The organism is Vibrio amylolyticus, from assembly GCF_023145695.1.
In the GTDB taxonomy this organism is placed as follows: Bacteria; Pseudomonadota; Gammaproteobacteria; order Enterobacterales; family Vibrionaceae; genus Vibrio; species Vibrio amylolyticus.
On record NZ_JAJHVV010000013.1, the window covers coordinates 57,672 to 115,342 of the forward strand.

Consider the following 57,671-nt stretch of genomic DNA (forward strand, 5'->3'; position numbering starts at 1 on the left):
CATCAATCACATATTAAGACATCATTGTGGCAAAGAAGAAAAAATTAACTAAAGGTCAAGTTCGACGAGTTCGAAGTAACCAGAAAAAACGCCTAACAAAAGAAGACTCCGTTCAATGGGACGAAGAGATGCTAGGTGCCACAAAAATGGGGCTAGTTATTACACGCTTTGGCCAACATGCCGATATTGAAGATAGCGAAACCCAAGAGATCCATCGTTGTAACTTACGCCGTGGTATCGAAAGCATCGTCTCAGGTGACAAAGTTATCTGGCGCGCAGGGCTTGAATCCATGGCCGGTATCTCGGGTGTAGTTGAAGCCGTAGAGCCAAGAACATCGGTGCTTACACGCCCTGATTACTACGACGGTTTAAAACCGGTTGCTGCGAACGTCGATCAAATGATCATCGTCTCCTCTGTCTTACCAGAACTGTCGCTTAATATTATTGACCGTTATCTTATCGCTTCAGAAACCGTTCAGATTGCACCGCTTATAGTGCTCAATAAAATCGATTTGCTTGATGAAAAACAGCGTGAAGAGTATCGAGAGCAGCTTCAAGAGTATGTACGTATTGGTTATGACGTTCTGTTTGTGAGTAAAGAGTCTGGCGAAGGTATTAAAGAGCTTGAAGAGAAGCTAAGCGGACGCATTAACATCTTCGTCGGTCAATCGGGGGTTGGAAAATCAAGCCTAGTGAACGCCCTAATGCCTGAACTTCATATTGAGGAAGGTGCGGTTTCAGAGAACTCAGGTCTTGGGCAACATACGACAACAGCCGCTCGTCTTTACCATATCCCAAGCGGTGGTAACTTGATTGACTCTCCGGGAGTTCGTGAATTTGGCCTTTGGCACCTAGAACCCGAAGAAGTGACCGAAGCCTTTATTGAATTTCGGCCACTGCTCGGCGGGTGCAAATTTCGCGACTGCAAACACAATGATGACCCTGGTTGTATCATTCGTGAAGCGGTCGAGAAAGGCGATGTTAGCCAAGCTCGCTTTAAAAACTATCACCGTATCATCGAGAGCATGGTAGAGAATAAAGCCAATAGACAATACTCTCGCAACAAAAAAGCAGATCTTTAAGCCATTTTTGTATGCAAACATTGTCTGCTTACTGACATTGAAATGATATTTAAGTAATATCTCGCGCCCAGAACATAAGTCGAACATTTAAACAGTATTGGAATTATCAGAATGGATAAGATTAAAGTTGAGCTGCAACACTGGCTTCCAAAGCATGCTTTGACCCGTTTGGTTGGTAAATTAGCATCAGCTCGATTAGGCAGTTTAACCACCGCAATTATTCGTGGATTTATTAAACAATACAAAGTGAATATGGATGAAGCCTTACATTCAGACCCTAAGCACTTCGGCACATTTAACGAATTTTTTGTACGTGAGCTTAAAGATGGTCTTCGCCCAATTGCCGATGGTGAAGCCGTAATCACACACCCTGCTGACGCTTGCGTAAGTCAATTCGGCCCTATTGTTGATGGTAAACTCATTCAAGCAAAAGGCCATGATTACACGTCGGTTGAGCTTCTAGGTGGTGATTCTGCACTGGCTGACGAGTTTACCGATGGTGAGTTCGCCACTTTGTACCTTTCTCCAAGTGATTATCACCGCGTGCATATGCCATGCGATGGTGTATTACGCCAAATGATTTACGTTCCCGGTGATCTTTACTCTGTGAACCCATTGACAGCGGAAAATATTCCAAACCTGTTTGCACGCAATGAACGTGTTGTGTGTATTTTTGATACTGAGTTTGGACCGATGGCGCAAGTACTAGTGGGTGCAACCATTGTTGGCAGTATTGAATTAACATGGGCGGGCACAGTAACACCACCGCGTGGTAATACGGTTTATCGTTGGGACTACCCAGCAACAGGTAATAAATCTGTGACATTCAAAAAAGGCGAAGAGATGGGTCGTTTTAAACTGGGCTCAACCGTTATCAACTTGTTTGCGAAAGATAAGATACGTTTTGATGACTCAATGGCACTGTCTGCGACGACTCGCATGGGCGCGCCTTTTGCTCACATCAAAACTGAAGAGAATCAAGCTTCAGAATAAAAAGTCGAACAATGCCCTGCTTTATCCGCATAGAATAGCGCAGGGCTTTTGACTAAAAACAAATCTACCTCAATAAACCCAAACACTTCCTAAAATTTTAACGCCCGTCCAAGTCCTTGAATATCAAATAGCTTATTCTACTTTGAGTTAATTTATTGTAGGGACAGCTCCATGCCAGCACTGAATAAAGGAACACTGATAAGGCTACTTATCTGTTTTAGTATTCCTATCGCCGTACTATTCATTCCAATTGATCTCATTCCCATTGATGACCTCACGTTAATTCAGCATCGACTGCTCGCTATCTTCTTGCTTGCCGCGCTTCTATGGGTTCTTGAACCCGTCCCCGTATTTGCCACATCGATTTTGATCATCGCTCTTGAACTGATCATGATTTCCGATAAGGGACTTCACTTTTTTCGTCAGCCACCAACAGGTCATGAACTCGGTGAACTGATGAATTACACCGATATTTTTAGCGCTTTCTCCTCTCCAATCATCATCCTATTCATGGGTGGTTTTGCCTTGGCCATTGCGGCTTCAAAATATGAACTCGACAATAACTTGGCTCGGGTGCTGCTTAAGCCATTTGGTACTCAACCTAAATTCATCATGCTCGGCTTAATGCTCATTACTGCTGTATTTTCCATGTTTATGTCGAACACTGCGACAACCGTCATGATGCTTGCTCTGCTAGGTCCAATTGTCGCCTCAGCACCGAAAGGGGATATAGGGATCAAAGCATTAGTTTTATGTATTCCAATCGCCGCTAATACCGGTGGTATTGCCACACCAATAGGAACACCCCCTAACGCTATTGCTCTCCAATACTTGACTGAAGAAAACAGCATCGACTTTCTCTCTTGGATGATGATGGGCTTACCTTTTGTCGTCATACAGCTCACTATTGCGTGGTTTTTGCTTCAGAAATTATTCCCATCGCAGCAAGAAAAAATGATTCTCAAGCTCAACGGCACATTTAAAACCAGCTGGCGAGCAATCACTGTTTACGTAACATTTGGTATGACAATCTTATTGTGGATGACAACCAAAATTCACGGAATGAACACCTATGTTGTGTCCATCATTCCATTGGCGGTGTTTACCCTAACCGGCATTATGGGCAAGGAAGAGTTAAAACAGATTAACTGGGATGTGCTTTGGCTTGTTGCAGGTGGTATCGCCATTGGTATCGGGCTTGATAAAACAGGGTTAGCGGTTGCCCTCGCCCACGCCATCGATTATGAATCACTCTCGCCTATTGCCGTTGTTCTCACTCTATCGGTAGTGTGCTGGTTAATGGCGAACTTCATGTCTAATACCGCAACAGCGAACTTGTTGATGCCTATTGCCGCTGCCATTGGCGCTTCAATGGAGAGCTTAGCCGCCATTGGTGGCCTGCAAGGGTTGTTAGTTGTTGTCGCTTTCTCTGCCTCACTGGGCATGATTCTACCTGTTTCAACACCGCCTAATTCGCTGGCCTACTCTACAGGGTTAATTGAGAGCAAAGACATGGCGAAAACTGGACTCATCATCGGCGTGATAGGCCTACTCATTGTTTATGCTGCTATGTTGATCTTCACCTAAAGAGAAGATCTAGATTAGTCGACTTCCAATCTACCTTTGATGTCATCTAGCACTAGGCATCAAGGGTAGATTAAGGCATATTGAGAACCAACTAACCGCCACTTACTCAAGGAAGATGTAGCGTGGGATTCGAATGGCTCGCTTTAGCAGCCGCACTTCTTTGGGCTATCGCCAGCTTACTTTCCATTACTCCTGCACAGCACCTCGGTTCTTTTGCTTATAGTCGATGGCGTATGGGCTGTACCTCTGTCATGCTCTCCACTATGGCACTGTTCACTGGGGGCTGGGAAACCATAGAGCTAAGTTATGTCACTCCTATGATGCTCTCAGGTTTGATTGGTATTTTCATTGGTGATACCGCCTTGTTTGCCTGCCTTAACCGTATGGGGCCTCGACAAGCTGGCCTGCTTTTTTCTTGTCACGCGGTATTCTCCGCGGTCTTAGGCTACTTTATTTTTAGCGACACTATGAGCAACATAGAGTTTATTGGTTCTGCGTTAGTGTTTTCTGGCGTTATTACCGCTATCTTTTTTGGTCGTAAAGGGTCAACTCAAAGTGCACTGGATCATATCAAGGGAAAGGTATCGATTGGCCTTGCTCTGGGCCTGCTAGCGGCTCTTTGCCAAGCTTTAGGTGGGATTATCGCTAAACCAATCATGACGACCTCTGTTGATCCCGTCGCCGCTTCGGCCATTCGTATGATCACCGCTTTTATCGCACATAGCTTGTTCTTATTATCTGGTGCGAAGCTCGCCAAAGCCGTTAAGCCAATGACAATCGGTATATTTTGGATCACCGCAGTGAATGGTTTTCTTGCGATGGCTGTTGGTATGACATTGATTTTGTTTGCTCTTCAGACTGGCAATGTCGGAATGGTCGCGCTGCTCTCTTCGACGACTCCAATTATGTTGCTACCGATTCTTTGGATTTATACCAAACAGCGACCTAATCTTTATGCTTGGCTCGGCGCGATTGTCGCTGTCATTGGCACCGCTATTTTAGTTCAGTAAGTCATACTTTCAGTTGTGATAGCAATTTGATCAATAGACAACTCTTTATTGTATCGATAGGAAGAATCATTGATCTTTAGCTACTGCAAAGGCTATAAAATGTAGTAAAGTTACGCTAATTTGTTTTTAAAGTTACTTTAATTTTTAACGAGGTTATATCTATGTCAGCTAAGAAGCCAATGGCTCTAGTGATTCTTGACGGGTGGGGACACCGTGAAGACAACGCAAGCAATGCAATCAACAATGCAAAAACACCCGTAATGGATGAACTAATTGCAAGCAACCCTAGCACTCTTATTTCAGCTTCTGGTTTAGACGTGGGTTTGCCTGACGGTCAAATGGGTAACTCTGAAGTAGGTCACACCAATATTGGTGCTGGTCGCGTTGTATATCAGGACCTAACACGCATCACTAAGTCTATCTCTGATGGTGAATTCGTTGAAACTCCAGCTCTTGTAGAAGCGATTGATAAAGCAGTTTCTGCAGGTAAAGCCGTTCACCTAATGGGCCTAATGTCTCCAGGTGGTGTTCACTCTCACGAAGATCACATCTATGCAGCCGTTGAAATGGCAGCAGCACGTGGCGCAGAGAAAATCTACCTACACTGTTTCCTAGACGGACGAGACACTCCACCTCGTAGTGCTGAGAACTCTCTAAAGCGTTTCGATGCACTGTTCGCTAAATTGGGTAAAGGCCGTATCGCTTCTTTAGTTGGTCGCTACTACGCAATGGATCGTGATAACAACTGGGAACGTGTACAGGTTGCTTACGACTTACTGACTCAAGCAAAAGCTGAGTTCACATTTGATTCTGCCGTTGCTGGTCTTGAAGCGGCTTACGCTCGTGAAGAAAACGATGAGTTCGTTAAAGCAACAGAGCTAAAAACTGACGCTCAAGAAAGTGCCAAAATTGAAGATGGCGACGCAGTTATCTTCATGAACTACCGTGCTGACCGCGCGCGTCAAATCACACGTACGTTCGTTCCTGCATTTGACGGCTTTGAGCGTGCTGTATTCCCAGCGATCAACTTTGTTATGCTGACTCAATACGCTGCAGACATTCCTCTGGCGACAGCATTCCCATCTGCTTCTCTAGAAAATACCTACGGTGAATGGCTATCGAAGAAAGGCCAAACACAACTACGTATTTCTGAAACTGAAAAGTACGCGCACGTAACCTTCTTCTTCAATGGTGGTGTTGAAAATGAATTTGACGGTGAAGAGCGTCAACTTGTTGCTTCACCAAAAGTAGCGACTTACGACCTTCAACCAGAAATGAGTTCTGAAGAGCTAACAGACAAACTAGTTGCGGCTATCAAGTCTGGTAAGTACGACACAATTATCTGTAACTTCCCTAACGCAGATATGGTTGGCCACACTGGTGTTTACGAAGCTGCTGAGCAAGCTATTGAAGCACTTGATAGCTGTGTTGCAAAAGTGGTTGCTGCAATTAAAGAGGTTGATGGGCAACTTCTTATCACTGCCGACCATGGTAATGCAGAAATGATGGTAGACCCAGAGACAGGTGGCACTCACACTGCGCACACTAATCTGCCTGTTCCGCTAATCTACGTTGGTAACAAAGAATTTAAGTTCAAAGAAGGCGGTAAGCTTTCAGATCTTGCTCCAACAATGCTTGACCTTGCTGGTCTTGAAATTCCAGCAGAAATGAGCGGCGACATTCTGACTAAATAGTCACTTGTCTGCTGATTAAATGAATGCCTCAATATTTATTGGGGCATTTTTGTCTCATCACTATCAATTCTTCGTATTGATTTAATACCAACTGCCCTGCAACTTTTAACATAGTCCTTTCTTCTCTTAAAACTCTTTGAGTATACTAAGCTCTTATTTTTAGTAGATGGACCTCATGCTATATGGCGACGTTTTTGACATTAAACCCTTTTAAAAGCCGCCTTGATGCTTTGACTCTACTTTTAATATTCTCAATGGGTGTTGTTTCGACGAGCTTTGCCGCTTCTCCAAATGAACTCAAAGGAGTGAAGAATGAAATATCACGCCAACAAAGCTCCGTTTCTAGCCAACAAAAAAAACTCAATACACTGCAAAGCACGCTAAAAAAACAAGAGCTGAGCATCAGTGAGTTAGAGTCACAAATTAAACAGACGAAGCAATCTCTTGCAGCCTCTAACAATAACATCAGTAAAATTGACGCATCCATCGCTCAACTGAATAAGCAAAAAAAATCTCAAAGCGACACACTTGCTGAATTAATCAAAACTTACTATGTGACTCGACGTGCAAGCTCAACCACCAGTATCTTAAACAATGGTGTCGAAGAAGATCGTATTAGCCAATACTTCCAGCACCTTGCAAGGCAGCGTGCAGAAACAATCAGTGCCTTAGAAAAAACACATAAAGAGCTAGATCAGAACCAGCGACAGCTGCAGCTTGAAAAACAACAAATCGCTAAGTTGCTCGATCAACAAACCAAGAAACACACCAGCCTTAAGCAAGGCCAGACGAAAAGAAATCAAACTGTTAGCCAGATTAGAAAAAGTATATCGAGTGACAAGGTGTACCTCTCTGAGCTACAACGCAATGAAACTCGACTGAAGGCAGAAATAGCGAAAGCGGCGAAGCGTAATGCCGTTCCAATGGATGGTTTGAGCAAACAAAAAGGAAAACTTCCTTGGCCGCTCAAAGGGCAACTTCTTCATAGTTATGGCTCGAAACAAGCGGGACAAAGTAATTGGAGTGGCATTGTAATTGATGCGAAATACGGCCAAGCAATCAAATCCGTCTATCCGGGTACGGTCGTTTTTGCCGAGTACTTAAGAGGTTATGGTCTTGTAGTGTTACTAGACCACGGTAAAGGCGATATGACGCTCTATGGCTTCAACCAAACGCTATTAAAAAAAGAAGGCGATAAAGTATCAGCAGGTGAAACTATCGCCTTAGCTGGTGATACAGGGGGACAAACTCGCCCTTCCCTATATTTTGAATTACGCCGCAACAGTAAAACACAGAACCCAAAGTCTTGGCTGACTCGCTAATACAATCGCTTTAGGTTCTGAATACCCTTGAGGTAACAAATAGCAAAGATTCCGCTAAGGGTAGAATTCTTCGACGGTTCGGATAAACGTATCCACATCCTCTTTCGCTAGGCGATTAATACCTGCCGCTGCCGCCCTGCCACCACCCGTTTCAAACTGAATGCAAATATCACCCGCGCCTTGCTTATTGCTGAGTGGCGCTCTCAACGAGACCGTATAGCTGCCATCTGCATTTTCAGTCAACACTGCATGAGCAGAATCAGGAGATTGGTTCGCGAGTAAGTTGCCATAGACGCCACTGATTCGACGAGATGCGGCATTGTTAGGTAGCTCAAACAGCCCTAGCTTGTCACTACGGTATTTAGCCTCAATCGATAGCGCCTGATCCATGTCCGTTTGATACGCGTCTTTCAGGGTATAATAAGGAGATTGAGTATCAGCTATCACATCAAATGGAGAGGCATATTTCGTTAACGCTTGATATAGGTCCGCCGGATGGTAATGAAGATCATCCACCTTCGCACCGTAACCATTATAGTTAATTAGCGTACCAAGCTCTTTTAGTTGCTCTTTTTGCTCTAACGTTAAGCCCTGAGCATCAGCCAAGTCGTCAGCAACAGCGATCAAATTATCACCATACGCTGCTGTTATTGCCCATAGGTGATACTGACCAGCTAACAATTTATCAATAATCAATGCAGTACAAGTGTTCGCATCTAAATCAATATGGGCCTCTAATGTTGGGTTTGTAGGGATATCACCCGATTGGTGATGATCCGCATAGAAGACGTCGATTCCTTTTTCTAACGCGGCCAATAAACCATCCATGTTTTTTGCCATCGAGACATCAAGGACAGTTAACGAGTCTTGAGTTGTTAAATCAAGTTTATCAATGAGTTTAATATCGCGTTTCACACCCGTAATCAATTGTGTTTGCTTTGGGCTAGCAAGTCTCAGCTGAAGCAACGCAATGATGCCATCAGCATCGCCGTTAAAAACATCGTAATGCATAAATTCCCTTTCATCGTGAACATGTTTAAAAAGAAAAAAGTGCCGTTAAGCACTTCTTTATATTGGGTTGTATGTAAACCGAGTTAACTATGCGTGGATTGCTTTCACGCCGTCTTCTAATAGCAGCAATTGCTCCATCCCAAGCTCTGTCGCTCTCGGTTTTACGACATTTATCATCTGAAGCATACCTTGAGACACGACTTGCTCCGTGATTTTTGAATCTGGAGACATGGCTGATTGATAAGCAAGCCAGCTACAAGCAATTAAGTGCAACGTTGTTACTAGTGACTTCATTTCTTCATCTTCAACGGTGAGAAGCTCAAGTTCAACAAAAGCTCTCATTATATTGATCAGGTTAATCTGAAGCTTCTCTTGGACAAGTATATAGTCATCATGCAACTTGTTATCACGCTGAAGAATTTCAGGCAAATTGGCGTAGAAGAAACGGTATTTCCACATCAGTGTAAAAATAGAGTCTAAGTAATGCTTAAGCATAACCAAGCTCTCTTGCTGCCCTTGAATAGGCGTAAACCGTTCAATCAGCTCTTCTGAATAGAGTGTAAAAATATCACGAACAATCTCTTGTTTGTTGCGAAAGTGGTAATAGAGATTGCCAGGACTAATTTCAATGTGTGCGGCAATATGATTAGTCGTAATGTTGCGCTCACCATGCTCATTAAATAGCTCTAATGCTGCATGTACTATTTTATCGCGAGTCTTCATTTATTGCTCGTATCCCTTCGGTCAATCGAATCAGTATAGCGACAAGTGTACCTCATAACAAAAAAGCGCCTGGTCGTATCAGGCGCTTTCAATCTATTACTCGGCTATTTGTGGTATGGCTTAGATAACTCGTGGACAGCCTCAACAAATACGCCTGCGTTTTCAGGCGGAACATCCAAATGAATACCGTGACCCAAGTTAAATACGTGACCGGTGCCAGTATCACCGAATCCTTCTAGAATAGTTCCAACTTCTTCGCGAATTCGCTCTGGTTGAGCATAAAGTACAGAAGGATCCATATTGCCTTGTAAAGCAACTTTATCACCAATGCGTGCTTTCGCATCAGCAATGTTGATTGTCCAATCTAGACCTACTGCATCACAGCCCGTTGCCGCAATTTTCTCTAGCCACATGCCACCGTTTTTCGTAAACAGAGTCACAGGAACACGGCGACCGTCATTTTCACGGATCAGACCATCGACAATTTTGTGCATGTACTGTAGCGAGAATAGGTTGTAATCACGCGGTGTCAGAACGCCACCCCATGTATCAAATACCATCACAGACTGAGCACCTGCTTTAATTTGAGCATTCAAATACTCAATGACGCTATCTGCTAACTTATCTAGAAGCATGTGCAGTGTTTGAGGCTCAGCATACATCATCTTCTTAATTTTAGTAAACGCCTTCGACGTTCCACCTTCAACCATGTAAGTTGCTAGCGTCCACGGGCTACCAGAGAAACCAATCAGTGGTACGTCACCGTTCAGATCTTTACGGATCTGACGAACCGCGTTCATAACGTATTGCAACTCACCTTCTGGATCCGGCAAGCCAATTTTTTCTACGTCAGCTTTACATGTAATTGGCTTGTCAAAAACAGGTCCTTCACCGGTAGAAAAACGAAGCTCTAGGCCCATCGCATCAGGAATCGTTAAGATGTCAGAGAATAGGATCGCAGCATCTAGAGGAAAACGGCGAAGTGGTTGAAGCGTCACTTCAGATGCTAGCTCTGCATTCTTACATAAAGACATGAAGTCACCGGCTTCAGCACGAGTCGCTTTATACTCAGGTAGGTAACGACCCGCTTGCCGCATCATCCATACAGGTGTGTAATCTACAGGTTCTTTGAGCAATGCACGAAGGTAACGGTCATTTTTTAGTTCTGTCATTCCATTCTTCCGATATTTTAGACTTTTTTAAAGGTGGCTATTCTAACACTGATCAGCTCTCAAAAGCGGGGTCGTTTGCAACATAGATCAAGTTATTAACTTTTAAATCAACGCTTAATTTGCACCCGATAACTAACAGTGATAAAAATTCGTCTGCTAGCGAAAACTACTATAATAAACTGAGTACTTAGTGCTCAGCATCTCATAACGACATCTTACTTACCCCCTCCTTCTCGGAGGGTTTTTTTTATCTGTAACTCGCTGTATTTTTGTAACTTTTCAAAATAAAGTTTAATTCAGCTCTATCAACTCTGTTCTTTCTCCAAAACAATTGAATCAATGAGTTGCCTCGCGATGGTTCCCTTTGGTGCTATAGGAGGTAGCTGATCAATATCAAACCATCTCGCATCGCTAAGCTCTCTATAATCAGGCTTTACAACCCCTGAGCGATAGCTAGCAATAAAGCCCATCATCATACTCGATGGAAACGCCCATGGCTGACTACCAAAGTACTCTATATCGCAGACTTCTATGCCTGTCTCCTCTCGAACCTCACGCGCTACGCACTGTTCTAAGGTTTCCCCCACCTCAAGGAAGCCTGCGATGACGGTATACATTCCGGCTTTATGCCTTGGGTGTTGGGCCAAAAGTATCTGGTTTTGTTTACGAACAGCTACAATGATGCAGGGAAAAATTCTTGGGTAGTGTAAAGTTCGACAATCACTACACTGCATTGCAAGTTGATTTAAATTAAGATGATTTCGTCCACCACATTGTGGACAGAAACGCTGTGTTTGACTCATATGTCCGAACTGTACCGCTTTGCTCATCAACAAAAATAGCGCTTCAGGAAACTGTAGGCACTCCCTAAGTGAAGTCAGTTCAAGATCATTATCTATATCTGCATCATTAAGCCATAAAACAGGGAACCCTTCAAAGCTGCCTATCTGAATGGCTTTTTCTCTAGGTAGAACAAGCTCATGCTCACCACCAAAAGGAAGCGTGTCATTGACTAACCAAATATCACTGCCGGATACGACACACCAATAGGCTTCACCCGCCGTTTTATCGTTACTATTTTTTAACATTAGCGTATCTCTTAGCTTGCAGTTCGTTCATTTTACTGGCAATCTAATTTATACCAGAGATTTTTCTTTGTTAGTATATTTCAACACTCTGGACATATTTTCAATGGACACTTTGCACTGCAAAGCTAATTTGTACACACCTTGTGTACCGATCATGAGGGCATGGTCATGCTAAGTAAATTCAAACAAACACAGCAACAATGGGGTGGCTCAAGTGAAGTCATCGATCACTGGTTAGAAACCCGTCAGCTACTCATTATTGAGTATTGTAATCTAGCTGCTCTTCAGCCGTCTGCGCAAAAAACCTCAGAATTACCGACACCTAAAGCACTTCAGTCATTTTGCCAACATCTTGTAGATTATATCTCTGAAGGTCACTTTAAAATCTATGACATGGTGATGGATAAGTGGCGAGCAACAGGCTTTGAAGCAACGGATGATATTAACCAAGCCTACGGAAAAATTGTTCTTACGACAGAACCTTTGCTGAATTTTACCGACAATTATGCGGCAGTTAGCAGTGAAGATCCGCTTGAAAGTTTTGTTACGGACCTCTCTTTAATCGGTGAGATTATTGAAGTGAGATTTGAAGTTGAAGATGAACTCATTCAGTTGATTGCCAACAGTCTCGCAGTGCCTCCTGGCGCTTAATTAAACGAGCCCTTGTTCATGATTAAGTATCACTTCGGTGATACTTAATACCATGCTGCGTATCCCTCTTTCTCATATAAATACACCTTCTCTAGTCCTCCTAAGATTTTCTGCAGCTGACCTGCGTCTTTGCTATTTCTAATGCTCTGGTGTTACTCACACCTAGATTTTATTGTTCAATCGAGCATGACTCAGTTATTAATATGCAAAAAAACAAAAAAGGCACCCTAAGGTGCCTTTTATCATCACTAGCTGTGAAGCTAATTCATCCGAGGATTACTCGTCAGAAGAGAAGCCTGCATTTAGAAGTGCTGCTAGGTTATCTGTCGCTTGTTCAGCTGACGGACCTTCCTGTTGCTCTTCACGCTGCTTTTGACGCTCTTGGTGGTATGCGAAACCAGTACCAGCTGGGATCAGACGACCAACAATAACGTTCTCTTTCAGACCACGTAGATCATCACGCTTACCAGAAACCGCAGCTTCTGTTAGTACACGTGTTGTCTCTTGGAATGATGCTGCTGAGATAAATGACTCAGTCGCAAGAGAAGCTTTAGTGATACCTAGTAGATCACGTTCGAAGCGAACCAGTTCTTTACCTTCAGCTTCTAGAGCGCGGTTAGCGATCTTAACGTTGTGGTATTCAACTTGCTCACCAGGCAAGAACTCAGAGTCACCAGCGTGCGTAATCGTACACTTACGTAGCATTTGACGAACGATAGTCTCAATGTGCTTATCGTTAATCTTAACGCCTTGTAGACGGTAAACTTCTTGAACTTCGTTAGCGATGTACTGAGTCACAGCGTGAATACCACGTAGACGTAGAATGTCATGTGGAGTCTCTGGACCATCAGCGATTACATCACCACGTTCGATCTTCTCACCTTCGAATACGTTAAGCTGACGATGCTTAGGAATCATCTCTTCGTAAGCGTCACCGCCTTCACGAGTAATAACTAAACGACGCTTACCTTTCGTCTCTTTACCGAATGACACAGTACCTGTGTGCTCAGCAAGAATCGCAGGCTCTTTCGGCTTACGTGCTTCAAATAAGTCAGCAACTCGAGGTAGACCACCGGTGATATCTTTGTTTCCGCCAGATTTCTGAGGGATACGAGATAACGTGTCACCGATGCCAACTTCTGCACCATCTTCGATGTTAACAATCGCTTTACCAGGTAGGAAGTAGTGAGCTGGCATATCAGTACCAGGAATCATTACGTCGTTACCTTGCTCATCAACAAGTTTGATAGCTGGACGCATATCTTTACCTGCTGCTGGGCGAGCGGCTGCATCAGTCACTTCACTTGAAGAAAGACCAGTTAGATCATCTGTTTGACGAGAAACCGTCACACCATCAATCATATCTACGAATTGGATACGACCTGCCACTTCAGTGATGATTGGCATAGTATGCGCTTCCCAGTTCGCAACAACTTCGCCAGCAGTAACAGCGTCGCTGTCTGCTTTGCTAAGAATCGAACCGTATGGAAGTTTGTGTTTCTCTTTAGTACGGCCAAACTCATCAATGATCGTCATCTCAGAAGCACGAGATGTGATAACCAGTTTCTTATCTTTGTTGATAACAAACTTAGCATTGTGAAGTTTAACAGTACCTGTAGTCTTAGCTTGGATGCTGTTTTCTGCTGCGGCTGTAGATGCTGCACCACCGATGTGGAACGTACGCATCGTTAGCTGTGTACCCGGCTCACCGATAGATTGAGCAGCAATAACACCTACTGCCTCACCTTGGTTTACTAGGTGGCCACGTGCTAGGTCACGACCGTAACACTGTGCACAACAACCAAAGTCTGCATCACAGGTAACAACTGAACGTACTTTCATACGGTCAACAGAGTTGTCTTCCATGATCTGACACCACTTCTCATCAATTAGAGTATTACGTGGAATCAGGACATCTTCAGTACCAGGCTTAAGAACATCTTCAGCAACAACACGACCAAGAGCAAGTTCAGAAAGTGCAACTTTAACGTCACCACCTTCGATATGAGGCATCATGTCGACACCTTCATGCGTACCACAGTCATGTTCATGTACTACAACGTCTTGAGCAACGTCTACTAGACGACGAGTTAGGTAACCCGAGTTTGCTGTTTTCAGTGCTGTATCCGCAAGACCCTTACGAGCACCGTGCGTTGAAATAAAGTACTGAAGGACGTTTAGACCTTCTTTAAAGTTCGCAGTGATCGGCGTTTCGATGATTGAACCATCTGGACGGGCCATCAGACCACGCATACCCGCTAGCTGACGAATCTGTGCAGCAGAACCACGAGCGCCCGAGTCAGCCATCATGTAGATGCTGTTAAACGACTCTTGTTGCTCTTCTTCACCGTCGCGGTTTACAACTGTCTCAGAAGACAGGTTATCCATCATTGCTTTCGCAACACGGTCATTCGTAGATGCCCAGATATCGATAACTTTGTTGTAACGCTCACCCGCAGTAACAAGACCAGATTGGAATTGCTCTTGGATTTCACGAACTTCAGCTTCTGCTTCTTCGATTTCAGTGTACTTAGCTGCCGGAACAACCATGTCATCGATACCTACAGAAACACCAGAAAGTGCAGCGTATGCAAAACCTGTGTACATGATTTGGTCAGCGAAGATAACCGTGTCTTTCAGACCAAGCTTACGGTATGCCTCGTTAAGTAGAGTAGAAATTTGCTTCTTACCCAACTTTTGGTTAACTAGGCTAAACGGTAGACCTTTAGGTACGATAGACCACAACATTGCACGACCAACAGTGGTATCAACCATGTCAGTGCTTGTTGTGCTGTTACCATCTTCATCCACAACAGATTCAGTGATACGTACTTTAACGCGAGCGTGTAGCTCTGCGCTCTTAGTACGGTATGCCTTCTCAGCCTCTTCAGGGCCAGCAAGGTACATACCTTCACCTTTCGCGTTGATCATGTCACGCGTCATGTAGTAAAGACCTAATACAACGTCCTGAGAAGGAACGATGATTGGGTCACCTGATGCTGGAGACAGAATGTTATTCGTCGACATCATCAGAGTACGAGCTTCTAGCTGAGCTTCCAAGGTTAACGGTACGTGTACCGCCATTTGGTCACCATCGAAGTCGGCGTTATATGCCGCACACACTAGTGGGTGAAGCTGAATCGCTTTACCTTCGATTAGTACTGGTTCGAACGCTTGAATACCAAGACGGTGAAGTGTTGGTGCACGGTTCAATAGTACTGGGTGTTCGCGGATAACTTCGTCTAGGATATCCCAAACAATAGCTTCTTCGCGCTCTACCATTTTCTTAGCTGCTTTGATTGTCGTAGCCATGCCACGAGTCTCTAACTTGCTGTAGATGAATGGTTTGAATAGCTCAAGTGCCATCTTCTTAGGAAGACCACACTGGTGCAGACGTAGGTATGGACCAACTGTGATAACAGAACGGCCAGAGTAGTCTACACGTTTACCTAGAAGGTTCTGACGGAAACGACCTTGTTTACCCTTGATCATATCAGCAAGAGATTTCAGAGGACGTTTGTTAGAACCAGTAATCGCACGACCGCGACGACCGTTATCTAGAAGGGCATCAACAGACTCTTGCAACATACGCTTTTCGTTACGCACGATGATGTCTGGAGCCGCTAGCTCTAGAAGACGCTTCAAACGGTTATTACGGTTGATTACACGACGGTATAAATCGTTCAGATCAGACGTAGCAAAACGACCGCCATCTAGTGGTACTAGAGGACGTAGATCTGGCGGAAGTACAGGAAGTACGGTTAGGATCATCCACTCAGGGTTGTTACCTGATTGAATAAACGCTTCAACTAGCTTAAGACGCTTAGTCAGCTTCTTACGCTTAGTTTCAGAGTTTGTTGTCTCTAACTCTTCACGCATCTGCTCAGCTTCAGCGTGCATATCCATGGTTGAAAGCAGATCTTTGATCGCTTCAGCACCCATCTTAGCGGTGAATTCATCACCCCACTCTTCTAGACGATCAAGATACTCTTCTTCAGTAAGCATCTGTGATTTTTCTAGATCCGTCATACCCGGCTCAGTTACAACGTACATTTCGAAGTAAAGAACACGCTCGATATCACGTAGAGGGATATCCATCAACAAACCGATACGAGACGGCAGTGATTTTAGGAACCAGATGTGAGCAACTGGAGATGCAAGCTCGATGTGGCCCATACGGTCACGACGAACTTTAGTTTGTGTAACTTCAACGCCACACTTCTCACAGATAACACCACGGTGCTTCAAGCGTTTGTATTTGCCACAAAGACATTCGTAGTCTTTAACTGGACCAAAAATACGTGCACAGAAAAGACCATCACGTTCTGGTTTGAACGTACGATAGTTGATCGTTTCTGGTTTTTTAACTTCACCAAAAGACCATGAACGAATCTGGTCAGGTGAAGATAGACCGATTTTGATCGCGTCAAATTCTTCGGTCTTATGCTGTGCTTTTAGAAAGTTTAATAAGTCTTTCACATTCAGCTCCTGTAAGGAGTTAAAAGCAGCCCGGTAACTCCAGGCTGCTTTCTACCAAATAACCCATTTTCTATAACAGAAAAAAGATTACTCTTTGTCTTCTAGCTCGATGTTGATACCTAGCGAGCGAATCTCTTTCAACAATACGTTGAACGATTCTGGCATGCCAGGTTCCATGCTGTGGTCACCGTCTACGATGTTCTTATACATCTTAGTACGGCCGTTAACGTCATCAGACTTAACCGTTAGCATTTCTTGAAGCGTGTAAGCAGCACCGTATGCTTCTAGTGCCCATACTTCCATCTCACCGAAACGCTGACCACCGAACTGAGCTTTACCACCAAGTGGTTGCTGAGTTACTAGGCTGTACGAACCAGTAGAACGAGCGTGCATCTTGTCATCAACAAGGTGGTTCAGTTTCAGCATGTACATGTAACCAACAGTTACAGGACGCTCAAACGCATCACCAGTACGACCATCAAACAACGTAAGCTGACCAGATTCTGGTAGATCACCCAGTTTTAATAGCTCTTTGATTAACGTCTCAGAAGCACCATCGAACACAGGTGTAGCAATCGGTAGACCGCCACGTAGGTTCTTAATCAACGTGCGAACTTGATCATCTGACAGTTCAGCAATGTCAACTTTCTGGCGAGTATCACCAAGATCGTAAACTTCCTGTAGGAAATTACGGAACTTGTGCAGTTCCTGTTGTTCCTTCAGCATTTTATTGATCTTGTCACCGATGCCTTTCGCAGCTAGACCTAAGTGTACTTCTAAGATCTGACCGATGTTCATACGCGATGGTACACCCAGCGGGTTCAGTACGATATCAACAGGGCGACCCGTTTCATCGTATGGCATGTCTTCAACAGGGTTAATCTTAGAGATTACACCTTTGTTACCGTGACGACCGGCCATCTTATCACCCGGTTGGATACGACGCTTAACAGCTAGGTATACTTTAACAATCTTAAGTACGCCTGGTGCTAGGTCATCACCTTGAGTGATCTTACGACGCTTAGTTTCAAACTTCTTATCGAAATCAGCTTTTAACTCATCCCATTGCTCAGCAAGTTGCTCAAGCTGCGATTGAAGCGCATCGTCTTCAAGCGTTTGCTCTAGCCATTGCTTACGACCAATAGAGTCAAGCTTAGCTTCAGAGTAACCACCATTGATAAGAACAGCACGAACACGAGCAAGTAGACCACCTTCAAGAATTTGGAACTCTTCAGTAAGGTCTTTCTTCGCTTCTTTCAGCTGCATCTGTTCAATTTCAAGCGCACGCTTGTCTTTCTCTACGCCATCGCGAGTGAAGACTTGAACGTCGATGATAGTACCTGAAACAGAGTTTGGTACACGCAGTGATGTATCTTTAACATCTGATGCTTTTTCACCGAAGATTGCACGTAGTAGCTTCTCTTCAGGAGTCAGTTGAGTTTCACCTTTAGGGGTTACTTTACCAACGAGGATGTCACCACCCTTAACTTCAGCACCAATGTAAACGATACCTGACTCGTCTAGTTTAGACAGAGCAGATTCACCTACGTTTGGAATATCAGCAGTGATCTCTTCAGAACCCAGCTTAGTATCACGAGCCACACAAGATAGTTCTTGAATGTGAATCGTCGTGAAACGGTCTTCTTGAACTACGCGCTCAGATACTAAGATCGAGTCTTCGAAGTTGTAACCATTCCAAGGCATGAATGCGATACGCATGTTTTGACCAAGCGCTAGCTCACCAAGGTCTGTTGAAGGACCATCAGCAAGAACGTCACCGCGAGCAACAGGTTCACCTGGCATAACGGTTGGGCGTTGGTTAATACATGTGTTTTGGTTCGAACGCGTGTATTTCGTTAGGTTGTAGATGTCGATACCAGCTTCGCCAGGAATCAGCTCATCTTCATTAACCTTAACTACGATACGAGACGCATCTACTGATTGAACAGTGCCGCCACGTTTCGCTACCGCTGTAACACCAGAGTCAACTGCGATGTTACGTTCGATACCTGTACCAACTAGAGGCTTATCAGCTTTTAGTGTAGGTACGGCTTGACGTTGCATGTTCGCACCCATCAATGCACGGTTCGCATCATCGTGTTCTAGGAACGGGATAAGCGAAGCAGCGATAGATACTACTTGGTTTGTCGCAACGTCCATGTAGTTAACATGTTCGCGAGGGTGAAGACCAGATTCACCTTTCTGACGAGCAGTGATTAGCTCTTCAGCAAACGTTGAATCGTCAGTCAGTATTGTGTTCGCCTGAGCGATAACAAACTGGCCTTCCTGAATAGCAGAAAGGTAATCAACCTCTTCGGTCACAACACCATCAACAACACGACGGTACGGAGTCTCTAGGAAACCGTAATCATTACAACGTGCGAATGCTGAAAGTGAGTTAATCAGACCGATGTTTGGACCTTCAGGTGTTTCGATAGGACATAGACGACCGTAGTGAGTTACGTGTACATCTCGAACTTCAAAACCAGCACGCTCACGTGTAAGACCACCAGGACCTAAAGCAGAAATACGACGCTTATGCGTCACTTCTGACAATGGGTTGTTTTGATCCATAAACTGAGACAGCTGTGAAGAGCCAAAGAATTCTTTAACTGCAGCAGAAATAGGCTTAGCGTTGATCAGATCTTGAGGCATGATTGCATCAAGGTCACCAAGGCTTAGGCGCTCTTTAACAGCACGTTCTACACGCACTAGACCAACACGGAATTGGTTCTCTGCCATTTCACCAACACTACGGATACGACGGTTACCAAGGTGGTCGATATCGTCCACTTCGCCTTTACCGTTACGGATCTCGATCAGACGCTTCATTACTGAAATGATGTCTGTTTCGTCTAGTGTGCCTTGTTCGCCAGCATCTTCACGCTCAATTGAGCTGTTGAATTTCATACGGCCTACAGTTGATAGGTCGTAACGATCTTCATTGAAGAATAAGCTTTCAAACAGTGTTTCTGCAGCATCTTTTGTTGGCGGCTCACCAGGGCGCATCATGCGGTAGATTTCTACCAAAGCTGAAAGGCGATCAACAGTACTGTCAATGCGCAATGTTTCAGACATGAATGGACCGTGGTCTAGATCGTTCGTAAATAGAACTTCTAGAGCTTTGTGACCCGCTTGAGATAAGTTTGCAAGAGCTTCTAGGCTGATCTCGTGGTTTGCACCAACAATGATCTCGCCAGTTGCTTCGTTGATGTAATCTTTCGATGCAACTTTACCAACGATGTACTCTACAGGTACTTCGATGTGCTCTACGCCATCTTTTTCAAGTTGACGGATGTGACGTGCCGTAACACGACGACCTGTCTCAACGTAAGTCTTACCATTTGCTTCAATATCAAATGACGCAGTTTCACCACGTAGACGATCAGGAACTAACTCCATTAATAGAGTTTTGTCTTTAACTTCGAAGTTCACTTTCTCAAAGAATAGATCCAGGATCTCTTCTGTGGTTTTACCAAGTGCACGAAGAATGATCGAAGCTGGTAGCTTACGACGGCGGTCTATACGTACGTATAAGTTATCCTTAGGATCGAACTCAAAGTCTAACCATGAGCCACGGTAAGGAATTACACGTGCGTTATATAGAACTTTACCTGACGAGTGGGTCTTACCCTTATCGCTGTCGAAGAACACGCCTGGGCTTCGGTGCAGCTGGGATACGATAACCCTCTCAGTACCATTAATTACGAAGGTACCATTGTCTGTCATAAGCGGAATTTCGCCCATGTAGACTTCTTGTTCTTTAATATCTTTTACGGTACCTGCTGGCGCGTCTCTATCAAAGATCACTAGGCGAAGTTTTACGCGTAGAGGTTTTGAATAAGTTACGCCGCGGATTTGACATTCTTTAACATCAAATACAGGCTCACCAAGACGGTAGCTAACGTATTGCAGCTCTGAATTGCCGTTATAGCTCTGAATTGGAAAAACAGAACGGAAAGCAGCTTCAAGACCGTATTGCCCTTCAGGATCCTGTTCGATAAATTTGTCGAACGAATCGAGCTGGATCGATAACAGGTATGGAATGTCCAAAACTTGTGGACGAGTACCAAAATCCTTACGGATGCGTTTTTTCTCGGTATAAGAGTAAACCATGGGGTTCCTCAGCTCGCTGATAAGTGACCCAAACTGCCCAAGACACTAGAAAGTGGGGCAGTGACTAACAACTGTTTACTGTAGTGACACTATTATGTTTACAACAATAGTGCTTTTTTGCATGGATAACGGTGCTTAAACAGCGGGAAAATTCACCGGTACCCTACAGCGCAAAAAGGCCGGTGGTTAATAAACCACCAGCCATTAGCCTTACGGCTATGAAATTAAGTAATAATTACTTAATTTCAACAGTTGCACCAGCTTCTTCTAGCTGAGCTTTAAGAGCTTCAGCTTCAGCTTTGTCAACGCCTTCTTTAAGTGCAGCAGGAGCTGAGTCTACTAGACCCTTAGCTTCTTTAAGGCCTAGACCTGTAGCGCCACGTACTGCTTTGATAACTTGTACTTTGTTACCGCCAACAGCAGAAAGGATCACGTCAAATTCAGTTTGCTCAGCAGCAGCTTCGCCACCAGCAGCGCCACCAGCTACAACAGCAGCAGCAGCAGATACGCCGAATTTCTCTTCCATAGCTTCGATAAGCTCAACAACTTGCATTACAGACATTTCTGCAACTGCGTCTAGGATTTGCTCGTTAGTAATAGACATAACAATTCTCTTTTAAGTCAACAATTAGTTTATTTTACAATCAGTAGAAAGCAAGGCTTATGCCGCAGCTTCTTCTTTTTGATCACGTAAAGCAGCGATAGTACGTACCAGCTTGCCAGCAGAAGCTTCTTTCATGCACATCATTAGGCGTGCAATAGCTTCGTCGTAAGTTGGTAGTGTCGCTAGTACTTCAGCGTCAGTTAGTGCGCCTTCAAATGCAGCGGCTTTGATCTCGAAATCTTTGTTCTCTTTCGCGAAGTCTTTAAAAAGACGCGCGCCAGCACCTGGGTGCTCGTTAGAGAATGCAATCAGAGTAGGACCAGTGAAAGTGTCTTGTAGACACTCGTAGTCTGTACCCTGAACTGCACGGCGTGCTAAAGTGTTACGCACAACTCTCACATAAACACCCGCTTCACGCGCTTGCTTACGTAGAGAAGTCATTGCGCCAACTTCAACGCCACGAGAATCAGCTACAACTGCAGAAAGTGCACCACTGGCAGCTTCGTTGACTTCAGCAACAATTGCTTTTTTGTCTTGAAGGTTTAAAGCCATTTGGATTTACTCCTGGTTGTCGTTACACCACTCACTATTATCACAACAGTGAGAGTTAATAAGGTGCAGTCCCAGAAGAAAGAAACTCGATACAATGAAACATTATACAAAAAATCTTTCTGTCAGTTCGGGCACCATCTACGTAGGATGATTAAGTCAACTGCGAACAATTAACACCTACGGTCTTGGACGGAGACTGTTTCTAACTCAATTTACTGATAAATCAATAAAAGAAATTAACGTCAGCCCCAACCACAAATTAGGCGCAGAATTATACACTAATTCTGCGTCTAAGCAAATAATTATGCTTGAGTGTCAAGACTAGCTTGATCAACAACAACACCAGCACCCATAGTGGTAGAGATGCTTACTTTCTTCAGGAAAGTACCTTTCGCTGAAGAAGGCTTTGCTTTCTTAAGTGCAACTAGAAGAGCTTCTAAGTTCTCTTGAATTTGCGCTGCTTCGAAAGTAGCTTTACCAATAGTAGTGTGGATGATGCCGTTCTTGTCGTTACGGTAACGAACCTGACCAGCTTTAGCGTTTTTAACTGCTTCAGCAACGTTAGGAGTTACAGTACCAACTTTAGGGTTTGGCATTAGACCGCGTGGACCTAGGATAGTACCTAGTTGACCTACAACGCGCATTGCATCTGGAGAAGCAACAACAACGTCAAAGTCCATTACGCCTTTTTTAACTTGCTCAGCAAGATCTTCCATACCAACGATGTCTGCGCCAGCTTCTTTAGCTGCTTCAGCGTTTGCACCTTGAGTGAACACTGCTACGCGGATTTCGCGGCCAGTACCGTGCGGAAGTACAGTTGCACCACGAACGTTCTGATCAGATTTACGAGCATCGATGCCAAGGTTTACAGCAACGTCTACAGACTCAACGAATTTAGCCGTTGCTAGTTCTTTAAGAAGAGCTACAGCTTCGTTGATTTCGTATTCTTTCGTTACTTCAACTTTTTCACGAATAGTGCGCATGCGCTTAGTTAGTTTTGCCATGATCTTAACCCTCTACCACTAGGCCCATTGAACGAGCAGTGCCCGCAATAGAACGCTTCATCGCTTCAACGTCAGCACCAGTCATATCAGCAGCTTTAGTTTCTGCGATTTCTTGTACTTGAGCGTCAGTAACCGTACCCACTTTTTCAGTGTTAGGACGACCAGAACCAGACTTAACGCCAGCAGCTTTCTTAAGAAGAACAGCAGCAGGTGGAGTCTTTGTGATGAACGTGAAAGAACGATCGTTGTAAACAGTGATTACAACTGGAGTCGGTAGACCTTTCTCAACAGATTCTGTTTTTGCGTTAAACGCTTTACAGAATTCCATGATGTTCACGCCGTGTTGACCTAGAGCAGGACCAACCGGTGGACTTGGGTTTGCCATACCAGCTGCTACTTGCAGTTTGATATAAGCTTCAACTTTCTTAGCCATGATATTTCCTAATTTTGGGTTCAAACGCCAACTTTTCAGTAAGCTCCCCGTTTTTCATAAAAAACTTCTTACAGTAAGACCTGTAAAAAGGCGCGAAATTATAAGCATAATTCGCGCCTTTAACAAGCCTTAAAAAGGTGTTTTTTTAATCAAGTTTTTCAACTTGACCAAATTCGAGCTCAACAGGTGTTGCACGACCGAAGATCGATACAGACACTTTAATGCGGCTCTTCTCGTAATCTACTTCTTCAACAGTACCGTTGAAGTCAGCAAATGGACCATCATTAACACGAACCACTTCACCTGCTTCAAACATCGTCTTAGGACGCGGAGCTTCGCTCGCTTTCTCAAGACGGTTCAAAATAGCATCAGCTTCTTTGTCAGTGATCGGTGCCGGACGGTCAGAGGTACCACCAATGAAGCCCATTACACGAGGGATACTACGTACTAAGTGCCATGATTCATCGTTCATTAGCATCTGAACTAGTACGTAGCCAGGGAAGAATTTACGTTCGCTTTTACGACGTTGGCCCGCACGCATCTCAACTACTTCTTCAGTAGGGACCAGTACTTCACCAAACAACTCTTCCATGTTGTGCATTTTAATATGTTCGCGTAGAGATTGCGCTACACGACCTTCATAACCTGAAAAGGCTTGAACGACATACCAACGTTTTTTTGGAGCTTCACTCATGAATTAAAACCCTCACACCCCAGTTGCTAATGCAACAAGACGAACCATTATGCCGTCAATGCCCCATAGCACTAGAGCCATTACAATACATACAGCTAATACGATCAATGTGGTTTGCATAGTCTCTTGGCGTGTAGGCCAGACTACTTTACGAACTTCCATACGGGATTCGCGTGCAAACACAATCGCTGCTTTACCTTTAGTCGTTGTCGCTGATACGCCAAGTGCAGCGGCGATTAATACAACGACGCCTGCAGCACGGATAACTACAGACATTTCACCATACAGGTAATTACCCACAACAGCTGCGGCTAGCAAACCAAAAGTGACAATCCACTTAAAGATGTCTGAGCCATTTGAGCTATCAGGAGTTTCAGCATTATTTGCTTTCATAAAACCAACCTGTCATAAGTCTTAATATAGACGACAATAACCCCGCTGTTGCAGGGCGAAATCCATAACATCAATTAAAAATAAAATTGATGTCTACTCTCGCGGATGAAGAACATTTCTTCAAACCAAATCCTTTGCTTTACGCCGCATTGTTCGTTATGAGCAACGAGCATAATATCTAGCGAAGAAAAAGGGCATCAAATGATGCCCTTTTTACTAGTAGTTAGTCAAATCTTAATCAAAGATTTTAGCAACAACACCAGCACCTACTGTACGGCCACCTTCGCGGATTGCGAAACGTAGACCTTCGTCCATTGCGATTGGAGCAATTAGCTCAACCGTCATTTGAACGTTGTCACCTGGCATTACCATCTCTACGCCTTCAGGTAGAGTGATGTCGCCTGTTACGTCAGTTGTACGGAAGTAGAACTGTGGACGGTAACCCTTGAAGAAAGGAGTGTGACGGCCGCCTTCGTCTTTAGAAAGTACGTATACTTCAGACTCAAAACGTGTGTGTGGGTTGATTGAACCTGGAGCAGCTAGTACTTGACCACGTTCAACGTCTTCACGCTTAGTACCACGTAGAAGTGCACCAACGTTCTCACCAGCACGACCTTCGTCTAGAAGCTTACGGAACATTTCAACACCAGTACAAGTAGTCGTTGTTGTATCTTTGATACCAACGATTTCTACTTCGTTACCTACGTTTAGGATACCGCGCTCGATACGACCAGTTACAACTGTACCACGACCTTGGATTGAGAATACGTCTTCAATCGGTAGTAGGAACGGTTGGTCTACTGCACGCTCTGGCTCAGGAATGTAAGAATCTAGTGCTTCTGCAAGCTCTACGATCTTGTCTTCCCACTGCTTTTCGCCGTTTAGTGCACCAAGAGCTGAACCTTGGATTACTGGAAGATCATCACCTGGGAATTCGTACTCAGAAAGAAGTTCACGAACTTCCATCTCAACTAGCTCTAGAAGCTCTTCATCATCTACCATGTCACATTTGTTCATGAATACGATGATGTAAGGGATACCAACTTGACGACCAAGTAGGATGTGCTCACGAGTTTGAGGCATTGGGCCGTCAGTCGCAGCAACAACTAGGATACCGCCGTCCATTTGTGCAGCACCAGTGATCATGTTTTTAACATAATCCGCGTGTCCTGGACAATCTACGTGTGCGTAGTGACGTGCTGGAGTGTCGTACTCAACGTGTGAAGTTGCGATTGTGATACCGCGCTCACGCTCTTCTGGAGCGTTATCGATAGAAGCGAAATCTTTAGCAACACCGCCGTATACTTTTGCAAGAGTAGTACAGATAGCAGCAGTTAGAGTTGTTTTACCGTGGTCAACGTGGCCGATAGTACCAACGTTTACGTGCGGTTTCGTACGTTCAAATTTTTCTTTAGACATTGTGTGTCCCTCTAGGTACAGATTTAAGTGGCTTGATGACCACGTAACCAAAACAAATTGGTAATAAACTTATTCTTAGAACTAAACGTAGTTTAGTTAAAAGGAAGTATCAAAAGGAAATAACGCTTAAGAGCTGGTGCTGATACCCAGATTTGAACTGGGGACCTCACCCTTACCAAGGGTGCGCTCTACCGACTGAGCTATATCAGCAACAAAAAGAGCTGGAGCGTGCAGCGGGAATCGAACCCGCATCATCAGCTTGGAAGGCTGAGGTAATAGCCATTATACGATGCACGCAACATAATAACTCAGGTGCTATTTTCTTTAGAATATGGTGGGGGGGGACGGATTCGAACCATCGAAGGCAGTGCCGGCAGATTTACAGTCTGCTCCCTTTGGCCACTCGGGAACCCCCCCAAATTTTCAATCCATTCAAACTATAAATGCTTCAATTGACATGAAACTGGAAAGAATGGTGCCGACTACCGGAATCGAACTGGTGACCTACTGATTACAAGTCAGTTGCTCTACCTACTGAGCTAAGTCGGCATAAGTGGTGCGCATTCTATTGAATGATATTCGACCTTGCAATAGTAAATTTAAAAAAAAACCGTTTTTTTACCTGATTGAAATTAATTGTCGTTTTTTCATTCAAGTTTGCGTTTTTTGGGGTCTTAAACATCTTTACACTTTGCAATATTTTACGCTTGTTGTATGTTCGCATTTCCATATCGTTATTAAATTGTTAGTGAGCCAATATGAGTCCTTATATAACTTTTGATCGTGCAAAATGGGCAGAGCTTCGTAACTCTGTGCCTATGACACTGTCAGAGTCTGATATTCAAGAGCTTAGAGGGGTTAACGAGCATTTATCTATGGAAGAAGCGGTCGATATTTACCTCCCTCTTAGTCGACTACTTAACTTGTACATCGAAGCTCGCCAGAGTCGCAATTCAGTATTACATCAATTTCTCAGTAACGATGAGACACCACCACCTTTCATTATCGGTATAGCTGGTAGTGTCGCGGTTGGGAAAAGCACCACCGCTCGTATTATCCGTACCCTACTCTCGCGTTGGGAAAACCACCCGAAGGTTGAACTGGTCACAACAGATGGTTTTTTGTTTTCTAAAACTGAACTTGATAAACGCGGCATCATGCACCGTAAAGGGTTCCCTGAATCCTACGATACAAAACGACTGGTTCAATTCCTTACTGATGTAAAAGCAGGCGTAGCTAACGTTCAAGTGCCCGTTTATTCACACATCACCTACGACATCACTGACGAAGTAAAGCTTATTGATAAGCCTGATGTAGTGATCATTGAAGGGCTCAATGTCCTACAAAGTGGTCAAGACTACCCGAATAAACCCGTTAGTACCTTTATCTCTGACTTTCTTGATTTCTCTATTTATGTGGATGCAGAGAGTAAGGTGATTGAGAAATGGTATGTCGAACGATTTTTGGAGTTTCGCCAAGGAGCATTTAAAAAGCCGGGATCTTACTTTAGTCACTACACTCTGCTGAGTGAGTCTCAAGCAAAAGAGAAAGCGAAAGGCATTTGGCAGTCGATTAATGGACAAAACCTAAAAGAGAATATATTGCCGACTAAACATCGAGCTCAACTGATTTTAAAGAAAGGTCAAGATCATGCTGTTGAAGAGGTGCTATTACGCAAATAGTCGTTTGAAGAGAGTAACGAATTAGGTGTTATAGGCAATTTTCATGTGGCTCGAACGGAAGCCCGAGCCTTATAACGATTACTTTATCTCATCGCCATACTGATTCGATGTCACTTCCCCTTTCATAAAGCCGCACTCCACTAAAATCCAGGTTCCACAAATAAGCGCTGCGACAGAGATTAACATCTCTATGGTTGATGTCTGAGCGAGGCCCGTAGGGTCGCCAGCCGGTACCGCCATTCGACCAAAAACAAGGGGAACATTGAGTAGTAACCACCAGCTTGATTTTCCTCGGTCATGCCAGCGCTTTGCCGTTATAGCTAAATCTGGAACCAAAACGATCAATAAAAATACCGGTAAGATAATATGTGCCATCGCTGGAAAAAGCACGTTAGCCCCAGCAGCAAACCCAACAATTACTGCGTAGTAAAGTGCATTCCAAATCCAATACGTTTTTCTGCCTACACGTCCTTCAAATGAGAACAACAGCTGTTTTATCGACATCTTTTTACCCTAAAAGTCACTGACTAAAAATAATACTAAAATTTCACCGAACTTATCGGTTTTGCACCTTCTGGAAACAAGCCTTGTCCATATCTCGAATATTCACGGTTAGGCTTCTCACATCGCTGGCTTGCTCTTGCAGAACCGTCATTAATTGGCGCGATAGCTCTCTTTTTTGCTCTTCCGTTCGCCCATCCAACAACTCAAAACTAATGTGAATAAAGTCGACGGTGTCACCTTGTTCACCAACAAGCCAGTGATGGTACCTTAATGCACGAGATTTTACCGAATCAGTGTCAAATAGGCAGCTCTTTAGTGCTACATCATGCAGATCTTCCAGCAGCCCCTGTACGTTTATGCGTTGGTCGACCGAGTTTGAGTATTCCATAACAAGATTTGGCACTGCTTCTCCTTTTGATCTATCAATAAGATCGTTATTTGCACGCTAAATTCTCAACACTAATACCAATTAACTCAGCAAATTCCGAGTAAGACGCTATCATTCTGTCTATTAGATCACTTAACAAGAACTCGCATCATTAAATAAACTCATGACCCGAGTCATGATTTGCTGATATTAATCTGTTATATTCTTACGCAATCACGTTTATTTTTTACAGCAATTTGCTTTTTACATTCAAAAATGGAGATATTCCTATGCGTCATCCTGTAGTTATGGGTAACTGGAAACTGAACGGCAGCAAAGAAATGGTTGTAGACCTACTAAACGGTCTTAACGCTGAACTTGAAGGCGTAACTGGCGTAGACGTAGCCGTTGCTCCACCAGCTCTTTTCGTTGACCTTGCTGAGCGTACGCTTACTGAAGCAGGCAGCGCAATCATCCTAGGTGCTCAAAACACGGACCTAAACAACAGCGGTGCATTCACTGGCGACATGTCTCCAGCAATGCTGAAAGAGTTCGGTGCTTCTCACATCATTATCGGTCACTCTGAGCGTCGTGAATACCACGCTGAGTCTGACGAGTTCGTTGCTAAAAAATTCGCATTCCTAAAAGAAAATGGTCTAACTCCAGTTTTCTGTATCGGTGAATCTGAAGCTCAAAACGAAGCTGGCGAAACTGAAGCAGTATGTGCACGTCAAATCGACGCTGTAATCAATACTTCAGGTGTTGAAGCTCTTGAAGGCGCTATCATCGCTTACGAACCAATCTGGGCTATCGGTACTGGTAAAGCAGCAACAGCTGAAGATGCACAACGCATCCACGCATCTATCCGTGCTCACATCGCTAAGAAATCTGCAGACGTAGCAAGCAAAGTTGTTATTCAATACGGCGGTTCTGTTAAGCCAGAAAATGCAGCTTCTTACTTCGCACAACCAGACATCGATGGTGCTCTAGTTGGCGGCGCAGCTCTTGACGCGAAAAGCTTTGCAGCTATCGCTAAAGCAGCAGCTGAAGCAAAAGCTTAATTAGTGACTCTATCTAATTAGTGATAAGGGCCTGCTTTGCGGGTCCCTTTTTAGTGCCTCTCTGCCAATTGATTCTTCCTATCACTACACATTCCCAATGCTCCTTTAATCTTGTATCCTAGCGTTTTGAAAATAAAGCGTACGGACAATGCACGATAAACACGGACTTTTAACTTCCCCGATTCCGGATGTGCTGCGTCAAATGACCATTCCTATGACATTTGGAATGATCGCGATTTTAATGTTTAACGTAGTTGATACGTTTTTCATTTCTCTTCTAGGAACCGATGCGCTTGCCGCCATCAGCTTTACCTTCCCTGTCACGTTCGCCATCAACTGTATTACGATGGGTATCGGTATCGGTATTTCTACTAACCTTGCCCGATTATTAGGAAAAGGGAGTTCAAAACAAGCCGCCTACTTCTCCACTCATGGGTTATTGTTAGCGCTGCTGCTTGTCTCGTTCGCATCAGTAATTGGCTTTTTTAGTATCGACTTCGTGTTTTCAAGACTCGGTGCTGAGCATCACCTTCTACCATTAATCAACGAATACATGTCGATTTGGTATTTCGCCATTCCCCTGTTAGTGATCCCTATGGCTGGAAATAGCGCTATTCGTGCAACGGGTGACACAAAAACGCCAGCAAAAATCATGATGCTAGCCGGGCTTATTAATGGCATTTTGGACCCATTACTTATCTTTGGCATTGGGCCATTTCCAGAACTTGGTATGCAAGGGGCTGCCATCTCTAGTGGCTTAAGCTGGCTTGGCGCTTTATTCGGTTCTCTCTATGTTCTCATTAGGCGCGAAAAGTTACTCGCGATGCCAAACTTATCGACTCTATACCAAGACTGGAAGCAAATATTAAAAATTGGTACTCCAGCGGCACTCTCTAACGCGATGGTGCCACTCGCAGGCGCGGTATTAATGATGTTGCTTGCCTCACATGGAACCATCGCCGTTGCCGCCTTTGGTGCCGCTCAGCGGATCGAGTCTTTATTGATTTTAGTTCTCATGGCACTCACGTCAGCTCTAACGCCTTTTATGGCGCAAAACTTAGGTGCGAATAACTGCCAGCGCAGCTTTTCTGGCCTGTTCATTAGTATGCGCTTTGCTATCGTTTTTCAGTTGCTTATTTTCGCTATGATGGTGCCTTTAAGTATTCCTCTTGCTCGTCTTTTCTCGCAGGAACCCTCAGTACGAGACCTCTTATGGCACTATCTGTTGGTTGTTCCTTTTAGTTATGGCTTTCAAGGCGTATCAATGATGCTCATCGCAGGGTTAAACGCACTGCATAAACCAATGAGAGCATTTCAGTGGAGTATTATGCGGCTATTTCTACTCATCCTGCCTATCGCTTGGGTTGGGAGCACTTGGTATGGTGTGGAAGGGTTATTTATAGGCATCGCTATTGGTAACATTCTTGGAGGTATCTTTAGCTACCTTTATGCCGTTAAGTTGCGCCGCTACTATTGTTGTTGATGAATCAGTTAAACATCATAAATAGAATGGCCTTGCCGTTAAAAATACAGCTCTGCCAATAAAAAAGCCGACACACTTGGTATCGGCTCTATAAAAAACCCAATGATAACTAATCGATCACTTCGTCTTCATCTTCTATCTCAAGCTCTATATCTAAAGGCTCTTGAGAGATGATAATTCCGGTGTTATCAGCATAAAGAAAATCTTCTGGCATAAAGGTAACGCTACCAAAGTTCACCGCGACATCAAGCTCACCAACACCATTGCCTACTGCACCTACAGGGATAGAAGCAAGCGCCTGAATACCTACACTCATATCTTCTAGCTCGTCAACTTCACGAACACAACCATAAACCACAATACCTTCCCACTCATTCTCTTCCGCCAGCGTTGCTAGCTCGGCATCAATAAGCGCACGACGAAGAGAGCCTCCGCCATCAATGAGTAGTACGCGTCCAACTCCATCCTGCTCTAAAACTTCTCGAATGAGGCTGTTATCTTCAAAGCATTTAATGGTGGTAACTTGACCAGCAAAAGACGCACTGCCGCCAAAGTTACTAAAAAGTGGTTCAACAACATCGACTTGATCTAAGTAAATATCGCAAAGAGCTGAAGTATTGTATTCCATAGTATTTTTCCATACTGATAGTCATCTTTATCGAGTATATAGGGTCAATAAGTCAATGCAATGATAAGGCGCAATTAACTGACTAGAGTTTGAGCTATAACGACGCCAGTAAAGAGTACATTCGTCAGCAGAGCACACTTAACGACAATGGGCATCATAGGGGCAATTTGTACTGGCTGACTGGCTTGCCATACAGCCTTGCCATGTTTGAACACCACCACTAGGCTCAGTAAAAATGGCAAGCTCACCCAAAGCGGTGCTGGTTGGATAACGAGATAAGCAGCAAAGGTTGCTAGCGCTGAAGCCAGCAGGAACGCATGGTATTGTTTCGACTTCGCTTGTCCTAAGCGTACTGCCACCGTTCTTTTTCCACATGCCTGATCATTTTCAATGTCGCGCATATTATTGACATTAAGTACTGCGACAGCAAAGAGACCACAACCGACGGCCGGTAATATTAATGCAGTTTCAACAAACCCTGTATGTAGAAAGAATGTACCTGCAACACCCAACAACCCGAAGAAGATAAACACCGAAATATCACCAAGCCCTACATACCCATAAGGCTTATTCCCTACCGTATAAGCGATAGCAGCCACAATAGCCAACACACCTAAGGCAATAAAGGTGAGAATACTTTGTAAACTGTCTAGGGCATAAAACACCAGAGTTAAGCCAGACGCCATAGTCAGTACGATATTAATCACCATTGCTTGCTGCATGGTTTTTAACGATACCGCACCTGATTGAATCGCCCGCATAGGACCGAGGCGATCCTCGTTATCGGTTCCTTTAACGGCATCACCGTAGTCATTGGCTAAATTGGATAATATTTGCAGTAACGTCGCCGTAATAAATGCCAATACCGCAATAGCTAAAGAAAAATGATCGATTGAATAAGCCAATACACTTCCGGTTAGTATTGAAACTAATGCTAAGGGAAGTGTTTTAGGTCTCGCTGCATCTAACCAAATCTGTATTGATTGCTTCATTATTTTATTTTTCTAAGCCCAGTGTCATTTGATTGTGTCACAACCTTTTCTATCAGGCAAAAACTAAAAAAGGCCACCGAAGTGACCTTTAACATAAGCTATATCGCAATGATATTTCAGTAATTACTTAACACGACCAACGTATTCGCCAGTGCGAGTATCAACTTTGATTACTTCGCCAATCGAGATGAATAGTGGTACGCGAACAACGGCACCTGTCGAAAGAGTCGCAGGTTTACCGCCAGTACCTTGAGTATCACCCTTAAGGCCTGGATCAGTCTCTGTTACTTCAATCTCAACAAAGTTTGGTGGCGTTACAACGATTGGATTACCGTTCCAAAGCGTGATCATGCATGAATCGTTTTCTACCAACCATTTTGCATTCTCACCTACGGCTTTTACTTCAGCAGCGATTTGCTCGAAAGACTCACTGTTCATAAAGTGATAGAATTCACCGTCGTTGTAAAGGTAATCTAGATCAACATCCATTACGTCAGCCACTTCTACCGTTTCGCCTGACTTAAAGGTTTTCTCTAATACTTTACCTGACAACAATTTACGGATTTTGACACGGTTGAATGCCTGACCTTTGCCTGGTTTCACTAACTCGTTTTCGAGAATGACACACGGCTCCTTATCAAGCATAAGTTTAAGACCGCCTTTAAATTCATTCGTGCTAACAGTAGCCATTTTTTCCTCTTACCCTATTTCGAGTTTAATTTAATGCCGCACATCATAACCCGAATTACCCCATCTGTTGAGCAAAACTGGCTCAAACAGCTAGCGAATGCGATCTCAGACCCAGCCAAACTGCTCGCACAGCTTGAGATTGACGCCTCAGAATGGGAACGAGGCTTTGATGCAAAAAAGTTATTTGCGCAGCGAGTACCGCTTAGTTTTGTCAATCGAATGGAAAAAGGCAACCCGCACGATCCACTATTGAGACAAGTGCTACCGTTAATTGATGAGTTTGAACAACATGAAGGTTACTCAAACGATCCGCTCGACGAGCAAAACAACGCAGTTCCAGGGTTACTGCACAAATACCGTAATCGCGCACTTTTTATTGTTAAAGGTGGGTGCGCTATAAATTGTCGCTACTGTTTCAGACGCCACTTCCCTTACAGTGATAACAAAGGCACTAAAGCTGTCTGGCAGCAAGGGCTTGATTACCTCAAAAAGCACCCTGAAATTAATGAAGTCATTCTATCTGGTGGTGACCCACTGATGGCAAAAGATCATGAGTTGGAATGGCTTATCGAGGCGATTGCCAACATCAGCCATATTAAGCGGCTTCGAATTCACTCGAGATTACCCGTGGTGATCCCTGAAAGAATTACCGAAGCATTATGCCAGCTGCTGACTCAGACAAGGCTACAAGTTGTTTTCGTCACGCACATCAATCACGCCAATGAAATCAACGCCGAACTGACTCATTTCATCAGTAAGTTAAGACATGCCAATGTCACCTTGCTTAACCAAAGCGTACTGCTTAAAGGCGTTAACGATAACGTATCAGCCCAAGTCGATTTAAGTGAGTCTCTGTTTACTGCTGGAATCCTACCCTACTACTTACATGTACTTGATAAGGTACAAGGCGCTGCGCACTTTTACGTTTCAGACGAGCGAGCGAAAGAGATTATGGCCGGTTTAATTGAGCGGGTATCAGGTTACCTAGTACCAACACTTGCCCGAGAAGTGGCTGGAGAGAAAAGCAAGACACCGCTCGACCTGCACTTGGAATAAACGTAGATAATAAGTGATCATATTTATCAATAGATTACCATTCCGCCCAAATGTGACTTACTAGCAAAGTTTGGATAACACCCTACCGTTGAAGCACGTTTTTTTGACCAAAAACAATGAAATAGCGGATCACCATACAGGCGTTCATATACGCACATCAGCTCACATCCACGCCTACCACTTTTGTATAGGATGACCTTCTACATACATAAATGGATGAGGTATAAGCATGTTCTATGTTCATATGCTGCTGTTGTTGTCGGTGATATTCATAGGTATCCGTCATGGGGGCATAGCGTTTGGTTTACTGGGTGGACTTGGTGTTTCGGTTCTCGCCTTTGTATTTGGTATCGCTCCTGGCACCCCGCCAATCAGTGTCATGCTGATTATTTTGGCCGTTGTTGCAGCGTCTGCGACCTTAGAGGCTACTGGTGGTCTAAAGCTATTAGTGAAGTTTGCTGAACGCTTACTACGTAAACATCCGAATCAAATTGTATTCCTCGGCCCACTGTGTACGTACTCATTAACAGTGCTCGTCGGAACAGGCCATTCTGTGTACCCACTTCTTCCGGTTATTTATGATGTCGCTTATAAAAAAGGCATTCGCCCAGAACGCCCTATGGCGATGGCGACAGTTGCATCCCAAATGGGCATCACAGCGAGCCCAATTGCCGCTGCAGCCGCAGTCGTCATGGCAACAGCAGCAGATAACAACTTGGATATCAGCTTAGTTAATGTGCTGCTCGTGACCATACCTGCCACTCTGATTGGTTTACTTGCAGGTTGTACTTGGAGCTTGAAGCGCGGTAAAGATCTCGACCAAGACCAAGAATTTATTACTCGCTGTAAAGCCCCTGAGTTCAAGGCGCAACTGATTGATGTCAGCACCGAAAGCTCAAATGATCAGCAAGCAGACTCTCAAGCGAAAAAAGGTCTGGGCATATTCTTAGCGGGCATCGCCACGGTTATCTTTGTCGCCATGTTTGGTAAAGATCTCGCATTGCTGCCTGATGGCGTTAATATGTCGGTCGCGATTCAGTTCCTAATGTTATCTGTAGGCGCGGTAATACTACTCACGACTAAAGTCGACCCAAAAAAGATTGTTCACAGTAATGTATTTATCGCGGGTATGACGGCTGTCATCATCATCTTTGGTATTGCTTGGATGAGTGACACCATTATTGGTTACCACAAGCCTTACCTAATTAGCCTAGTGAGCGACTTAGTTGCTGCACATCCATGGACCTTCGCCATTGCCATGTTTGTGGTATCGGTGTTCTTGAAAAGCCAAGCGGCTGTTCTCACCATTATGCTACCGCTTGGGTTTGCGATGGGGATCCCTGCCCCCGTATTGATTGGCGTACTGCCCGCTTGTTATGCGTACTTCTTCTTCCCGTTCTACCCAAGCGATCTCGCGGCTATTACCTTTGACCGATCAGGGACAACGCAGATTGGAAAATATGTACTGAATCACAGCTTCTTGATCCCTGGATTTATCGGCGTCACAACGGCGACTGTTGTTGGTTACCTTATCTCAATGGCCATTAACTAGTTGCTCAGTGCAAAGTCATTTCTGCTGAATGACATATAAAAAAATCCCGCTAGTTTCCTAGCGGGATTTTCAAGATCAGTTCCGATTCGAACTATGACATCAACATGTTTATGCCTGTCTTAGAACAACTCTTCCGCAACTTTAAATAGATCGTTGCGAACTGGGCGCTTCATGTTCTCAATCGCATCAATGATGTCGTGGTGTACTAGCTCTTCTTTCTGAATGCCAACACAACGACCACCATGACCTTCCATTAGAAGGTGAACCGCGTAGTTACCCATGCGAGACGCTAATACGCGGTCAAATGCTGTTGGGCGACCACCACGTTGGATGTGACCTAGTACCGTTGCACGAGTTTCACGACCCGTTGCATCTTCAATCTCTTTCGCTAGATCGTTCGCATCCATCATCAGCTCAGTTAGAGCAATAATTGCATGCTTCTTGCCTTTCGCGATGCCATCTTGAATGTTAGCGATTAGCTGATCTTTATCTAGACCTGTCTCTGGCGTAATAATGTACTCACAACCACCTGCAATTGCTGACATCAGAGTAAGGTCACCACAGTGACGACCCATGATTTCAACAATAGAGATACGTTGGTGAGATGAAGAAGTATCACGTAGACGGTCAATTGCATCAATAACAGTATTCAGCGCTGTTAGATAACCAATGGTGTAATCAGTACCTGCGATATCATTATCAATCGTGCCAGGAAGACCGATACATGGGTAGCCCATTTCAGTTAGCTTCTTCGCGCCCATGTAAGAGCCGTCACCACCAACAACAACCAGTGCTTCAATGCCGTGCTTTTTAAGGTTTTCGATACCTTTTTGACGAACTTCAACATGCTTAAAGTCTGGGAAACGAGCTGAACCAAGGAAAGTACCGCCACGGTTGATAACATCTGAAACAGCAGAACGGTCAAGCTTTTCAATGCGATCTTCAACAAGGCCTTGATAGCCATCGTAAATACCGTAAACCTCAATACCAGCCGACAGTGCTGTGCGCACAACGCCTCGTACTGCTGCGTTCATACCAGGTGCGTCACCGCCACTTGTTAAAACACCGATCTTCTTAATCATGCTCACCCTCGAATTTTTTGGGAATTAAACTTCAATTTAATACCGATGACGATACAAGCGTCACCCGTGAAATCCTTTTAATCTGTGCCGTATGTTACCTTTACCAAAAAGGAATACTACTTTTATTTGCACTGAATTATGTAAGTTTATTACTTATGTAATAGTATTACAGTTTTCTCCGATTCCTTTGTTGATTCACATCAGAGTCTGGTTTTTCTTTTGCTGCTCAAAATATAGTTAACACTGTTTAATCTGTCTTGTCGAATAGATAAAAGTTTTATGAACACTCTGTTCTAGCAAAGTATGCATACCACTGAATAAGCTACCAATCCTGCTCAACTTGAGACTTTTCGCTATTCATTACCACTGAATATGGGTCTTGGTGAATAAGAACATCCGCGCCCGGGAACTGACTCATAAGAGCCTCTTCCACTTCATCTGAGATACGGTGCGCTTCTATCAAAACCATATTGTCATCAAGCTCAAGGTGGAGCTGAATAAATCGAGTTGGTCCTGACATACGCGTTCTCAGTTGATGTACACCCAATACTCCCTCAACCTCTATACAGCTTTGACGAATCTGATCTAACTCTTCGTCAGGTAACTTACGATCAAGCAAGGTTTGAATCGCCTCACTCACCATTTGAAATGCGCTGTATAAAATATAAAGGCCGATAGCAACCGCAAAGACTGCATCCGCTTGAGTGACACCAAACCAACTAAGGCCCAATGCAAACATGATGGCGCCATTCATATACAGGTCAGTTTGATAATGAAGTGAGTCTGCGGCTATCGCTTGGCTTCCGGTTTTCTTTACTACATGTTTTTGGAATCGAACTAGCGCAAAAGTGACAATCATGGCAAAGAAGCTGACGTAAACACCATATTCAGGGGAGTTCAATTCATGCGGACGGAAGAAGCGCTCAACACCATTAAGAATGAGAAAACAGGCCGACCCAGAAATAAACATCGCCTGAGCAAGCGCCGCTAAAGATTCAGCTTTACCATGACCAAATGTATGTTCTTTATCAGCAGGTTGAAGTGCGTAGCGAATCACCATCAAATTGACCGCAGATGCAGCGATATCGAGCATTGAATCGATAACAGAGGCAAGCAGACTCACCGAGCCAGTGATCCACCAAATGGCAACTTTAACCACCAATAGTAGAGTCGCGACCGCCGTTGCAGTCCATGCGGCCAGAGTGACCAATCGAGCGTATTCTTGTTTCATATAACGTTTATAACTTAATCAATATGATCTCAGTATAACGCGTCAGTCACAAAAAAAATATCAAACAAAAGGCAGCCATTATGGCTGCCTAGTCGTGAATTCGTTTTTGAGCTCGTTCTCAGTGTCTATGACTCGTGCATGCGCTTTTGCATTTTATCACTGCATTTTTGCATACGCTCTTGCTGAAGCTCAACAAATTGCGCTTTCTGCTCTTCAGTAAGTACACTCAACATTTTCTGTTGCTGTGCAAGCTTATTAACACGACGCTCGGTCTGCTTTTCAACCATCTGCTTCGCTAGCTCATTGGCTGCTGCTTCATCAAAGCTATCAGCTAGCACTAATGCCTGAATTTGCTGATGATACGCTTGCATCTCAGCTTGTTTTGCTTCGAAGTTACCTTGATGGTGTGCTTTTCTTTCCGACTTTGACGTTTCACGCATCTCTTTTAGCTGATCTTTCTGTTCATCGGTGAGATCGAGCTGGCGAACAATGCTTCGATCAAATCCACCCGAACATCCACCCTTACCACCTTTATGGTGAGAGTTTCCACCAAAGGCATACGCACTTGCTGTCGCGAATGTCAGTGGAAGAATCGCCGCAGCCAAAACCAGTTTTTTTGTAGTGTTCATAATCGTACCCTCAGTTGTTTTTGTATCACGTTGTCTGTTGTCACTGCTCATGCAGCGGATAACTTAATAGTACGACCTAGGGTGTAAACGAGCGTTTAGTAAGCGTAAAGGATCGTAAAGAGAGAAAATTAAGCTCTTCGCCTGTCATTTTTCGCAGTACTATAAATAGGAAGCACAACGCAGACGTAATTTCGAAAGAGGCAGCACAACTATGGCACATATCCTACTCATTGATGATGACACTGAACTGACTGGCTTATTGAAAGAAGTATTAAGCTATGAAGGCTTTACCGTGACCGAAACCAACGATGGTGAGTCAGGGCTTGCGGAAGTCAGTGATGATATCGACCTCATCTTGCTTGACGTGATGATGCCTAAGCTCAATGGCATGGATACGCTTAAAAAGCTGCGTGAAACTTGGAATACCCCAGTGCTTATGCTTACCGCTCGTGGTGAAGAAATCGATCGCGTTATTGGTTTAGAACTTGGCGCAGATGATTATTTACCGAAGCCATTTAGCGATCGAGAGCTACTGGCGAGAATGAAGGCGATTCTACGCCGAACTCAAACCAAAGCCGCACCGAAAATGACCGATTGCATTGAGTATCTCGATATAAAAGTCTATCCAGGTAAGCAAGAAGCTTACTGCCAAGAGCAGTTGCTAGAGCTAACGACAACCGAATTCGCCCTATTAACGCACTTTATTCAAAACCCGGGAGTGACTCTGACTAAAGAGGCACTTAGCCTCGATGTTCTAGGTAAGCGTCTAGCCGCTTTTGACCGGGCAATAGATATGCACGTCTCTAATTTACGTAAAAAGCTCCCTGATACCGAATCCGGACGCTCTCGCATTAAGACCCTAAGAGGCCGAGGTTATTTATTGGTTGAGGAGGATTGATGCGTCTACCTAAAGTTACTAGCCTGTATGGGCGTATCTTTGCCATATTTTGGTTCACCATGCTATTGGTGCTCATTGCTGTGTTGTCCCTACCACATCTTGATCCAAGAAAGGCTCGTGATTTACCTGCAGAACAACTCAGTAGAATGACTCAGCTGAAACAAAACATCGAGAACAGGCATAGAAACGACACCGATCTTGGCCGGATCATCTATAACCTTGAAGATCAGCGCCGATCCCACAGAGATCCAAGACCTAGGATCTTTATTACCGATCTTGAGGGCAACGTTCTCACGACTAAAAAACATCACGATTTTAAAATTCGAGCGCTTAAGAATTTTGTCACGAGCATCGAGTCCATAGAAACACCAAAGCAGAAGCTTTATGGCCAATATATGGTGGCAGGGCCGCTACCTATCACCCTCGCGCAGCGTGAACTGTTGCTCTATGTCGGCCTTAGGTGGGATCAACCCTCACCATTTCTATTACGTTTATTCGATAAACCCTTTCAGCTTCTCTTTGCTGTCATGCTTGCCAGTACACCTCTGCTACTTTGGTTAGCATGGGCCTTGAGTCAGCCTGCCCGTAAACTTGAACGTGCTGCCAAGCGAGTAGCCAGAGGAGAATTTGTTGTCGATCCTGAGCTTGAAAAAGGCACATCAGAGTTTCGCCAAGCAGGAGCGAGCTTTAATCAGATGGTGGAAGCGGTAAACAGCATGCTCTCAGGTCAGCAGCGGCTACTTTCAGATATCTCTCATGAACTTCGCTCTCCCTTAACCAGGCTCCGCATGGCTAACGCACTAGCAACTCGCAAACAAGGGGAAAGCTCAGAGCTCATTCGTATTGATACCGAAGCGCAACGTTTAGAGCAGATGATTGCTGAGCTTCTAGAGCTCTCTCGCATGCAAGCTGATAGTCACCTAAATCGCGAGGATCAGCCATTAAGCAGTTTATGGGAAGAGCTACTCAATGACGCACAATTTGAAGCCGAGCAGGTGAATAAGTCATTACGATTCTCAGCGATCCCTGACCGCCTCATCTCAGGAAATCCGAAACTCTTGATGAGTGCGATTGAGAATATTACACGCAATGCGATTTATTACGGTAAAGATAAGGTTCAAGTCTCCATGCAAGCAAGTGGTGACACCCTGACGATTGAGATTGAAGATAATGGCGAGGGCGTTCCAGATAATGAGATGAGTGAGATCTTTCGACCATTTTATCGAGTCTCCACTTCTCGTGATCGAAACTCTGGTGGCGCAGGGCTTGGGCTTGCCATTACCGAAAGCGCAGTGCGTCAGCATAGTGGTCATATTTTAGCAAGCCGAAGTACACTTGGCGGGCTAAAAATAACCGTCACTCTGCCTATTATCTGCTGATCGTTACTCTATCCAACTCAACTTTATCAGGTTTGGTTTTAATGCGACTCCTTAATCGGTGACTTGTGCTGCCAAGGCGAGTCACCTTATACTTTCTCCAATTTCATTATTAGAGAGTAACCTCCATGTTTGATATTGCGCTTTTCGAGCCAGAAATTGCCCCAAATACCGGCAACATTATCCGACTCTGCGCTAACTGCGGCGCAAATCTACACTTAATCGAACCACTTGGGTTTGATTTAGAAGAGAAGAAAGTACGTCGAGCCGGATTAGATTATCACGACCTTGCTCGTGTAAAGCGTCATAAAGATCTCGCTGCATTTATGGACTATCTAGAAAACGAACGTGAAGGTGAGTTTCGAATATTTGCTTGTACAACCAAAACTACCGGCCATCATGTGGATGCTAAGTTTGTTAAAGGCGATGTGCTCTTGTTTGGCCCAGAAACACGTGGATTGCCAGCGGAAGTGATTGAGAGCCTACCTATGGAGCAGCGTATCCGAATCCCAATGATGCCGGATGCAAGAAGCCTTAATCTCTCAAATGCGGTTGCTATCATCGCCTTTGAAGCTTGGCGTCAAATGGGATTTGAAGGCGCTCTTTAAACCTCTTATTCGACACCCTAACGTTAAAGAGCTTCACCAATAAGCAATAGAAATCAAAAAGGCAGCCAATGGCTGCCTTTTATTTTGTTCATTCAAGATAAACGCTTCTAATTCAGTTTGTCTCTATCCTGATCGTCTTTTTTCTCATATTCGCCTTCAAACGTACTGCCGTTTGAGTCTGAATTGAACGGCCCTCGATGAAACGGGTCTTGCTCAAATGGGCTTTGACCAAATGAATGCGCACCAAAGCCAGCGCCACCCACTGATTTCACGACCATCTTGCTCATTAAGTATTTAGCAATTGCAGCTCTTGGAGCCGGAAGCAGTACTAACATACCAAAAGCGTCCGTCATAAAGCCCGGTGTCAACAATAACACTCCTGAAACCGCTAACATCACACCTTCAAAAATCTGCTGTGCCGGCATCTCACCTTGATTAAGGCGACCTTGCACCGATCGTAACGTTTGTAGGCCTTGACTACGTACCAAGGATGCACCGACAAAAGCGGTCAATAATACCAAGCCGATTGTTGGCCATAAGCCAAGGAAGTCACCCACTTGGATAAACAGACCAATCTCAATGATCGGCACAAAAATAAACAGTAATAATAAGATAGGAAACACACGCCCTCCTTTGTTGAATTCAGTGTACGCGTAAAAGCTCCATTAGCTCAAATTATTCGTGTAAAAAACTGTATCTCACACTGAAATCCACCACTCATTTAGGTCAGCATAAATGACATTACAACCAATAAATCAAAGCTATAGGTTGACTGCAATTTATTAACTGAATTGTTTAAGAAAAGTGATCCAGTTACTATTTTTATGTATCTAGTTCAGTATGATGTGCAACAGATGCTAGAAAAGATTTTCTAGCCCACAATTCTGAAGAAGGGATTCTTAAACGCAGAGTTGGGGAATATTTTATTAATTAACAATAATAATTCTCTAAGGATCCCGTTATGGCTACCCCATCTATTGCTACAACTACAGCGCACCAAGCCACTCGAATCGAAGAAGATCTTCTAGGTCAACGTCACGTCCCTGCTGATGCGTATTACGGCATCCATACCCTACGCGCAATTGAAAACTTTAATATCTCCAACTCAACCATCTCCGACGTACCTGAATTTATTCGTGGCATGGTGATGACAAAAAAAGCAGCTGCATTAGCCAACAAAGAGCTTGGCGTACTACCAAAAGATGTTGCTAGCTATATCATTGAAGCATGTGATTTGATTCTAGACACAGGTAAGTGCATGGATCAGTTCCCTTCAGATGTATTCCAAGGCGGCGCTGGCACGTCAGTTAACATGAATACTAACGAAGTTATCGCTAACGTTGCGTTAGAGCTAATGGGTAAAGAGAAAGGTCAATACGAATTTATTAACCCAAATGACCACGTTAATAAAAGCCAATCCACGAACTGTGCTTACCCAACCGGTTTCCGTATTTCGGTATTTAATAGCGTTCGAAAATTGATCGATGCGATTGAATACCTAAAAGGCGCATTCGATCTGAAGAGCAAAGAGTACGAAAACACACTAAAAATGGGCCGAACTCAACTTCAAGATGCTGTGCCTATGACCGTTGGACAAGAGTTCCACGCGTGGTCAGTGACATTAAATGAAGAGATTCGTGCGCTCCAGTTCACTTCTAAATTACTACTCGAAGTTAACCTAGGGGCAACGGCAATCGGTACTGGTCTCAATGCGGTCGACGGTTATCAAGAAGCCGCGGTTAAACACCTTGCAGCTGTAACAGGTCATGAATGCGTTCAAGCGGAAGATTTGATTGAAGCAACGTCTGATTGTGGTGCTTATGTAATGGCTCACGGTGCCCTTAAGCGTCTTGCGGTGAAGCTATCTAAGATCTGTAATGACTTACGTCTGCTCTCTTCAGGCCCACGTACGGGCCTTAACGAGTTAAACCTCCCAGAACTGCAAGCCGGCTCTTCAATTATGCCCGCTAAAGTAAACCCAGTGGTTCCAGAAGTCGTTAACCAAGTGTGCTTTAAAGTTCTCGGTAATGACAACACCATCTCTTTCGCAGCGGAAGGCGGTCAACTGCAGCTTAACGTGATGGAACCCGTGATCGCACAAAGCATGTTTGAATCTTTAGATATTCTGACTAACGCCTGTGTCAACTTACGAGACAAATGTATTGATGGGATTACAGTCAATAAAGAAGTCTGTGAAGGTTACGTATTTAACTCTATCGGAATTGTGACTTACCTAAACCCATACATTGGCCACCACGAAGGTGACATTGTTGGTAAGATTTGTGCAGAAACAGGTAAGAGCGTTCGTGAAGTGGTACTAGAGCGTGGATTGTTGACCGAAGAAGAGCTAGATGACATTTTCTCGGTTGAAAACCTAATGAGACCACAGTATAAAGGCAAGCGTTACGAGTAATTGCTAAAACAGGCTCCCAATTGGGGGCCTTTTTTGGGCTTATTGACAATAAATCAAAATAACAAATACGTATAAGCTACTCATAATAAACATTTATCTTATTTAATTTAACAATAGAAAAGAGGTGATCACATGATCGCAGTTGAACTATTTGTGGTTCTATTCTTTATTTTCATTGGTGCGCGCATTGGTGGAATAGGGATAGGTTTTGCTGGCGGTGCAGGCGTAATCGCACTATCGCTTATTCTTGGTGTTCCAACGAGCCAATCTTTCATTCCTGTGGATGTTATCTTAATCATTATGTCTGTGATCACCGCCATCGCTGCAATGCAAGTCGCAGGTGGTATGGACTGGTTAGTACAGATTGCTGAAGACTTTCTACGAAAGCATCCTGAACGCATCACCTTTTATGCGCCTATCGTAACCTTCGTTATGACCTTAATGGCGGGAACAGGCCACACTGCCTTTTCTACTCTACCTGTTATAGCCGAGGTTGCAAAAGGACAAGGCGTTCGTCCATCTCGTCCACTGTCTATAGCTGTCGTTGCTTCACAAATTGCGATTACTGCCTCGCCAATTTCGGCCGCCGTTGTTGCCTTTGCTGCTATGCTTGCGCCTTTCGGTGTCGACTACCTAACGCTTCTGGCGATCTGCATTCCAACTACATTCATTGCCTGTATGGTGGGTGCCTTTGTGGCTAACTTTATGGGTTGTGAGCTAAAAGATGATCCTGTCTATAAAGAGCGCCTTGAGAAAGGTCTAATTAAGCTCGCTAGTAATGAAAAACGTGAAATTCTTCCAACCGCAAAACGTGCTACGTATATTTTCCTTGCAGCGATTGGCTTTGTTGTCTGCTACGCGGCCGCCATCTCTGGCTCTGTTGGGTTAATTGAAAACCCAGCACTAGGTAGAAATGAAGCCATCATGACCTTTATGTTGGCTGCAGCCGCTGCCATCGTTCTATTCACCAAGATTGATGCCTCTAAGATTCCTGCCGCAGCCACCTTCCGCTCAGGTATGACGGCGTGTGTTTGTGTACTTGGTGTTGCTTGGTTAGGTTCAACATTCGTTAACGCACACGTTGACGGCATCAAAGATGTGGCTGGTGCTCTGCTTTCTGACTACCCATGGATGCTCGCTCTGGTTCTATTCTTTGCTTCTATGCTGCTTTATTCTCAAGGTGCAACGACCGTTGCTCTTATGCCAGCGGCACTGGCAATTGGTGTTGCTCCACTCACTGCTGTTGCATCATTTGCCGCAGTAAGCGCACTGTTTGTCCTTCCAACTTATCCAACCTTGTTGGCTGCGGTTGAAATGGATGATACGGGTTCGACTCGCATTGGTAAGTATGTATTTAACCATGCGTTCTTTATTCCAGGCGTCACAACCATTGCAACCGCTGTTGCTCTTGGCTTCGCATTTGGTGGACTGTTTATCTAACGATAATTTTCCTCATGTACAAATAGTGAATAAATAGGCCTGATTTTCAGGCCTATTTTATTTTGGGTGAAACTTATCCACTACTAAACCTGTCTGATTAAGTTAAGATAACCACTCCTAAAATAGAAAGACGATTTGTATGCGTTTATTAGCCCTTGTATTTGCTTTTTGTTTATCAGTCACAGCGCTTCCTGCTAATGCCTTATTCTCAGATAGCTCGGATTCACTGTTCGCGCCTTCAGATAACAATACCTTTGTCCCTGTCGATGAAGCGTTTCCGTTTAATTTCTATCAGCAAGGCGATCGACTCTCTCTTGATTGGCAGGTCAAAGAGGATTATTACCTCTATCAAGATCGAATCTCTTTCAGCGGTGAGAGCATTACACTTGGTGAGATAAAAATGCGCCAAGGCCTACCATATGAAGACGAATTCTTTGGTAAGGTCAACATCTACACCGAGCCACTTTTGGTGGATATTCCGTTAAGCGACTATCAAGATAAAGCCCGTGTCATCGTTCAATATCAAGGCTGTGCAAAAGCCGGGTTCTGCTACCCACCAGAAACACGTGTTATCGATATTACCAGCTTTGAGTTTTCAGACAGCACTCCGATTGTTAATGCCTCAACACAAGTGTCGGCAGAAAACTCTCAACCTCAATCGAATATTCAAACCTCACAAGACAGCAATCTAGCCGATAACCTCGCAGAAAACTGGTGGACTCCACTGCTGTTTCTCGCGCTCGGTGTGGGCTTAGCCTTTACGCCATGCGTACTCCCTATGTATCCCATCTTAACCAGTATTGTATTAGGCAGTGGTAAGAAGCTCAGTCATACACGAGCACTAGGGCTGTCATTCATTTACGTACAAGGTATGGCTCTCACTTATACTCTGCTTGGCTTAGTTGTCGCGTCCGCGGGGATGCAATTTCAAGCTGCAATGCAGCACCCCTACGTCCTGATCGGCTTAAGTACGCTCTTTGTTGTATTGGCCGCCTCCATGTTTGGCCTTTACAGCCTTCAGCTACCTAGTGGCATGCAAACTTGGCTCAACAACCTTAGCAACCAACAAAAAGGTGGCAGTAGCCTTGGCGTTTTCGCTATGGGTGCCATATCAGGATTAGTCTGCTCTCCGTGTACAACTGCACCGTTATCTGGTGCCTTGCTCTATGTCGCTCAAAGCGGTGATCTACTCACTGGTGGCGTCGCTCTTTACGCGCTCGCAATGGGGATGGGGATTCCATTGATGCTAGCTGCTGTCTTTGGGAATAAGCTATTACCAAAAGCAGGCGAGTGGATGAACGTGGTCAAAACCTTATTTGGCTTCGTCTTGCTCGCGGCTCCCATTTTCCTACTCGAGCGAATCCTTCCTTCGCTATGGACAACGATTCTTTGGTCATTACTGGGCTTTATTGCTTTTGGTTGGCTCTACCACCTAAAAAATCGACTTCCGTTCGGTGGTTGGAAACAAAGTGCGGTGGGTATTGTTGCCGTTCTAGGGCTATTTGCTTCAGCGCAACCAGCGCTTAATTTCTACTTCAACCCAAGCGGCCAGTCTTCACAGTCGACTATTGAGTTTATTCAGATCAGCAATGTTGCTGAACTCGAAGATCAGTTAGCCAAGGCTAAGCAGAACAACCAACCCGTTATGCTCGACTTCTACGCAGATTGGTGTGTTGCATGTAAAGAGTTTGAAAAATACACCTTTCACCAACCAGACGTAGAAGCTCAGTTAAAGAACTTCGTCTTACTCCAAGCAGATGTGACTCGTAATAGGCCAGAAGACATTGCAATGCTCCAGCATCTTAATGTTTTAGGTTTACCCACCATTGAATTTTGGGATGCCTCAGGAAAGAAAATAAACAACGCAAGATTGACTGGATTTATGGAGGCGAAGCCGTTTCTTACCCACATTCATGCCGTACTGGCGCAAGGTCAGTAAGATCTCTTCAGGTAACTTGGCTAATCACTAAAAGAGTTGGGAGGGCAATAACCCAACTCTTTCACATTTTAAGAAGAAAAATCAGGCAATAAGTGGGTATTGGTTGTCACGCTCCACTCAAGTGGTAATACTAAAATTAACTTTTTCCTAATAAGCGCTTAACTTATGGAACCAACCTATTCCATTATCATTGCTGATGATCACCCATTATTCCGCAATGCTCTGTTTCAGTCAGTTCATATGGCCGTCAGCGGTGCCAATCTGCTCGAAGCCGACTCTCTTGATGCACTTCTAAGCTTATTGAAAAAAGAGGAAGAGCCCGATCTTCTGCTTCTCGATCTCAAGATGCCAGGCGCCAATGGGATGTCAGGGCTGATCCATCTCAGAGCGGAATACCCAGACCTCCCGATTGTCGTTGTCTCTGCCAGTGAGGAAGCCTCGGTTGTAAGTCAGGTTAAAAGCCATGGCGCCTTTGGGTTCATTCCTAAATCAAGTGATATGCGAGAGCTAATCAGCGCACTAAATCAGGTGCTTAATGGCGACCCATTCTTCCCTGAAGGGCTAATTACAAACAATGCAGCCTGTAACGATTTAGCTCAAAAAATTGCGGCGTTAACGCCACAACAATATAAAGTACTTGGGATGCTTTCTGATGGGTTACTCAACAAGCAAATCGCGTATGAGTTGAATGTCTCAGAAGCGACTATCAAGGCGCACATGACAGCCATCTTCCGTAAACTTGGGGTGAAGAATCGCACACAAGCGGTGATTCTTTTACAAGAACAGCCAAGCTAAACGAGTAAAGAGTGAAACGAGCTAATTGCTAGTTGAAGCCGCCTATACTACCTTCCTACGCGGCTTCATCTTCATCCTCTGGTAAACACAAACCAATGGTTATCACTTCGTTATCTTGAACGTCAGCCACCACCCAATGTAAACCTTCCCAATCAAAACTGTCACCGAGTACCGGATACGGGCCTATTTGATCTTGAGCAAGCTGCTTAAGCGTCATGCTCTGGTCTTCAACGGATACCGAGATGCCATAATGCTCAACAACACTTTGAATAGAGATCGTCGCATCAAGGAAGAAATCGCCGTAGAAACGCGCCACCTCTTCTTGCTCGATCGGTGCCACACTAAAGAGCTCACTTAATGCATCAAGATCTTTATCCTGCCCCAATACACATAACGTATCATTGGCTTGCAACACAGTGCTTCCTGATGGGTGCAATAAGGTATTGTCTCTAAATAACGCGGTAATTCGGGTCCCATCTGGCATGGTTAAACGCTTCAATGGTTCACCGACACACCATTTCTCTTCTTTCAATTTATAGACAAACATTTCCCACTCACTGGTCGGAAAGATCTCTATGCCACTGCGGTAAATAGGACTTGGTTTTGGCGGTAATGAGACATTGGCTAACGACGCTGCTTTCATTAGGGTTCCACCTTGTACAATCAAAGAGACCATAACAACGAAAAACGCGATATTAAAATACAATTGAGCATTAGGAAGCCCTGCCATCATTGGGAATACGGCTAAGATGATGGGTACTGCGCCTCGTAGCCCTACCCAAGAGACAAACCAACGTTCTCGAATATTAAAACTTCTAAATGGTGCGAGGCCAAGCCAAACAGAAATTGGACGTGCTATTAAAATCATCCCGAAAGCAAGTGCTAATGCAGGAAGCATAATCTCAATTAACGTCGATGGCGTGACCAATAACCCCAAGACCAAAAACATGACGATTTGGCTTAGCCATGTCATCCCATCTAAGACACTAAGAATAGAATGACGTGAGCACGTTGGCTTATTACCAATCAGCAAGCCGACCAAATAAATCGTCAATATACCACTACCACCAAGAATGGTTGATAAGGCAAACAGAGCAATACCACCACTTAAGACTAAGATGGAATACATCCCCTCAGGTAGTAATATTCGATTGACCAATGACCACAATAACCAACCACCAGCAAAGCCGACTAACGTGCCTATCCCAAACTGCATAGCAAAGCTTGTAGCAAGAAAGCCCATCCCCATATCCATGTCAGGATTGGATAAAATAGCAATTAGGGTCACGGTTAAGAACACCGCCATAGGGTCATTCGTCCCAGATTCAATTTCAAGTGTCGCTCCGACACGTTCATTGAGGCTTTTACCTTTCAACAGAGAAAAAACCGCTGCGGCATCAGTTGAACCAACAATGGCACCAACCAATATCCCTTGCAGTAAGGTAAGATCAAATAGCCAAGCAGCCATTAACCCTGTAATGGTTGCAGTACAAGCGACGCCGATGGTCGCTAAAGAAAGAGACGGCCAGAAAGCCACCTTAAAGGTAGAAACTTTAGTGCGCATTCCGCCATCAAGTAGAATAATGGCTAAGGCAAGGTTACTGATAAGATAAGTCAGTGAATAATCATCGAATTTAATGCCACCGGGGCCATCTTCTCCGGCCATCATGCCAACAAAAAGAAAGACCAAAAGAATCGGGACACCTAATTTAGAAGAGGCTCGGCTGATAAGAACACTAATAGCGATTAACGTCGCTCCAGTTAGAAACAAACTATTAATGGTATTTACGTCCAATTCATCCTCCTAAGGCAAGCCATTGCTGATATGACAATATAACAAACATGAAATTAAATTGGTCATAATGTTATAAAGAACTTACATTTATTTACTGCTTTCTAATCACAAAAAAATTAAACCCACCTTTTTTACAACATTATTACGATACATTATGCATAACAGCATTAGACCTTTGGCTAAATTAACAATGCATTAACATCACAGTTTAACCTCATTACCCGTCTAATCTCTTATTTTTTGGTTGATTTTACTTTATTGACCCCGACTAAAGTTGAAAAGATCCCTTGCGCTTGCCTTGCTATTGTACAAAGTGAAACATTTCATTAACAACAATACATCGTAAGGAGACGACGATGGCATTTGAAAATAAAGATGACGCCAAGGCGTATTGGGACAAAAACGTGAAAATCATGATCAAACTGATGGTCGTATGGTTTGTTGTTTCATTCGGCTGCGGCATTCTTTTTGTTGATGTCCTAAACCAATTTCAAATAGGTGGTTATAAGCTTGGATTCTGGTTTGCTCAACAAGGTTCGATTTATGCATTTCTAGGGATTATTTTCTACTACGCGTGGAAAATGAGACAGCTTGATCGCGAATTTAACGTAGACGAATAAGGAATACCTCAGATGGACTTGAAAACAATCACCTATCTCGTAGTAGGTGCTACATTTATCCTCTATATCGGTATCGCTATTTGGGCGCGTGCTGGTTCAACCAAAGAGTTTTACGTCGCTGGCGGCGGTGTAAACCCAATTGCGAATGGTATGGCAACAGCCGCTGACTGGATGTCGGCAGCATCGTTCATATCCATGGCTGGCTTAATCGCGTTCATGGGATACGGTGGTTCAGTATTCTTAATGGGTTGGACAGGTGGTTATGTACTCCTTGCCCTACTTCTAGCGCCTTATCTGCGTAAGTTTGGTAAATTCACTGTACCTGAATTCGTTGGTGAGCGTTTCTACTCGAACACAGCTCGTATCGTAGCCGTAGTATGTCTTATCATTGCATCGGTCACTTACGTTATCGGTCAAATGAAAGGGGTCGGCGTTGCGTTTGGTCGTTTCCTAGAAGTTGATTACGATACTGGTCTTCTGATTGGTATGTGTATCGTATTTATGTACGCAGTAATGGGCGGCATGAAAGGGATTACCTACACACAGATTGCTCAATATTGCGTACTCATTTTAGCTTACACTATTCCTGCAATATTCATCTCTCTACAACTAACAGGTCACCCACTACCTCAAATTGGTCTTGGGAGCACCATGGTCGGAACCGATGTCTATCTACTCGACCGGCTCGATCAGGTGGTCACCGAACTCGGGTTTACCGAATACACCACCCAAGTTCGTGGCGATACGTTAAACATGTTTGTTTACACCATGTCACTGATGATCGGTACTGCAGGTCTACCTCACGTAATCATTCGTTTCTTCACAGTACCTAAGGTACGTGATGCGCGTACCTCAGCGGGTTGGGCTCTATTCTTCATTGCTATCCTATACACAACCGCTCCAGCGGTATCAGCAATGGCGCGCCTAAACCTAATGGAAACAGTGAATCCAAGTGCGGGTGAATACCTGGCTTACGACGAACGTCCTGACTGGTTTAAGAACTGGGAAAAAACAGGTCTGTTAGGCTTTGATGACATAAATGGTGATGGCAACATCAACTACACGTCTAGCGCAGAAACAAACGAGCTAAAAGTTGACCGTGACATCATGGTTCTTGCTAACCCTGAGATTGCTAAACTACCAAACTGGGTTATTGCTCTGGTTGCGGCAGGTGGCTTAGCGGCGGCACTATCAACGGCTGCGGGTCTATTACTGGCTATTTCGTCATCCATATCCCATGACTTAATTAAAGGGGTCATTAATCCGAATATTTCCGAGAAGAAAGAGCTACTCGCCAGTCGAATTTCTATGGCAGTTGCAATTGGTGTCGCGGGGTATTTGGGGCTCAATCCACCAGGCTTTGCCGCTGGTACGGTTGCACTGGCGTTTGGTCTAGCCGCATCCTCCATCTTCCCGGCATTGATGATGGGTATCTTCAGTAAGACGATCAATAAAGAAGGTGCTATTGCAGGTATGATCACTGGTATCAGTATCACGCTATTCTACGTATTCCAACATAAAGGCATTCTGTTTGTTGCTGACTGGAAATTCTTGGAAAGCTGGGGAAGCAACTGGTTCCTAGGTATTGAACCTAATGCATTTGGTGCGATTGGTGCACTATGTAACTTCATCGTAGCTTTCGCTGTCTCTCGTGTAACAGCTGAAACGCCACAAGAAGTGAAAGATTTAGTTGAACACGTACGTGTTCCTGCAGGCGCGAGTGATGCTGTAGACCACTAAAATCTAACTCAAACCACAAAAGCCCCTCCGGGGGCTTTTTTTATCTACTCAATGCTGTACTTTATCTATTATTACAATTAGTTAACTTATCTACAAAACGTCTATAGCTGCAAGGAAGCCAATATGTTCAAAAATAAGCACCTCGTCGTTGCTATGCTCGTCGCCCCAATTCTCTCAATTGTTGCTTACCTTGGCACCGACATGGCCCTTAGCGAAAAGCCCCATGCAGCAAAAAAAGGGGAAGCGTATAAGCTCCTAAGTAAATCTAACTGCCGCTATACCAGTGGTTTATGTGATATGGAAAATGGCGAGTTCAAAATTCAGTTTCGTTCTGAAAGTGTTACCGATACACAGCTTTTCCTAAGCCTAAGTTCTAAGCTACCACTGCAAGGCATTAAACTCTCTCTTGTTGATGATCAGGACGCGGCAGGAACGCCTGTCAATATGCAGCCCCTGGATGACAGTGAGCTCAACTGGAATGTAGAGCTACCAGCCCCAGCATCCGATGAAAGCTGGCTACGTGTTGCTATTCAATCCAACGACACGCTGTATTACGGAGACACTCAAACGGTCTTCGTCAACTATGAAACATTATTAAATCAATCTGAATAAACGCAAAGGCTGATTAAGTATCCGTTACTTAATCAGCCCTCTCTACTCTTCTAGCTACGTAGCCTTCCACAGCTCAGTTTTCTAAATACACGTATTCATCTAACAATCAACTTCAACTCTAATGACCGCCGTAGCTCATCAGCAGTCAAGCTATTTGACTTGGTTTAGTATCGCTCTTAATTTTAGGGGTTTAACAGGCTTAGGAATAAAAGCAAAATCATTCGACTTAATCCCGTCAAGCATATCTTCAGTTCTATCCGCACTGATGATCACGCCTTTAAAGCTATCTCCTAATCTCAGACGACATTGTTGAAGTACCTCAAGCCCCGTACGACCATTATCGAGTCGATAGTCAGAGAAAATCACATCAGGAACCCAACTACCCTCGAGCGCTTTCATACTTTGCACTAAATCCTCAGCTAATTTAATTTCACAGCCCCAGCGCGCTAGCAAGTTCTCCATCCCAACTAATATCTCTCGCTCATTATCAACACACAGAATTTTTATATGAGAGAGATCGGAGACCGGCATCGCTGTTTTTTCAACCTTAATGATCTCATCACTTTGTGCTCTATTGAGCGTAATAGAAAACACACTGCCTTGTTCTGGCCAAGAGCGAAGTGAAATGGAATGGCCTAACACGTGAGCAATCCCTTTAGAAATGGCTAGCCCCAAGCCTAGACCTTGATCGGAGCGAATTTGACTACCACGAGTAAATTCCTCAAAGATTTCCTGCTGCTTACCTTCATCGATACCAATCCCATTATCCCAAACATCAATTCTCACTTTGTCACCAACACGCCTCACCCCCAAACGCACTTTGCCTCTTGGGCAGTATCGAAATGCATTGGTAAGGAAGTTCTGGACCACTCGTCTTAATAATTTAGGGTCTGACTGAACCAGTAACGATGACGGGATCATTTTAAATGAGAGCTGCTGCTGTTTTGCCAATGCACTAAATTCGGCATCTAGATTAGAAAGGACATCTTTAATCGCGAAGCTTTGAACATGAACGTCCAACTTGCCAGATTCTAAGCGTGAAATATCAAGCAGATCACCAATCAGATCTTCAGCCGCCTCTAGTGCGCTCTCAATGTGCGTTGATAGCCCTTTCACTTCTTGGTCTTTCGCCACCTCAGACAGTGATGAAGCAAAAAGACGCGCGGCATTGAGAGGCTGCATCAAATCATGACTCACTGCGGCTAGAAATCGAGATTTTGATTGAGACTCATGCTCTGATCGTTGGGTAGCACTCACTAACTGCTTATTCAGTCGCTCTAATTCTTGCGTCCGTTTTAAAACTCTAACTTCAAGCGTTTCATTGGCTTCTTTGAGGGCTTGTTCAGCGTCTCTAAACACGGTGATATCGGTAAAGCTCATCACAAACCCACCGCTCGGCATGGGATTACCTTGAACCTCAATCACTCGACCATCAGGACGAATACGAGAAGATGTGTGGCGAGTCCCCTGTTCTAAGTGTGAAACTCGGCGACGAACATGGTCTTCAGGATCACCCGGCCCACAAAGTCCATTCTCTGCGTTATGACGAATCACATCCGCAATGGGGCGACCAACCTGAATCAACCCCGTTGGAAATTCAAACAGTTCGAGATAGCGCTGATTCCAGGCCACTAACCTAAGCTGTCTATCAACCACGGCGATACCCTGCCCAATATGCTCAATCGCCCCTTGGAGTAGGCCTCGACTAAAGTCATACAGCTCTGAGGCCTCGTCAACAATAGTGGCAACCTCTTCCAATTGCATATTCTTGCCTTGCAGCGCTGAAGTCAGTACTAACTTGGCAGAAGACGCACCAAAGACACCAGCGAGCACCCGCTCGGTATGGCGGATTAGAGTAGAAGGTGCTTGTTGATTGGGTAGCAAGGTTTCATGCTGCTGTGTCCAATACTGGTTAAAAGCGCTACGCACGCGTGTCCGTCCAACAAACCGAGACGCAAGCATCTCAAGTTCTCCAACGGTCACACGACTTTGATATAGCGTCTGATTTTCACTTTCAGGAAGTGGCATCCCGATAAAGGACGCCGACTGTAAGCGCTCACTCAGGCTTGCACGAGTTACCATTGAGATGACCACAAAACAGAAGGTATTGGTAACCACACTCAGCAACATTCCCCAGTCTGAGCTTTTTATACCCCAATCGCTCAATAGTTCTGGCGGCGTAATCAACCAAATCAGTGCGTTATTGCTCGCATCTCCAGCTAGCACGCCTGTTTGGCTCATTAAGGTCACTAACCAAATACTAAAACCTACCGCTAAACCTACATACACACCTTTTCGGTTGCCTGTACGCCAATACATTCCGCCGATGAGTGCCGGTGCAAATTGCGTAATCGCAGCAAAAGAGAGAAAGCCAATAGCAGAAAGCGAATGGATCGTATCGAGCGCCTGATAAAAGCCCCAAGCCCCAATAAGAAGCAGCAAGATCAGCGCGCGCCTAATAATCAGCAACAGCCCCGAAAAGTGACGGTAATTACGATCGGTAATACGCATTCGTCGTAGCAACAGCGGCATCACTAAATCATTAGATACCATAATGGCAAGAGCAATCGTGGAGACAATCACCATTCCACTTGCTGCCGATGTACCGCCCAGGAAGGCCAGTAATGCGATATTATCAGCGCCCACAGACATCGGGACACTAATCACATACGCATCAGCAGGACTTCCAGCTAATAAGCTCTGCCCAACCCAAGCGATTGGCAGAACAAAGATCCCCATCAAAATAAGGTAAAGCGGAAATAGCCAACGCGCAGTATGAAGATCTTGAGCACGTTCATTCTCAACCACCATGGTGTGAAATTGTCGGGGCAGACAGACAATTGCGACCATCGTCAGTGCAGTATGGATCAATAACGTGGGGATATTCGGGGATTGATAGGTTTGCTTAGCCACCGAGACTAAATCGACATGCTCTTGATTCCAAGCTAAGTAAATAATAAAAAAACCAACGGTTAAAAAAGCCACTAGCTTAATGACCGATTCAAACGCAATCGCCATCATCATGCCACGATGGTGTTCGGTGTTATCAATATGCCTCGTACCAAATAGCATGGTAAAAACAGCCAGTGCCCCCACCACAAACCACGATACATAGCGTTCCTGATAACCGAGATCACTCGCCAAATTTGGCGCGACAATATCGAGCCCCATGGTAATGCCGCGTAGCTGCAACGCAATATAAGGCAAAATTCCAGCAACCGCGATCAACGTGACTGCAACCGCTAAGCCCTGAGATTTACCATACCGTGCCGCAATAAAGTCAGCGATAGAGGTGATGTGCTCTCGCTTGGCCGTTAACACCAAACGAGCTAAAACTCGCCAACCAAGCGTAAAGACTAAAATTGGAGCGACGTATATCGGTAAGAATGACCATGGGTTACTACTGGCCTGCCCAACCGTTCCATAAAACGTCCAAGAGGTACAATAGACCGCGATTGATAAGCTATAGATCCACGGTCGCCACTTCGCTAACCAGTTAGTTTGACGATCGCCATACCAAGCAATAAGAAAGAGTATGGCGAGATACGCGAGTGAAACCGGTATGACAATCCATCCTTGCATTAGACATCCTTTTCTAATCTATATTTTCGCAACCATTTTTTACAAAAGAGGCACAGTGCCAGAAACAAAAAACCTCTCCGACAGGAGAGGTTTATTTAACTAGGGAACTGCTGCAATCTCAATCAATTGAGTCTAATTCTGTGCTTTGGACTCGGCTTTATTAAGATCAATTATTTTTGCACTTCTATCTTCAACTTTAACCAACAGAGCGACAGCCCCCATGAACGACATCGCCCAGAACACATTTGCGCCAAAATTATCGTAGCCCCAACCGCTCAGAGTTGTGATAAGTGCAATCACAGCGCCAAGTGGAATGGCATTGTACAGAGCTTGCAGTGCCACCATTTTATGCTCTTCTTCTTTCTGTATGTATTGAATAGCAGCAATATGGGCCATCGCAAACGTCACACCGTGCAATAGCTGAACCATAACCAGTGCATACAGTTCTGTTGTCGAAGCGGTGATACCCCAACGTACCATCACACCAATAGAGGCCGTCACAAACAGCGCTCGGAGCGTCCAACCAGCGAAAACTCGTTTACTAAAGGCAAACACAGCCACCTCGGCCACAACGCCCAGACTCCACAAATAACCAATAATATCAGCCGAATACCCGGCACCACGCCAGTGGATCGCACTAAAGCTATAATAAGCAGCATGGCTTCCTTGAATAAGAGCAATCAAGGTCAAAAACTTGATGACTGGCCATTCACGTAGAAGCTGAGACACTTTTGGCCTTTCGACATTTTTAGTGCTCAACGTCTTAGGCATCGTGCTTATGCTTCTCATCGAAATAATCAATGAAAATAAAACACCCGCCAGCGCGGTATACAAGATCATATCAGTGCCATACCAAGCAATAAGATACC

The 57,671-nt window shown here is 44.4% G+C and carries 47 protein-coding genes and 4 tRNA genes (1 of these 51 only partly in view); 22 read left to right on the forward strand and 29 right to left on the reverse strand.

Translation table 11 applies throughout. The features are described 5' to 3' along the window. The first annotated feature begins 26 nt into the window (after positions 1-26). The 6 genes from rsgA (at position 27) to KP803_RS18430 (ending at position 7,688) form a co-directional block, all read left to right on the forward strand. Positions 27-1,082 carry a small ribosomal subunit biogenesis GTPase RsgA gene (rsgA, locus tag KP803_RS18405; RefSeq protein WP_248010317.1) on the forward strand — a complete coding sequence of 352 codons (1,056 nt, stop codon included), beginning with the start codon at positions 27-29 and terminating at the stop codon, positions 1,080-1,082. Positions 1,083-1,193: 111 nt separating this feature from the next. Continuing rightward, complete coding sequence (asd, locus tag KP803_RS18410) at positions 1,194-2,075, forward strand: archaetidylserine decarboxylase (RefSeq protein ID WP_248010318.1); 882 nt, start codon at positions 1,194-1,196, stop codon at positions 2,073-2,075. Positions 2,076-2,246: 171 nt separating this feature from the next. Then, positions 2,247-3,662 carry an SLC13 family permease gene (locus tag KP803_RS18415; protein ID WP_248010319.1) on the forward strand — a complete coding sequence of 472 codons (1,416 nt, stop codon included), beginning with the start codon at positions 2,247-2,249 and terminating at the stop codon, positions 3,660-3,662. Between the two features lie 122 nt (positions 3,663-3,784). After that, positions 3,785-4,672, forward strand: a complete 888-nt coding sequence (locus KP803_RS18420) for an EamA family transporter (RefSeq protein WP_248010320.1) — start codon at positions 3,785-3,787, stop codon at positions 4,670-4,672. A 161-nt stretch (positions 4,673-4,833) separates the two neighbouring features. Beyond that, positions 4,834-6,366, forward strand: coding sequence for a 2,3-bisphosphoglycerate-independent phosphoglycerate mutase (gpmM, locus tag KP803_RS18425; protein WP_248010321.1), 1,533 nt, complete (start codon positions 4,834-4,836; stop codon positions 6,364-6,366). A gap of 182 nt (positions 6,367-6,548) precedes the next feature. Further along, complete coding sequence (locus KP803_RS18430) at positions 6,549-7,688, forward strand: murein hydrolase activator EnvC family protein (RefSeq protein WP_248010322.1); 1,140 nt, start codon at positions 6,549-6,551, stop codon at positions 7,686-7,688. 54 nt (positions 7,689-7,742) lie between these two features. Here the strand turns inward: KP803_RS18430 and KP803_RS18435 are convergent, their stop codons facing one another. The 4 genes from KP803_RS18435 to nudC all read right to left on the reverse strand — a co-directional run bounded on the left by KP803_RS18435 (position 7,743) and on the right by nudC (position 11,682). After that, positions 7,743-8,699 carry a DHH family phosphoesterase gene (locus tag KP803_RS18435; protein WP_248010323.1) on the reverse strand — a complete coding sequence of 319 codons (957 nt, stop codon included), beginning with the start codon at positions 8,697-8,699 and terminating at the stop codon, positions 7,743-7,745. 87 nt (positions 8,700-8,786) lie between these two features. Further along, the gene (locus KP803_RS18440; RefSeq protein ID WP_248010324.1) at positions 8,787-9,422 is read right to left on the reverse strand and encodes a TetR/AcrR family transcriptional regulator; all 636 of its coding nucleotides are present in this window, start codon (positions 9,420-9,422) and stop codon (positions 8,787-8,789) included. A 104-nt stretch (positions 9,423-9,526) separates the two neighbouring features. Then, positions 9,527-10,594, reverse strand: coding sequence for a uroporphyrinogen decarboxylase (gene hemE / locus KP803_RS18445; protein WP_248010325.1), 1,068 nt, complete (start codon positions 10,592-10,594; stop codon positions 9,527-9,529). A 305-nt stretch (positions 10,595-10,899) separates the two neighbouring features. Next, the gene (gene nudC / locus KP803_RS18450; protein ID WP_248010326.1) at positions 10,900-11,682 is read right to left on the reverse strand and encodes an NAD(+) diphosphatase; all 783 of its coding nucleotides are present in this window, start codon (positions 11,680-11,682) and stop codon (positions 10,900-10,902) included. 162 nt (positions 11,683-11,844) lie between these two features. Here nudC and rsd point away from each other — a divergent pair, with 162 nt between their 5' ends. Continuing rightward, on the forward strand, positions 11,845-12,333 hold the full coding sequence (rsd, locus tag KP803_RS18455; RefSeq protein ID WP_248010379.1) for a sigma D regulator: 489 nt from the start codon (positions 11,845-11,847) through the stop codon (positions 12,331-12,333). Positions 12,334-12,609: 276 nt separating this feature from the next. Here the strand turns inward: rsd and rpoC are convergent, their stop codons facing one another. From rpoC to KP803_RS18520, 13 genes are all read right to left on the reverse strand, one after another. Next, positions 12,610-16,812 carry a DNA-directed RNA polymerase subunit beta' gene (gene rpoC, locus KP803_RS18460; RefSeq protein ID WP_248010327.1) on the reverse strand — a complete coding sequence of 1,401 codons (4,203 nt, stop codon included), beginning with the start codon at positions 16,810-16,812 and terminating at the stop codon, positions 12,610-12,612. A gap of 87 nt (positions 16,813-16,899) precedes the next feature. Beyond that, on the reverse strand, positions 16,900-20,928 hold the full coding sequence (gene rpoB / locus KP803_RS18465) for a DNA-directed RNA polymerase subunit beta (RefSeq protein ID WP_248010328.1): 4,029 nt from the start codon (positions 20,926-20,928) through the stop codon (positions 16,900-16,902). 235 nt (positions 20,929-21,163) lie between these two features. Continuing rightward, positions 21,164-21,532 (reverse strand): 50S ribosomal protein L7/L12, encoded by a 369-nt coding sequence (gene rplL, locus KP803_RS18470; protein WP_248010329.1) that lies wholly within the window; start codon positions 21,530-21,532, stop codon positions 21,164-21,166. A gap of 57 nt (positions 21,533-21,589) precedes the next feature. Then, complete coding sequence (gene rplJ, locus KP803_RS18475) at positions 21,590-22,084, reverse strand: 50S ribosomal protein L10 (RefSeq protein ID WP_248010330.1); 495 nt, start codon at positions 22,082-22,084, stop codon at positions 21,590-21,592. A 302-nt stretch (positions 22,085-22,386) separates the two neighbouring features. After that, complete coding sequence (gene rplA / locus KP803_RS18480; protein WP_248010331.1) at positions 22,387-23,088, reverse strand: 50S ribosomal protein L1; 702 nt, start codon at positions 23,086-23,088, stop codon at positions 22,387-22,389. A 4-nt stretch (positions 23,089-23,092) separates the two neighbouring features. After that, positions 23,093-23,521, reverse strand: a complete 429-nt coding sequence (rplK, locus tag KP803_RS18485) for a 50S ribosomal protein L11 (RefSeq protein ID WP_248010332.1) — start codon at positions 23,519-23,521, stop codon at positions 23,093-23,095. A 145-nt stretch (positions 23,522-23,666) separates the two neighbouring features. Further along, positions 23,667-24,215 carry a transcription termination/antitermination protein NusG gene (nusG, locus tag KP803_RS18490; RefSeq protein WP_017035408.1) on the reverse strand — a complete coding sequence of 183 codons (549 nt, stop codon included), beginning with the start codon at positions 24,213-24,215 and terminating at the stop codon, positions 23,667-23,669. Between the two features lie 12 nt (positions 24,216-24,227). Next, positions 24,228-24,608 (reverse strand): preprotein translocase subunit SecE, encoded by a 381-nt coding sequence (secE, locus tag KP803_RS18495; RefSeq protein WP_248010333.1) that lies wholly within the window; start codon positions 24,606-24,608, stop codon positions 24,228-24,230. Between the two features lie 234 nt (positions 24,609-24,842). Further along, positions 24,843-26,027, reverse strand: a complete 1,185-nt coding sequence (tuf, locus tag KP803_RS18500; protein ID WP_248010298.1) for an elongation factor Tu — start codon at positions 26,025-26,027, stop codon at positions 24,843-24,845. A gap of 134 nt (positions 26,028-26,161) precedes the next feature. Next, a tRNA-Thr gene (locus KP803_RS18505) sits at positions 26,162-26,237 on the reverse strand. 12 nt (positions 26,238-26,249) lie between these two features. Next, positions 26,250-26,324: transfer RNA gene (locus KP803_RS18510), tRNA-Gly, on the reverse strand. A 35-nt stretch (positions 26,325-26,359) separates the two neighbouring features. Further along, a tRNA-Tyr gene (locus KP803_RS18515) sits at positions 26,360-26,444 on the reverse strand. 56 nt (positions 26,445-26,500) lie between these two features. After that, a tRNA-Thr gene (locus tag KP803_RS18520) sits at positions 26,501-26,576 on the reverse strand. 209 nt (positions 26,577-26,785) lie between these two features. On the opposite strand from KP803_RS18520, the gene coaA reads away from it, so the two are divergent. Next, a complete protein-coding gene (coaA, locus tag KP803_RS18525) occupies positions 26,786-27,709 on the forward strand; it encodes a type I pantothenate kinase (protein WP_248010334.1) in 924 nt (307 codons plus the stop codon). Between the two features lie 78 nt (positions 27,710-27,787). Here the strand turns inward: coaA and KP803_RS18530 are convergent, their stop codons facing one another. Both KP803_RS18530 and KP803_RS18535 read right to left on the reverse strand, forming a co-directional pair. After that, a complete protein-coding gene (locus KP803_RS18530; protein WP_248010335.1) occupies positions 27,788-28,213 on the reverse strand; it encodes a DUF805 domain-containing protein in 426 nt (141 codons plus the stop codon). 52 nt (positions 28,214-28,265) lie between these two features. After that, positions 28,266-28,616 carry a 5-carboxymethyl-2-hydroxymuconate Delta-isomerase gene (locus tag KP803_RS18535; RefSeq protein WP_248010336.1) on the reverse strand — a complete coding sequence of 117 codons (351 nt, stop codon included), beginning with the start codon at positions 28,614-28,616 and terminating at the stop codon, positions 28,266-28,268. Positions 28,617-28,870: 254 nt separating this feature from the next. On the opposite strand from KP803_RS18535, the gene tpiA reads away from it, so the two are divergent. Then, positions 28,871-29,641 carry a triose-phosphate isomerase gene (tpiA, locus tag KP803_RS18540; protein WP_248010337.1) on the forward strand — a complete coding sequence of 257 codons (771 nt, stop codon included), beginning with the start codon at positions 28,871-28,873 and terminating at the stop codon, positions 29,639-29,641. A 148-nt stretch (positions 29,642-29,789) separates the two neighbouring features. Then, positions 29,790-31,124 (forward strand): MATE family efflux transporter, encoded by a 1,335-nt coding sequence (locus KP803_RS18545; RefSeq protein WP_248010338.1) that lies wholly within the window; start codon positions 29,790-29,792, stop codon positions 31,122-31,124. Positions 31,125-31,233: 109 nt separating this feature from the next. On the opposite strand, the gene rraA is transcribed toward KP803_RS18545, so the two are convergent. The 3 genes from rraA to efp all read right to left on the reverse strand — a co-directional run bounded on the left by rraA (position 31,234) and on the right by efp (position 33,434). Beyond that, positions 31,234-31,752, reverse strand: a complete 519-nt coding sequence (gene rraA, locus KP803_RS18550) for a ribonuclease E activity regulator RraA (RefSeq protein ID WP_248010339.1) — start codon at positions 31,750-31,752, stop codon at positions 31,234-31,236. A 74-nt stretch (positions 31,753-31,826) separates the two neighbouring features. After that, positions 31,827-32,744: a 1,4-dihydroxy-2-naphthoate polyprenyltransferase gene (locus KP803_RS18555; protein WP_248010340.1), complete on the reverse strand. Its 918-nt coding sequence runs from the start codon at positions 32,742-32,744 to the stop codon at positions 31,827-31,829. A 123-nt stretch (positions 32,745-32,867) separates the two neighbouring features. Further along, positions 32,868-33,434: an elongation factor P gene (gene efp / locus KP803_RS18560; RefSeq protein ID WP_248010341.1), complete on the reverse strand. Its 567-nt coding sequence runs from the start codon at positions 33,432-33,434 to the stop codon at positions 32,868-32,870. Between the two features lie 33 nt (positions 33,435-33,467). Here efp and epmB point away from each other — a divergent pair, with 33 nt between their 5' ends. Both epmB and KP803_RS18570 read left to right on the forward strand, forming a co-directional pair. After that, positions 33,468-34,490, forward strand: a complete 1,023-nt coding sequence (gene epmB / locus KP803_RS18565) for an EF-P beta-lysylation protein EpmB (RefSeq protein ID WP_248010342.1) — start codon at positions 33,468-33,470, stop codon at positions 34,488-34,490. Positions 34,491-34,719: 229 nt separating this feature from the next. Next, complete coding sequence (locus KP803_RS18570) at positions 34,720-36,042, forward strand: anaerobic C4-dicarboxylate transporter (RefSeq protein WP_248010343.1); 1,323 nt, start codon at positions 34,720-34,722, stop codon at positions 36,040-36,042. Positions 36,043-36,161: 119 nt separating this feature from the next. Here the strand turns inward: KP803_RS18570 and pfkA are convergent, their stop codons facing one another. From pfkA to KP803_RS18585, 3 genes are all read right to left on the reverse strand, one after another. Next, the gene (pfkA, locus tag KP803_RS18575) at positions 36,162-37,124 is read right to left on the reverse strand and encodes a 6-phosphofructokinase (RefSeq protein WP_248010344.1); all 963 of its coding nucleotides are present in this window, start codon (positions 37,122-37,124) and stop codon (positions 36,162-36,164) included. 322 nt (positions 37,125-37,446) lie between these two features. After that, positions 37,447-38,355 carry a CDF family cation-efflux transporter FieF gene (fieF, locus tag KP803_RS18580; protein WP_248010345.1) on the reverse strand — a complete coding sequence of 303 codons (909 nt, stop codon included), beginning with the start codon at positions 38,353-38,355 and terminating at the stop codon, positions 37,447-37,449. Positions 38,356-38,480: 125 nt separating this feature from the next. Further along, the gene (locus KP803_RS18585) at positions 38,481-38,984 is read right to left on the reverse strand and encodes a CpxP family protein (protein WP_248010346.1); all 504 of its coding nucleotides are present in this window, start codon (positions 38,982-38,984) and stop codon (positions 38,481-38,483) included. 211 nt (positions 38,985-39,195) lie between these two features. On the opposite strand from KP803_RS18585, the gene KP803_RS18590 reads away from it, so the two are divergent. From KP803_RS18590 to KP803_RS18600, 3 genes are all read left to right on the forward strand, one after another. After that, complete coding sequence (locus KP803_RS18590) at positions 39,196-39,882, forward strand: response regulator (RefSeq protein ID WP_248010347.1); 687 nt, start codon at positions 39,196-39,198, stop codon at positions 39,880-39,882. Next, entirely contained in the window at positions 39,882-41,261 is a 1,380-nt protein-coding gene (gene cpxA / locus KP803_RS18595; protein WP_248010348.1) for an envelope stress sensor histidine kinase CpxA, read from the forward strand. The genes KP803_RS18590 and cpxA overlap by 1 nt, the downstream gene beginning before the upstream one ends. A gap of 125 nt (positions 41,262-41,386) precedes the next feature. After that, a complete protein-coding gene (locus KP803_RS18600; RefSeq protein ID WP_248010349.1) occupies positions 41,387-41,866 on the forward strand; it encodes a tRNA (cytidine(34)-2'-O)-methyltransferase in 480 nt (159 codons plus the stop codon). Positions 41,867-41,973: 107 nt separating this feature from the next. On the opposite strand, the gene KP803_RS18605 is transcribed toward KP803_RS18600, so the two are convergent. Then, the gene (locus KP803_RS18605) at positions 41,974-42,489 is read right to left on the reverse strand and encodes an FxsA family protein (RefSeq protein ID WP_248010350.1); all 516 of its coding nucleotides are present in this window, start codon (positions 42,487-42,489) and stop codon (positions 41,974-41,976) included. Positions 42,490-42,827: 338 nt separating this feature from the next. On the opposite strand from KP803_RS18605, the gene aspA reads away from it, so the two are divergent. From aspA to KP803_RS18625, 4 genes are all read left to right on the forward strand, one after another. Then, positions 42,828-44,279 carry an aspartate ammonia-lyase gene (gene aspA, locus KP803_RS18610; RefSeq protein WP_248010351.1) on the forward strand — a complete coding sequence of 484 codons (1,452 nt, stop codon included), beginning with the start codon at positions 42,828-42,830 and terminating at the stop codon, positions 44,277-44,279. A gap of 132 nt (positions 44,280-44,411) precedes the next feature. Then, complete coding sequence (locus KP803_RS18615) at positions 44,412-45,719, forward strand: anaerobic C4-dicarboxylate transporter (RefSeq protein WP_248010352.1); 1,308 nt, start codon at positions 44,412-44,414, stop codon at positions 45,717-45,719. Positions 45,720-45,858: 139 nt separating this feature from the next. Beyond that, positions 45,859-47,658 carry a protein-disulfide reductase DsbD gene (locus KP803_RS18620; RefSeq protein ID WP_248010353.1) on the forward strand — a complete coding sequence of 600 codons (1,800 nt, stop codon included), beginning with the start codon at positions 45,859-45,861 and terminating at the stop codon, positions 47,656-47,658. 165 nt (positions 47,659-47,823) lie between these two features. Further along, the gene (locus KP803_RS18625; RefSeq protein WP_248010354.1) at positions 47,824-48,453 is read left to right on the forward strand and encodes a response regulator; all 630 of its coding nucleotides are present in this window, start codon (positions 47,824-47,826) and stop codon (positions 48,451-48,453) included. A 55-nt stretch (positions 48,454-48,508) separates the two neighbouring features. On the opposite strand, the gene KP803_RS18630 is transcribed toward KP803_RS18625, so the two are convergent. Next, positions 48,509-50,248, reverse strand: a complete 1,740-nt coding sequence (locus tag KP803_RS18630) for a potassium/proton antiporter (RefSeq protein WP_248010355.1) — start codon at positions 50,246-50,248, stop codon at positions 48,509-48,511. A 356-nt stretch (positions 50,249-50,604) separates the two neighbouring features. On the opposite strand from KP803_RS18630, the gene KP803_RS18635 reads away from it, so the two are divergent. The 3 genes from KP803_RS18635 (at position 50,605) to KP803_RS18645 (ending at position 53,220) form a co-directional block, all read left to right on the forward strand. Continuing rightward, entirely contained in the window at positions 50,605-50,868 is a 264-nt protein-coding gene (locus KP803_RS18635; RefSeq protein ID WP_248010356.1) for a DUF4212 domain-containing protein, read from the forward strand. A 12-nt stretch (positions 50,869-50,880) separates the two neighbouring features. Continuing rightward, positions 50,881-52,608: a sodium:solute symporter family protein gene (locus KP803_RS18640; RefSeq protein WP_248010357.1), complete on the forward strand. Its 1,728-nt coding sequence runs from the start codon at positions 50,881-50,883 to the stop codon at positions 52,606-52,608. A gap of 123 nt (positions 52,609-52,731) precedes the next feature. Further along, the gene (locus KP803_RS18645) at positions 52,732-53,220 is read left to right on the forward strand and encodes a hypothetical protein (protein ID WP_248010358.1); all 489 of its coding nucleotides are present in this window, start codon (positions 52,732-52,734) and stop codon (positions 53,218-53,220) included. A 150-nt stretch (positions 53,221-53,370) separates the two neighbouring features. Here the strand turns inward: KP803_RS18645 and KP803_RS18650 are convergent, their stop codons facing one another. After that, positions 53,371-56,802 (reverse strand): hybrid sensor histidine kinase/response regulator, encoded by a 3,432-nt coding sequence (locus tag KP803_RS18650; protein WP_248010359.1) that lies wholly within the window; start codon positions 56,800-56,802, stop codon positions 53,371-53,373. Positions 56,803-56,934: 132 nt separating this feature from the next. After that, positions 56,935-57,671, reverse strand: partial view of a 3-phenylpropionate MFS transporter gene (locus tag KP803_RS18655; protein ID WP_248010360.1) — the 3' portion only. It continues 448 nt past the right edge of the window; only the last 737 of its 1,185 coding nucleotides appear in the window; its start codon lies off the right edge, out of view; it ends in the stop codon at positions 56,935-56,937.

Bases quoted from the DNA above. Each gene is read 5' to 3' on its own strand.
- asd (WP_248010318.1), top strand. From the start codon at position 1,194: ATGGATAAGATTAAAGTTGAGCTGCAACACTGGCTTCCAAAGCATGCT.
- KP803_RS18415 (WP_248010319.1), top strand. From the start codon at position 2,247: ATGCCAGCACTGAATAAAGGAACACTGATAAGGCTACTTATCTGTTTT.
- gpmM (WP_248010321.1), top strand. From the start codon at position 4,834: ATGTCAGCTAAGAAGCCAATGGCTCTAGTGATTCTTGACGGGTGGGGA.
- KP803_RS18430 (WP_248010322.1), top strand. From the start codon at position 6,549: ATGGCGACGTTTTTGACATTAAACCCTTTTAAAAGCCGCCTTGATGCT.
- KP803_RS18435 (WP_248010323.1), bottom strand. From the start codon at position 8,699: ATGCATTACGATGTTTTTAACGGCGATGCTGATGGCATCATTGCGTTG.
- KP803_RS18440 (WP_248010324.1), bottom strand. From the start codon at position 9,422: ATGAAGACTCGCGATAAAATAGTACATGCAGCATTAGAGCTATTTAAT.
- hemE (WP_248010325.1), bottom strand. From the start codon at position 10,594: ATGACAGAACTAAAAAATGACCGTTACCTTCGTGCATTGCTCAAAGAA.
- nudC (WP_248010326.1), bottom strand. From the start codon at position 11,682: ATGTTAAAAAATAGTAACGATAAAACGGCGGGTGAAGCCTATTGGTGT.
- rsd (WP_248010379.1), top strand. From the start codon at position 11,845: ATGGTCATGCTAAGTAAATTCAAACAAACACAGCAACAATGGGGTGGC.
- rpoB (WP_248010328.1), bottom strand. From the start codon at position 20,928: ATGGTTTACTCTTATACCGAGAAAAAACGCATCCGTAAGGATTTTGGT.
- rplL (WP_248010329.1), bottom strand. From the start codon at position 21,532: ATGTCTATTACTAACGAGCAAATCCTAGACGCAGTTGCAGAAATGTCT.
- rplJ (WP_248010330.1), bottom strand. From the start codon at position 22,084: ATGGCTTTAAACCTTCAAGACAAAAAAGCAATTGTTGCTGAAGTCAAC.
- rplA (WP_248010331.1), bottom strand. From the start codon at position 23,088: ATGGCAAAACTAACTAAGCGCATGCGCACTATTCGTGAAAAAGTTGAA.
- rplK (WP_248010332.1), bottom strand. From the start codon at position 23,521: ATGGCTAAGAAAGTTGAAGCTTATATCAAACTGCAAGTAGCAGCTGGT.
- nusG (WP_017035408.1), bottom strand. From the start codon at position 24,215: ATGAGTGAAGCTCCAAAAAAACGTTGGTATGTCGTTCAAGCCTTTTCA.
- secE (WP_248010333.1), bottom strand. From the start codon at position 24,608: ATGAAAGCAAATAATGCTGAAACTCCTGATAGCTCAAATGGCTCAGAC.
- tuf (WP_248010298.1), bottom strand. From the start codon at position 26,027: ATGTCTAAAGAAAAATTTGAACGTACGAAACCGCACGTAAACGTTGGT.
- coaA (WP_248010334.1), top strand. From the start codon at position 26,786: ATGAGTCCTTATATAACTTTTGATCGTGCAAAATGGGCAGAGCTTCGT.
- KP803_RS18530 (WP_248010335.1), bottom strand. From the start codon at position 28,213: ATGTCGATAAAACAGCTGTTGTTCTCATTTGAAGGACGTGTAGGCAGA.
- tpiA (WP_248010337.1), top strand. From the start codon at position 28,871: ATGCGTCATCCTGTAGTTATGGGTAACTGGAAACTGAACGGCAGCAAA.
- KP803_RS18545 (WP_248010338.1), top strand. From the start codon at position 29,790: ATGCACGATAAACACGGACTTTTAACTTCCCCGATTCCGGATGTGCTG.
- rraA (WP_248010339.1), bottom strand. From the start codon at position 31,752: ATGGAATACAATACTTCAGCTCTTTGCGATATTTACTTAGATCAAGTC.
- KP803_RS18555 (WP_248010340.1), bottom strand. From the start codon at position 32,744: ATGAAGCAATCAATACAGATTTGGTTAGATGCAGCGAGACCTAAAACA.
- efp (WP_248010341.1), bottom strand. From the start codon at position 33,434: ATGGCTACTGTTAGCACGAATGAATTTAAAGGCGGTCTTAAACTTATG.
- epmB (WP_248010342.1), top strand. From the start codon at position 33,468: ATGCCGCACATCATAACCCGAATTACCCCATCTGTTGAGCAAAACTGG.
- KP803_RS18570 (WP_248010343.1), top strand. From the start codon at position 34,720: ATGTTCTATGTTCATATGCTGCTGTTGTTGTCGGTGATATTCATAGGT.
- pfkA (WP_248010344.1), bottom strand. From the start codon at position 37,124: ATGATTAAGAAGATCGGTGTTTTAACAAGTGGCGGTGACGCACCTGGT.
- fieF (WP_248010345.1), bottom strand. From the start codon at position 38,355: ATGAAACAAGAATACGCTCGATTGGTCACTCTGGCCGCATGGACTGCA.
- KP803_RS18585 (WP_248010346.1), bottom strand. From the start codon at position 38,984: ATGAACACTACAAAAAAACTGGTTTTGGCTGCGGCGATTCTTCCACTG.
- KP803_RS18590 (WP_248010347.1), top strand. From the start codon at position 39,196: ATGGCACATATCCTACTCATTGATGATGACACTGAACTGACTGGCTTA.
- cpxA (WP_248010348.1), top strand. From the start codon at position 39,882: ATGCGTCTACCTAAAGTTACTAGCCTGTATGGGCGTATCTTTGCCATA.
- KP803_RS18600 (WP_248010349.1), top strand. From the start codon at position 41,387: ATGTTTGATATTGCGCTTTTCGAGCCAGAAATTGCCCCAAATACCGGC.
- aspA (WP_248010351.1), top strand. From the start codon at position 42,828: ATGGCTACCCCATCTATTGCTACAACTACAGCGCACCAAGCCACTCGA.
- KP803_RS18615 (WP_248010352.1), top strand. From the start codon at position 44,412: ATGATCGCAGTTGAACTATTTGTGGTTCTATTCTTTATTTTCATTGGT.
- KP803_RS18620 (WP_248010353.1), top strand. From the start codon at position 45,859: ATGCGTTTATTAGCCCTTGTATTTGCTTTTTGTTTATCAGTCACAGCG.
- KP803_RS18625 (WP_248010354.1), top strand. From the start codon at position 47,824: ATGGAACCAACCTATTCCATTATCATTGCTGATGATCACCCATTATTC.
- KP803_RS18635 (WP_248010356.1), top strand. From the start codon at position 50,605: ATGGCATTTGAAAATAAAGATGACGCCAAGGCGTATTGGGACAAAAAC.
- KP803_RS18640 (WP_248010357.1), top strand. From the start codon at position 50,881: ATGGACTTGAAAACAATCACCTATCTCGTAGTAGGTGCTACATTTATC.
- KP803_RS18645 (WP_248010358.1), top strand. From the start codon at position 52,732: ATGTTCAAAAATAAGCACCTCGTCGTTGCTATGCTCGTCGCCCCAATT.
- KP803_RS18650 (WP_248010359.1), bottom strand. From the start codon at position 56,802: ATGCAAGGATGGATTGTCATACCGGTTTCACTCGCGTATCTCGCCATA.